This window comes from Flavobacterium anhuiense (assembly GCF_004151235.1).
GTDB classification, from domain to species: Bacteria; Bacteroidota; Bacteroidia; order Flavobacteriales; family Flavobacteriaceae; genus Flavobacterium; species Flavobacterium anhuiense_A.
The window spans coordinates 57,672-115,342 of sequence record NZ_JUIV01000008.1 but is presented as its reverse complement, the minus strand read 5'-3'; the positions used below and the strand labels follow the sequence as shown (position 1 = coordinate 115,342).

At 33.0% G+C, this 57,671-nt stretch carries 50 protein-coding genes (2 of these 50 cut by a window edge); 23 read left to right on the top strand and 27 right to left on the bottom strand.

The features are described from left to right. The 14 genes from NU08_RS11960 to NU08_RS11895 all read right to left on the bottom strand — a co-directional run. Positions 1 to 428 carry the 5' portion of a DUF4280 domain-containing protein gene (locus NU08_RS11960; protein ID WP_129747317.1) on the bottom strand. 52 nt of this gene lie to the left of the window's left edge, so only the first 428 of its 480 coding nucleotides appear in the window; it begins with the start codon at positions 426 to 428; its stop codon lies off the left edge, out of view. A 15-nt stretch (positions 429 to 443) separates the two neighbouring features. Next, on the bottom strand, positions 444 to 1,310 hold the full coding sequence (locus tag NU08_RS11955; RefSeq protein WP_129747316.1) for a hypothetical protein: 867 nt from the start codon (positions 1,308 to 1,310) through the stop codon (positions 444 to 446). An 11-nt stretch (positions 1,311 to 1,321) separates the two neighbouring features. After that, on the bottom strand, positions 1,322 to 2,320 hold the full coding sequence (locus NU08_RS11950) for a TssN family type VI secretion system protein (RefSeq protein WP_129747315.1): 999 nt from the start codon (positions 2,318 to 2,320) through the stop codon (positions 1,322 to 1,324). Positions 2,321 to 2,501: 181 nt separating this feature from the next. Then, positions 2,502 to 3,116: an acyloxyacyl hydrolase gene (locus tag NU08_RS11945; protein ID WP_242502543.1), complete on the bottom strand. Its 615-nt coding sequence runs from the start codon at positions 3,114 to 3,116 to the stop codon at positions 2,502 to 2,504. 87 nt (positions 3,117 to 3,203) lie between these two features. Continuing rightward, positions 3,204 to 6,194: a protein translocase subunit SecDF gene (gene secDF, locus NU08_RS11940; protein ID WP_129747313.1), complete on the bottom strand. Its 2,991-nt coding sequence runs from the start codon at positions 6,192 to 6,194 to the stop codon at positions 3,204 to 3,206. Between the two features lie 225 nt (positions 6,195 to 6,419). Beyond that, positions 6,420 to 7,355 (bottom strand): malate dehydrogenase, encoded by a 936-nt coding sequence (gene mdh, locus NU08_RS11935; protein ID WP_129747312.1) that lies wholly within the window; start codon positions 7,353 to 7,355, stop codon positions 6,420 to 6,422. Between the two features lie 110 nt (positions 7,356 to 7,465). Then, on the bottom strand, positions 7,466 to 9,406 hold the full coding sequence (gene gyrB / locus NU08_RS11930) for a DNA topoisomerase (ATP-hydrolyzing) subunit B (RefSeq protein WP_008462259.1): 1,941 nt from the start codon (positions 9,404 to 9,406) through the stop codon (positions 7,466 to 7,468). A 342-nt stretch (positions 9,407 to 9,748) separates the two neighbouring features. After that, positions 9,749 to 11,362: an asparagine synthase B gene (gene asnB / locus NU08_RS11925; protein ID WP_129747311.1), complete on the bottom strand. Its 1,614-nt coding sequence runs from the start codon at positions 11,360 to 11,362 to the stop codon at positions 9,749 to 9,751. Between the two features lie 312 nt (positions 11,363 to 11,674). Then, positions 11,675 to 13,351 (bottom strand): asparagine synthase B, encoded by a 1,677-nt coding sequence (gene asnB, locus NU08_RS11920; RefSeq protein ID WP_066032395.1) that lies wholly within the window; start codon positions 13,349 to 13,351, stop codon positions 11,675 to 11,677. 403 nt (positions 13,352 to 13,754) lie between these two features. Further along, complete coding sequence (locus NU08_RS11915; protein WP_111365260.1) at positions 13,755 to 14,204, bottom strand: hypothetical protein; 450 nt, start codon at positions 14,202 to 14,204, stop codon at positions 13,755 to 13,757. 98 nt (positions 14,205 to 14,302) lie between these two features. Beyond that, positions 14,303 to 14,833, bottom strand: a complete 531-nt coding sequence (locus NU08_RS11910; RefSeq protein ID WP_129747310.1) for a GNAT family N-acetyltransferase — start codon at positions 14,831 to 14,833, stop codon at positions 14,303 to 14,305. A 133-nt stretch (positions 14,834 to 14,966) separates the two neighbouring features. Further along, positions 14,967 to 16,721, bottom strand: a complete 1,755-nt coding sequence (locus tag NU08_RS11905) for a TonB-dependent receptor (protein WP_129747309.1) — start codon at positions 16,719 to 16,721, stop codon at positions 14,967 to 14,969. A gap of 151 nt (positions 16,722 to 16,872) precedes the next feature. Then, the gene (locus tag NU08_RS11900; RefSeq protein WP_129747308.1) at positions 16,873 to 17,736 is read right to left on the bottom strand and encodes a PhzF family phenazine biosynthesis protein; all 864 of its coding nucleotides are present in this window, start codon (positions 17,734 to 17,736) and stop codon (positions 16,873 to 16,875) included. 90 nt (positions 17,737 to 17,826) lie between these two features. Continuing rightward, positions 17,827 to 20,841 (bottom strand): tetratricopeptide repeat protein, encoded by a 3,015-nt coding sequence (locus NU08_RS11895; protein ID WP_129747307.1) that lies wholly within the window; start codon positions 20,839 to 20,841, stop codon positions 17,827 to 17,829. Between the two features lie 334 nt (positions 20,842 to 21,175). On the opposite strand from NU08_RS11895, the gene NU08_RS11890 reads away from it, so the two are divergent. From NU08_RS11890 to NU08_RS11880, 3 genes are read left to right on the top strand one after another with little or no spacing between them, the layout of a single operon-like run. Beyond that, positions 21,176 to 21,859: a cell division ATP-binding protein FtsE gene (locus tag NU08_RS11890; protein ID WP_008462249.1), complete on the top strand. Its 684-nt coding sequence runs from the start codon at positions 21,176 to 21,178 to the stop codon at positions 21,857 to 21,859. Next, positions 21,859 to 22,743: a glycosyltransferase family 2 protein gene (locus NU08_RS11885; protein WP_129747306.1), complete on the top strand. Its 885-nt coding sequence runs from the start codon at positions 21,859 to 21,861 to the stop codon at positions 22,741 to 22,743. The genes NU08_RS11890 and NU08_RS11885 overlap by 1 nt, the downstream gene beginning before the upstream one ends. Positions 22,744 to 22,749: 6 nt before the next feature. Then, a complete protein-coding gene (locus NU08_RS11880; protein WP_129747305.1) occupies positions 22,750 to 23,685 on the top strand; it encodes a glycosyltransferase family 2 protein in 936 nt (311 codons plus the stop codon). Here the strand turns inward: NU08_RS11880 and NU08_RS11875 are convergent. Together NU08_RS11875 and NU08_RS11870 are read right to left on the bottom strand one after the other, a co-directional pair. After that, on the bottom strand, positions 23,672 to 24,085 hold the full coding sequence (locus NU08_RS11875; protein ID WP_129747304.1) for a sugar 3,4-ketoisomerase: 414 nt from the start codon (positions 24,083 to 24,085) through the stop codon (positions 23,672 to 23,674). The genes NU08_RS11880 and NU08_RS11875 overlap by 14 nt on opposite strands. Then, positions 24,072 to 24,917, bottom strand: coding sequence for a glycosyltransferase family 2 protein (locus NU08_RS11870; RefSeq protein WP_129747303.1), 846 nt, complete (start codon positions 24,915 to 24,917; stop codon positions 24,072 to 24,074). The genes NU08_RS11875 and NU08_RS11870 overlap by 14 nt, the downstream gene beginning before the upstream one ends. A gap of 103 nt (positions 24,918 to 25,020) precedes the next feature. On the opposite strand from NU08_RS11870, the gene NU08_RS11865 reads away from it, so the two are divergent. After that, positions 25,021 to 25,905: a glycosyltransferase gene (locus NU08_RS11865; RefSeq protein ID WP_129747302.1), complete on the top strand. Its 885-nt coding sequence runs from the start codon at positions 25,021 to 25,023 to the stop codon at positions 25,903 to 25,905. On the opposite strand, the gene NU08_RS11860 is transcribed toward NU08_RS11865, so the two are convergent. From NU08_RS11860 to NU08_RS11835, 6 genes are all read right to left on the bottom strand, one after another. After that, the gene (locus tag NU08_RS11860) at positions 25,902 to 27,176 is read right to left on the bottom strand and encodes an O-antigen translocase (protein WP_242502542.1); all 1,275 of its coding nucleotides are present in this window, start codon (positions 27,174 to 27,176) and stop codon (positions 25,902 to 25,904) included. The two genes, NU08_RS11865 and NU08_RS11860, sit on opposite strands and share 4 nt — an antisense overlap. A gap of 1 nt (position 27,177) precedes the next feature. Continuing rightward, the gene (locus NU08_RS11855) at positions 27,178 to 28,278 is read right to left on the bottom strand and encodes a DegT/DnrJ/EryC1/StrS family aminotransferase (RefSeq protein WP_129747301.1); all 1,101 of its coding nucleotides are present in this window, start codon (positions 28,276 to 28,278) and stop codon (positions 27,178 to 27,180) included. Then, positions 28,275 to 29,222, bottom strand: a complete 948-nt coding sequence (locus NU08_RS11850) for a GNAT family N-acetyltransferase (RefSeq protein WP_129747300.1) — start codon at positions 29,220 to 29,222, stop codon at positions 28,275 to 28,277. Before NU08_RS11850 ends, NU08_RS11855 begins: the two co-directional genes overlap by 4 nt. A 2-nt stretch (positions 29,223 to 29,224) precedes the next feature. After that, positions 29,225 to 29,827, bottom strand: a complete 603-nt coding sequence (locus tag NU08_RS11845) for a trimeric intracellular cation channel family protein (protein ID WP_129747299.1) — start codon at positions 29,825 to 29,827, stop codon at positions 29,225 to 29,227. Positions 29,828 to 29,911: 84 nt separating this feature from the next. Next, the gene (locus tag NU08_RS11840) at positions 29,912 to 30,766 is read right to left on the bottom strand and encodes a hypothetical protein (RefSeq protein ID WP_129747298.1); all 855 of its coding nucleotides are present in this window, start codon (positions 30,764 to 30,766) and stop codon (positions 29,912 to 29,914) included. Positions 30,767 to 30,874: 108 nt separating this feature from the next. Beyond that, positions 30,875 to 31,618, bottom strand: a complete 744-nt coding sequence (locus tag NU08_RS11835; protein WP_129747297.1) for an RDD family protein — start codon at positions 31,616 to 31,618, stop codon at positions 30,875 to 30,877. A gap of 20 nt (positions 31,619 to 31,638) precedes the next feature. On the opposite strand from NU08_RS11835, the gene NU08_RS11830 reads away from it, so the two are divergent. The 18 genes from NU08_RS11830 to NU08_RS11745 all read left to right on the top strand — a co-directional run bounded on the left by NU08_RS11830 (position 31,639) and on the right by NU08_RS11745 (position 51,824). Next, a complete protein-coding gene (locus NU08_RS11830; protein ID WP_129747296.1) occupies positions 31,639 to 32,616 on the top strand; it encodes a stage II sporulation protein M in 978 nt (325 codons plus the stop codon). Next, positions 32,616 to 33,572 carry a hypothetical protein gene (locus tag NU08_RS11825; RefSeq protein ID WP_129747295.1) on the top strand — a complete coding sequence of 319 codons (957 nt, stop codon included), beginning with the start codon at positions 32,616 to 32,618 and terminating at the stop codon, positions 33,570 to 33,572. The genes NU08_RS11830 and NU08_RS11825 overlap by 1 nt, the downstream gene beginning before the upstream one ends. After that, positions 33,565 to 34,338 (top strand): DUF4129 domain-containing protein, encoded by a 774-nt coding sequence (locus NU08_RS11820; RefSeq protein WP_129747294.1) that lies wholly within the window; start codon positions 33,565 to 33,567, stop codon positions 34,336 to 34,338. Before NU08_RS11825 ends, NU08_RS11820 begins: the two co-directional genes overlap by 8 nt. Further along, positions 34,331 to 35,533: a DUF4350 domain-containing protein gene (locus NU08_RS11815; RefSeq protein ID WP_129747293.1), complete on the top strand. Its 1,203-nt coding sequence runs from the start codon at positions 34,331 to 34,333 to the stop codon at positions 35,531 to 35,533. Before NU08_RS11820 ends, NU08_RS11815 begins: the two co-directional genes overlap by 8 nt. Positions 35,534 to 35,655: 122 nt before the next feature. Further along, positions 35,656 to 36,669 (top strand): AAA family ATPase, encoded by a 1,014-nt coding sequence (locus tag NU08_RS11810; RefSeq protein ID WP_119789693.1) that lies wholly within the window; start codon positions 35,656 to 35,658, stop codon positions 36,667 to 36,669. Between the two features lie 152 nt (positions 36,670 to 36,821). After that, the gene (locus NU08_RS11805; protein ID WP_129747292.1) at positions 36,822 to 37,433 is read left to right on the top strand and encodes a DUF3828 domain-containing protein; all 612 of its coding nucleotides are present in this window, start codon (positions 36,822 to 36,824) and stop codon (positions 37,431 to 37,433) included. Positions 37,434 to 37,455: 22 nt separating this feature from the next. After that, positions 37,456 to 38,787 carry a DUF58 domain-containing protein gene (locus NU08_RS11800; protein WP_129747291.1) on the top strand — a complete coding sequence of 444 codons (1,332 nt, stop codon included), beginning with the start codon at positions 37,456 to 37,458 and terminating at the stop codon, positions 38,785 to 38,787. A gap of 151 nt (positions 38,788 to 38,938) precedes the next feature. Continuing rightward, complete coding sequence (locus tag NU08_RS11795; RefSeq protein ID WP_129747290.1) at positions 38,939 to 40,018, top strand: phosphoglyceromutase; 1,080 nt, start codon at positions 38,939 to 38,941, stop codon at positions 40,016 to 40,018. Between the two features lie 42 nt (positions 40,019 to 40,060). Beyond that, a complete protein-coding gene (locus tag NU08_RS11790) occupies positions 40,061 to 40,990 on the top strand; it encodes a DUF2167 domain-containing protein (RefSeq protein ID WP_129747289.1) in 930 nt (309 codons plus the stop codon). A gap of 142 nt (positions 40,991 to 41,132) precedes the next feature. Continuing rightward, positions 41,133 to 41,921, top strand: coding sequence for a TrmH family RNA methyltransferase (locus tag NU08_RS11785; RefSeq protein ID WP_129747288.1), 789 nt, complete (start codon positions 41,133 to 41,135; stop codon positions 41,919 to 41,921). 241 nt (positions 41,922 to 42,162) lie between these two features. Continuing rightward, complete coding sequence (locus tag NU08_RS11780) at positions 42,163 to 44,382, top strand: RelA/SpoT family protein (protein ID WP_129747287.1); 2,220 nt, start codon at positions 42,163 to 42,165, stop codon at positions 44,380 to 44,382. 88 nt (positions 44,383 to 44,470) lie between these two features. Continuing rightward, positions 44,471 to 44,935 (top strand): Fur family transcriptional regulator, encoded by a 465-nt coding sequence (locus NU08_RS11775; RefSeq protein ID WP_008462215.1) that lies wholly within the window; start codon positions 44,471 to 44,473, stop codon positions 44,933 to 44,935. 98 nt (positions 44,936 to 45,033) lie between these two features. Then, positions 45,034 to 46,305 carry an adenylosuccinate synthase gene (locus tag NU08_RS11770; protein ID WP_129747286.1) on the top strand — a complete coding sequence of 424 codons (1,272 nt, stop codon included), beginning with the start codon at positions 45,034 to 45,036 and terminating at the stop codon, positions 46,303 to 46,305. Positions 46,306 to 46,355: 50 nt separating this feature from the next. Then, positions 46,356 to 46,940, top strand: a complete 585-nt coding sequence (locus NU08_RS11765) for an NUDIX domain-containing protein (protein ID WP_129747285.1) — start codon at positions 46,356 to 46,358, stop codon at positions 46,938 to 46,940. A gap of 39 nt (positions 46,941 to 46,979) precedes the next feature. Continuing rightward, positions 46,980 to 48,470, top strand: a complete 1,491-nt coding sequence (locus NU08_RS11760) for a S41 family peptidase (RefSeq protein ID WP_129747284.1) — start codon at positions 46,980 to 46,982, stop codon at positions 48,468 to 48,470. 248 nt (positions 48,471 to 48,718) lie between these two features. After that, the gene (locus NU08_RS11755; protein WP_129747283.1) at positions 48,719 to 49,603 is read left to right on the top strand and encodes a L,D-transpeptidase; all 885 of its coding nucleotides are present in this window, start codon (positions 48,719 to 48,721) and stop codon (positions 49,601 to 49,603) included. A 317-nt stretch (positions 49,604 to 49,920) separates the two neighbouring features. Then, positions 49,921 to 50,511 (top strand): TetR/AcrR family transcriptional regulator, encoded by a 591-nt coding sequence (locus NU08_RS11750; protein ID WP_129747282.1) that lies wholly within the window; start codon positions 49,921 to 49,923, stop codon positions 50,509 to 50,511. Positions 50,512 to 50,684: 173 nt separating this feature from the next. Continuing rightward, positions 50,685 to 51,824 carry an FAD-dependent oxidoreductase gene (locus NU08_RS11745; RefSeq protein ID WP_129747281.1) on the top strand — a complete coding sequence of 380 codons (1,140 nt, stop codon included), beginning with the start codon at positions 50,685 to 50,687 and terminating at the stop codon, positions 51,822 to 51,824. Between the two features lie 63 nt (positions 51,825 to 51,887). On the opposite strand, the gene NU08_RS11740 is transcribed toward NU08_RS11745, so the two are convergent. From NU08_RS11740 to NU08_RS11720, 5 genes are all read right to left on the bottom strand, one after another. After that, entirely contained in the window at positions 51,888 to 52,280 is a 393-nt protein-coding gene (locus NU08_RS11740; protein ID WP_129747280.1) for a hypothetical protein, read from the bottom strand. Positions 52,281 to 52,285: 5 nt separating this feature from the next. Next, the gene (gene guaB / locus NU08_RS11735; protein ID WP_129747279.1) at positions 52,286 to 53,758 is read right to left on the bottom strand and encodes an IMP dehydrogenase; all 1,473 of its coding nucleotides are present in this window, start codon (positions 53,756 to 53,758) and stop codon (positions 52,286 to 52,288) included. A gap of 266 nt (positions 53,759 to 54,024) precedes the next feature. After that, on the bottom strand, positions 54,025 to 55,422 hold the full coding sequence (locus NU08_RS11730; RefSeq protein ID WP_129747278.1) for a DUF5723 family protein: 1,398 nt from the start codon (positions 55,420 to 55,422) through the stop codon (positions 54,025 to 54,027). After that, positions 55,419 to 55,970 carry a hypothetical protein gene (locus tag NU08_RS11725; RefSeq protein ID WP_129747277.1) on the bottom strand — a complete coding sequence of 184 codons (552 nt, stop codon included), beginning with the start codon at positions 55,968 to 55,970 and terminating at the stop codon, positions 55,419 to 55,421. The genes NU08_RS11730 and NU08_RS11725 overlap by 4 nt, the downstream gene beginning before the upstream one ends. Positions 55,971 to 56,044: 74 nt before the next feature. Continuing rightward, a complete protein-coding gene (locus NU08_RS11720; RefSeq protein WP_129747276.1) occupies positions 56,045 to 56,911 on the bottom strand; it encodes a hydroxymethylglutaryl-CoA lyase in 867 nt (288 codons plus the stop codon). 366 nt (positions 56,912 to 57,277) lie between these two features. Here NU08_RS11720 and NU08_RS11715 point away from each other — a divergent pair, with 366 nt between their 5' ends. Beyond that, positions 57,278 to 57,671, top strand: the 5' portion of a protein-coding gene (locus NU08_RS11715; RefSeq protein WP_129747275.1) for a SatD family protein. The gene runs 221 nt beyond the window's last position; the window shows 394 of its 615 coding nt (coding positions 1-394); the start codon lies at positions 57,278 to 57,280; the stop codon falls past the right edge of the window.

Here is a 57,671-nt window from a genome sequence, read left to right as displayed (position 1 = left end):
TTAATCTGCTTTAAAACATCACGATCTGCTTTTTGCATCTGCTGGCTTCCTAGCTCGGCTATCTGTCCATGTTTAAAAATTTCTATGCATTTTGGTCCGCCTATAGGACATCCCGCTTTACTGTCTTCTATCAAAATTTTGCCTTGATTGCTCAATGTTACTTTCTCGTAAGGATCGTCCCACAAGGTTATGGTCGCCATGCAGGGTTTATTGCCACTTGAAGTAGGCTGTAAAGTGCATTTGCCAAAAGTGCCACTCTTTAAGGTTTGATTGATATCTTTGGTTGTGGCTATGAGTTTTTTATTAGCTCCTTTGTCATTGGCAAAATGTTTTTTTTGAGATTTTACCACTAAAATATCCGTGGCACTTGAGTCTTCACTAAACTTGCATTTGCAGGTTGCGCCATCTACAACAACATATTTCTCCATAATCTTGATTTTTTATTATTCTACTAAAAGTGACATCCTACTATCTACAGTAATTTTGCTCTCGTCTAAGTTTTTAACTTTAACTGTAATTTTTCGCTTCATATCAATTAAATCACATTCCAAATACAGTTCTTCTATGAGATAATTATTAGGATTCAAAAAATATTGGGCGCGGTAATATTCTTCAGCATTTTCGTCTTCAGATTTTCCGCTTTGGGTTATTTCAATCTGGTTTAGATCGTTGAGATACGGATTCACTTTTTCAGAAATTAAAAACTCCAAATCTTCGGTTTGGGCAATTGCAGGAAAATATAATTTTCGTTCCGTTTCAAAACTTTGAGTGTAGGCTCTGTGTATTCCGTTAAAATAAGCCCTCAAGAACCAGTTTCCAGATAGAAGTTTTACCAATAAGCTGTTATCTTCAATTGCACTTTCAATATTTTTAGTGAGCTGCGCAAAAGTTTTCCCATCAAACAATTCCCTAATGCTGTCTTTTTGTTTTTCCCAGCGTTCTTTTAGTTTGTCATAACTATTTAAATCTATCCATTTGCCGTATTTATTTACAACTATTCGTAAAGGAAACAGAAGTTCTGCAGTCTTTTCTGCGACCGTATATACTCTTGTATCAATTGGTTCTCCGTCTATTAATAATTCTGAAGTTTTACTTATTTCAATAAAATGATAATTGTCTTGTTGGGTATCGGGTTTCAATCTTAATAGACTGAAATTTTGTTCAAGAGTCTGTTTTTTCCCTTCCTTTTCAATTGTGTACAAAACCGAATAGTTACGATTGAGTTCAAAAGGGTTAAAAGGAAGGACATTATCTTGACTTACAAATAAAACGGGTTCTTTCTTCTTTTCTTTATCATCTTCTTTTTTCATATGCTATCCATTTATTTTATAGGTCCTTCTTCATCAGGCTCTTTTAATTCATTAATCTTTTTCTGTTCTGAATCTTCATTGTGCGAATCAGTGTTGTATATTTTAGCATCGGGTATTTTCTTTATTTCTGGAGGAGCATTTTTCTCCGTTTTACGCTCACATACTATTACTGAGTTTTCCTTGATTAAATTGGATTCCATATCGTATAAAGCATCTATGTATTTTGTTTTTTCGTACCATTTGGATTGAGGATAAAAAACCCAATTATAGTTTTGTTTGTTCGGCATCATTAATCCAATCTGATTTTCTGGATTACTTTGGTTATATCCATTTACTGCAAGAAAAAACAAACGCCCAAATTTGACGCCTACAGGTGCTTTTGCTCGTATAGAAATATATTTTTCATCACTGTGTTCTTTTTTTATTAAGAGTGTAATCAATAAAATGCCATTCATTTCATTGCTCTTAATTGTTTTATAAAACTTATCAGGTGTCCATGTAGTTATTTTTTTTGGGGGTATAAGCATCATAAAACAAAACGCTTTATCAATCGCAGTGGGAACTACGAATAGTATAAAATGGCCACACATTATAAAAGTAAAATTTATGCCGTTTAAGGCTGTATAAATAATAGCAAACAGCAGGCTTGAGTATAATGGGGCAACAGATGCGAAAAGGAGTTCTACAACAAAACTCTTTTGCTTGAATTCCTGAAAATAATTACGATAAATCCAAACATGAAAAACCCCAAACACTAAAGATACTATCTGATAAAAAAGAAGTTCTTGACTAAGGTTTGTAAATCGCTTATTATGACCTAAAAATGCAATAAGCGCATAAATCAATGCCAATATCAAAGCATAGGCATAGAATTTCTTTTTATACTCTTTTGCAAAGTCTTTTATTTTATCGATAATAAGTAAGGTAAGGATACTACTAAGCGCAATTATCACAATTAAATATATTATGATATTGACATCAATAAGATTTACTAAGTACTTTTTAATCATTTCAGTAATATTTAAGCACTAATGTAATCTTTTTATTTCATTTTAAATAAAAAATATATTATTTTTCTTTCATTTAAGATTCTTCATTTATAAAAAAAAGGACTATGTCCTTGAGTATTTTTTACAATTAATTATTATTTCATAAAATCATTACAAAATATATAATTTTAAACCAAATCCTTTACAATTGATACGAGATGCCAAATTCTATATTCTTCGTATTATATCCAGCATTACTGCTTCCTAAACCTGCATTTGAAACGTGCCTTAAGCTTGGACGAATATCAAACTGGATTTTATTAAAAACAACCGTAAAACCAAGCGCTAAAACATCGGCAAAAGCAAATCCTTTTGACATTCTTTCTGTTTCAGTATCTGTAATCATTGGTCCAATACTTCCTAAAACATAAAACGAACACACTTTACCAACAGGCTTACGAACTAAAAAACCGCAATTAAGCACATATTCGCGAACATCCTTTAGACGCGTATATTCATCTCTTTTTTGCTGATAATTTGGCGTTTCAGGCTTAACAAAATAGAAATTCAATAATTGGTGTTTTCCAAAATTGATTTCGGGCTGAACTAAAACTTCGTATTCAAAATTTTTAGTCTCTTTTATCTTGTAATAGAGTTGCGCCTTATAAAAATGATTTTCAAAAGTATAATCAGTATTACTAAATTCACTTCCGAATCCATAACTCAAACCTATTCCGTAATTACTATTTTTCTCTTGCGCTTGAAGCTGAAATACCGCTAATAAAACAGCAATAAAGAATATTTGTTTTTGGATCATAATTCGTTTTAGATTGGCAAATGCAAACATAAAAAAAAGATCCAGTTTTCACTGGATCTTTCTATTTATTTAAAATAAGGTTTTTAATTATGCCTTATTGTGTTTGTCTTCGATTGTGTGTTTCTCATCACTTGAAATCGTGTCAACCAATACTGGTGTAGCGATAAATAATGAAGAGTAAGTACCCACGATAATACCAATTAACATCGCGAAGATAAATCCTCTGATAGACTCTCCACCGAAGATAAACATCGTTAATAATACGATAATCATCATTAATGAAGTATTCAATGTTCTAGATAATGTAGTATTAATAGAAGCGTTTACGATATCTTCGAAACTTCCTTTACGGTTTCCGATGATAAACTCTCTTACCCTGTCAAATACAATTACCGTATCGTTCATAGAGTAACCAATTACAGTCAAGATCGCAGCGATAAAGTGCTGATCCATTTCCATGTGGAATGGCATGAATTTGTAGCATAATGAATAAACTCCTAATACGAAAATTACGTCGTGAGCAACAGCTGCAATCGCACCTAATGAATATTGCCATTTACGGAAAGATACCATTAAGTATAAGAAAATAACTGCCATTGCACCAAGAACTGCCCAGTAAGAGTTAGTTTTAATATCTTCAGAGATAGAAGCACCTACTTTAGAAGCTTGCAATACACCTACTCTTTTACCATCAAATGAGTTGATGAATTTATCGTAAGTTGTATTTGGGAAATACTTCTGTAAAGCAGCATATAATTTTTGGTTTACTTCCTCATCGATAGCAACACCGTCTTCTTTAATTTTATATTTAGTAGTGATTTTCAATTGATCATCATCACCTAAAATTTTAGCTTCAACCGGAGTACCGAAAGCAGCAGATAATTCATCAGAAACTACAGTTGCATCAACTGGCTTTTCGAATTTAACTTGGAAAGTTCTACCTCCAACAAAATCAACACCTTCATCTAATCCGTTAACGAAGAAGATAGATACTAAACTTACTACCGTTACAATAGAAGAGAAGATATAAGTGAATTTTTTGATTTTGATGAAATCAAAGTGGAAGTTTGTAAACCAGTTTTTAGTAATGTTTGTAGAGAAAGTTAAATCACCTTTTCCAGCAATATTTCTGTCAATGAAAATTCTAGCAATAAAGATAGAAGTAAACAATGAAGTTACGATACCAATTAATAATGTTAACGCGAAACCTTTAATAGGACCTGTTCCGAAAATAAATAAGATCGCTCCAGTTAAAACGTGAGTAACGTTAGCATCAATAATAGAACGCATTGCACCATGCCATCCGTAAGAAGCTGTAACTGCTTCAGAAAGAGATTTTCCTTCACGCAATTCCTCTTTTGCTCTTTCGTATATAATAATGTTCGCATCTACCGCAGTACCTAATGTAAGTACGATACCTGCAATACCTGGCAATGTCAATACAAAACCAAAACTTGCCATAATTCCGAATAAGAATAGTAAGTTTAATAATAAAGCAAGGTTTGCATACCAACCCGCTTTACCATAATAGAATACCATCCAAACGCAAACTAATAAGAAACCTAATACAGAAGAAATTGTACCTGCATCAATAGCTGCTTGTCCTAAAGATGGACCTACAACAGTTGATTGGATAATATCTGCAGAAGCTGGTAATTTACCTGCATTTAATACGTTAGCTAAATCTTTAGTTTCAGCTACATCAAATGAACCTGTAATCTCAGATCTTCCTCCAGCAATAGGACCGCTTGTTACACCTGGAGCAGAATATACGATATCATCTAATACAATAGCAATGTAGCTTTTTTGAGCGAATGCTCTTCCTGTCAATTCTTCCCAAACTTTAGCACCTTGGCTGTTCATTTGCATGGAAACAGCTGGTTTACCCATTTGGTCAAAAGTATCTTTTGCATCAGTTACAACACCACCGCTCATTGCTGGGTTATTGTCTCTGTTTCCTTTTAAAGCATACAATTCAACTGCTTCGATATCAGCAGCACTTTTAATGTCTTTAGCTTTAGGATCTTTTATAGTTGTTGGCTTGCTCCATACAAATTTAGCATAGTGCTGGTCAGCAGCCAATAATACTCTAATTTCTGGTCTTTTGAAATAATCATTGATAGCAGCAGTATCTTTAGGAGCAAAGTAACCTAAAACTGGTCCACCACCTTGAACGATCATTTTATCAAATAAAGGATTATTTCCTTTTTTAACATCTGAAGAATCTTTAGCATCTGTTAATAATGCATTTAATGAATCTTTAGCAACCGTTTTAGTTTCAGTCTTTTTAACTTCAGTTTTCTTTAAAGCTTCGTTTGCTGATACTAAGAAATTTCCAATTTCTTCAATTTTGAAAGTTTCCCAAAACTCTAATTGAGCTTTTCCACCTAATAATTTTTTAATTCTATCAACATCCTTAGCACCTGGAAGCTCAACTAAGATTCTTCCTGTTTCTCCTAATTTTTGGATGTTTGGCTGTGTAACACCAAATTTGTCGATACGCTCTCTTAATACTTTAAAAGCACTTTCTACAGACTCATCAACTTTTCTTTTGATAACTTTTTGAACTTGCGCATCAGACATTTGAAAGTCAACTCCACCTTCTCCTTGAAGACTTCTGTTAGCGAAAATATCTGGAGATGCTAGTTTTACAGTTCCTTTTGAATTTGCTTCAAAAGCTTCAAAAAACTTATTTAAATATGTTTTATTTCCTTCTAAGTTTGCAGATGCATCAGCTAATGATTTATTAAAAACTGGATTTTTAGAATTATTAGCCAAACCTTTTAATACATCTTTAATAGAAATTTGAAGAATAACGTTGATTCCTCCTTCTAAGTCAAGACCTTTATTAAGCTGTTTGTTTTTCACTTCGTTATAAGTGAAATCAGTAAAACCAAGATTTAATACTTTTTCTTTACCAATAGAATCTAAATATTTCAGCTCTTTATCAGGATTATCTCCTGCAAAAGCTTTAGCTTCACTTTTGACACTATTTGCCACAAAAGTGAAGGATAGTTGGTAAATACTTACCAATGCAAATAGAATTGCGAAAAATTTAATAAGTCCTTTATTCTGCATTATTACTAAAAATTAATTATGTTTTATTTTTGTTTTTGTTTTAAAGTCCCATAAAATAAGCCCTGACATGATTTTTTAAAACAAAAAAACGAGATCACGAATTACCAATTTTTTTTTAAACCGAGCAAATATATAATTAACGAAAATATTAACCAATTTATTTATTAATTAATCTCAAAAAAAAAGCTGCAAAAGTGCAGCTTCTTTTCTTTTTTGCCGTTTTTATTATACTAAAATCGTTTTTAGAGCATCATTCATACTACGAACTGCATCTGCACTTTTAGCAAATAACGCCTTTTCCTGATCGTTTAAGTTTATATCCAGAATTTCTTCTACACCATTTTTACCAATTATACATGGCACGCCTATACAAATATCATTCTGCCCATATTCTCCTTCTACAAAAACAGAACATGCAATCATTTTTTTCTGATCGTTCAAAATACTATCTACTAAGTAAGCCACAGAAGCCCCTGGTGCATACCAAGCTGAAGTCCCTAGAAGTCCTGTAAGAGTTGCACCTCCTACCATTGTATCTGCTGCAACTTTCTGCAATACTTCTTCTGGAAGGAACTGCGATACTGGAATTCCATTATAAGAAGCTAAACGCGTTAACGGAATCATAGTGGTATCTCCATGACCTCCAATTACCATTGCCGAAATATCGTTTGCCGGTTTATCTAGAGCTAATGAAAGGTAAGTTCTAAAACGAGAACTATCTAAAGCACCACCCATTCCTATTATTCTGTTTTTTGGAAGACCTGTAGCTTTTAAAGCTAAATACGTCATCGTATCCATCGGATTGGAAACTACGACAATTATAGTATTAGGAGAATATTTCAGGACATTTTCAGCAACTGTTTTTACAATCCCTGCATTAATACCTATTAATTCTTCTCTTGTCATTCCTGGTTTTCTCGGAATTCCTGATGTAATTACTACTACATCGCTTCCCGCGGTTTTAGAATAATCGTTGGTAACTCCCGAAACTCTGGTATTAAAACCTGTGTTTGTGGCACATTGTGTAATATCCAGCGCCTTCCCCTCTGCAAAACCTTCTTTAATATCCAACAATACTACTTCGCTTGCAATTCCTCTATAAGAAATGACATCTGCACAGGTAGCTCCAACATTTCCTGCTCCTACAATGGTAACTTTCATATTTTTTACTTTATCGGTTATTAATTATGTCTATTCTCTAAAAAGACAATTCGTTTAATTGTCTAGTAAATTTAAACAATTAAACGAATTGAAATTATTAATTTTTCATTTTATGCGTCGATATTTGCGTAAACTGCATTTTTCTCGATAAACTCTCTACGTGGTGGTACTTCATCCCCCATTAACATAGAGAAAACTTGATCAGCTTCTGCAAGACTTTCAATATTAACCTGACGTAATGTTCTGAAATTCGGATCCATTGTAGTTTCCCATAATTGTTCCGCGTTCATCTCTCCAAGACCTTTATAACGCTGGATAGAAGCACTTCCTCCCATTCTTTCGTTAGCCTGATCACGCTGAACATCATTCCAAGCATATTCTTTTTTGTTTCCTTTTTTAACTAAATATAAAGGTGGCGCTGCTATATATACGTGACCCTCTTCAATAAGCTCTTTCATAAAACGGAAGAAGAACGTTAATATTAAGGTAGAAATGTGACTACCATCGACATCGGCATCACACATGATGATTACCTTGTGATATCTCAATTTTTCAAGGTTTAATGCTTTACTATCTTCAGCAGTTCCAACCGTAACTCCCAATGCCGTAAAAATATTTCTAATCTCTTCGTTTTCGAATACTTTATGGTGCATTGCTTTCTCAACGTTCAAGATCTTACCACGTAATGGCAGAATCGCCTGAAAGTTACGATCACGTCCTTGTTTTGCTGTTCCACCAGCCGAATCTCCCTCGACAAGGTAAACTTCACATCTTGCTGGATCTTGCTCAGAGCAATCTGATAATTTTCCTGGTAATCCACCGCCACCCATAACGGTTTTACGCTGTACCATTTCACGAGCTTTTTTAGCTGCGTGACGTGCCTGAGCTGCTAAGATTACTTTTTGGATAATTACTTTTGCATCATTTGGATTTTCCTCCAAATAATTCTCCAGCATTTCTCCAACTGCTTGAGAAACTGGAGAAACCACCTCTCTGTTTCCAAGTTTAGTTTTAGTTTGCCCTTCAAATTGAGGCTCAGCAACTTTTACCGAAATAATAGCTGTTAATCCTTCACGGAAATCATCTCCTGAGATTTCAAATTTCAATTTATCCAACATTCCAGAAGCATCGGCATATTTTTTAAGCGTTCTTGTCAAACCACTTCTAAAACCTTGCAAATGCGTTCCTCCTTCGTGCGTATTGATATTGTTTACATAAGAAAAAATATTCTCAGTATAACTTGTATTATAGATCAAAGCAACCTCAACTGGAATTTCACCTTTTTCGTGATCCATGCTGATTACGTGAGAAATAATTGGCTCACGGTTTCCATCTAAATAACGGATATATTCTTTTAATCCTTCATCTGAATGAAAAACTTCGCTTCTAAATTCTCCTTTTTCATCAACTTCTCTCTTATCTGTAAACGTAATTGTGATTCCTTTATTCAAGAAAGAAAGCTCACGCATACGAGCTGAAAGCGTATCGTATGAAAACTCAGTAGTCTGCTGAAAAATAGTATCATCTGGAAAGAAAGTCTGACGCGTACCTCTTTTCTCTGTTTCACCAATTTGTTTTACAGGATATAAGGCTTTTCCTCTTTCGTATTCCTGCTCATAAATTTTACCTTCTCTAAATACAGTAGATTTCATGTGAACAGAAAGGGCGTTTACTACAGAAACCCCAACCCCGTGCAAACCTCCTGAAACTTTATATGAATCTTTGTCGAATTTACCTCCGGCACCAATTTTTGTCATTACAACCTCAAGTGCAGAAACACCTTCTTTTTTATGCAAATCAACTGGAATACCACGTCCGTTATCTTCAACTGTAACAGAACCATCTTCGTTTATTGAGACACTAATGGTGTCGCAATGCCCTCCCATTGCCTCATCAATAGAGTTATCAACAACCTCATAAACTAAATGATGCAGTCCTCGAACCCCTACATCTCCAATATACATTGATGGACGCATTCTTACGTGCTCCATTCCCTCTAATGCCTGAATACTATCTGCTGAATAATTGTTCTTCTTGATTTCTTCGCTCATATAATTTATTCTAAAAAATGTATTTACTGTCTAACACGCAAATATATAAAAACGCGAGCTATATACCCAGTAAATTACAACTTAAAGCACCTAAGTTATTAACACAATCGTCTGAAAAACCTAAAAATAAGTCCAAAAATGAATTTAAATTCAAAATTTTTGAAAATCCCAAAATTTTAAATGTCAAATTCTAATTTTGAAATCTGAAATACCGAATCAAAATTTTAAATCTGCCTATTACATTAAAATTAAAAAACCGAAACACATTTAATGCATTTCGGTTTTCTTATATCAGTTCCAATTGGAATTTGGAATTTTCAAAGTTGTTTTTTTTTTTTGCCTTTAGGCAATAACAGTAGTTTTTACAGTTTCAAAATTACCATTTAAGTGTGCAGCATTTGCCCTTCCGCTTGGATCGAGATTTTCCTGCCATTTTGGTATCCATTTTCGAACAGTTTGCGCTGCACTGACCTGCGGATAGAATTTATGGAAAATCGATCTGTATAAATACGCTTCTTTAGTCGTTGGCGAATTGTACGGAAACTCAACACTTGCTCCCGCCAATTGCTCATCTGTGACCTGCGAAGCGCAATATTCGATTAATTCGTCAACCCAACTATATCCTACACCATCAGAAAATTGCTCTTTCTGACGCCATAAAACTTCTGAAGGCAAATAAGGATCTTCTGTATCAAAAGCTTTTCTTAAAATATATTTTTCAACGCCATCATAGGTTTTAGGCTGTTTTTCTTCTGTTTTAATTCGAATCGCAACATCTAAAAATTCGGTATCCAAAAACGGAATTCGCACTTCTAGACCATTTGCCATTGTCGTTTTATCTGCACGTAGCAAATCGGCTGTAAAAAGCTTCTGTACTCGTTCTATCGTTTCATCCTGAAATTCTTCTTCTGAAGGCGCATTTCTAAAATACAAATGTCCTCCAAAAACCTCATCAGCTCCCTCGCCAGACAAGATTACTTTTATACCTTGATCAGCGATAGCTTTAGAAAGCAAATACATTGGCACACCAGATCTAACCGAAATAATATCATAAGTTTCAATATGATAAATCACTTTCTCCAACACCTTAACTCCTTCTTCTACAGAAAAATGAATTTCGTGATGTTCAGTTCCTAAAAACTCAGCTGCTTTTCTTGCTGCAACATTATCTGGAGCATCTGCATCCAATCCGATAGAAAAAGAATGCAGTTTTTCGCCTTTTCCTTTTAATAATCTTGACGTAATTGCTGAAATCAGAGAAGTATCCAAACCTCCCGACAACACAACTCCTAATGGCACTTCTGCCAATAAACGTTTGCGCGTTGCCTGAATTAAGCTTTCGCGAATTAACTCTAAATCTAGTGGCTGAGTTGCATTTTTATGGTCTTCGTATTCTGGACGATAGTATTTTACAAAACCTGTTTTTGCTGTATAATAATGTCCTGGAGGAAAAGTAGAAAACGATTTGCATTGGTCTGCAATAGATTTCATTTCTGACGCAAAATAAATTCGTCCTCTTTCATCCAAACCATAATACAAAGGTTTTACCCCAATCGGATCACGGCCAGCAATATATTTATCTCCGTCAATAACCACAAAAGCAAAATCTCCATCTAGTTTATTGCAAAAATCATATCCAAACTCTTCATACAGATGTACAATTACTTCCGAATCTGATTCTGTTCTAAAAGTATGATCCTTTAAAACTGTATTTTTAAGTTCTTGATAATTATAGATCTCTCCATCATGCACCATCCAAGCTTTATTAGTTCCTTGGATTGGCTGTCTTCCCGAATTAAGATCAATAATTGATAAACTTTCATGACAAAGAACACTGCCATTTTCCATAATATGAACATCACTTTCATCAGGACCACGATGAGACATTCTTTCTGAAAGTTCTTTTACAAGTTTCGGGTCTTTTCCTTTTCCAATTACGGCCAATAATCCAGACATAATACTTCTATTTTTATTTATTTTATATTCAGTTTTTAGGCTAACTGAACATTAAAAAATCATTAAAATTTTTCATACAAAGCAAAACTAAATATTAATTTTTGCTTTCTGCTATTAAATTCTTAAAACACAATAGCATTTAACGTTTTTTTTATGGGGTTTCAAATATATTAAAAGAAAGTTAAATAATTACAAATAACAGATTTTAGAGAGGTCTTAATTATTTAATTTAACAGTTAAGACAAAAAAACGCTCTCACAAGAGAACGTTTTTCCGCAATATATATACTAATTCTAAAAATTAAACTCTTAATTACGCTTTAACGTAAGCATCATCATGAACATTTGCTACTGCTCTTCCTGATGGATCGTTTAAGTTTTTGAAAGCTTCATCCCACTCCAAAGCAATTTTTGTACTACAAGCCACACTTGCTTCCTGAGGCACACATAATGCCGCTGCATCACTTGGGAAATGTTCTGTAAAAATTGAACGGTAGTAGTATTCTTCTTTTGAAGTTGGTGTTTGCAATGGGAATTTAAATCTCGCGTTTGCCAATTGCTCATCTGAAACTTCTCTAGCTACCACTTCTTTTAAAGTATCAATCCAGCTGTATCCTACTCCATCAGAGAATTGTTCTTTTTGTCTCCAAGCTACGCTTTCTGGAAGCATATCTTCGAAGGCTTTACGAACAACCCATTTTTCCATTGGGTGTTCTTTGTTGATCATTTTATCTTGTGGGTTAATGCGCATTGCAACATCCATAAATTCTTTATCTAAAAATGGCACTCGACCTTCAATTCCCCAAGCTGCTAAACTTTTGTTTGCACGTAAACAGTCGTACATATGAAGTTTTCCTAATTTACGAACGTTTTCCTCGTGGAATTCTTTAGCGTTTGGTGCTTTGTGGAAATATAAATATCCTCCGAAAAGCTCATCTGCACCTTCACCTGAAAGAACCATTTTGATTCCCATAGATTTGATCACTCTCGCCATTAACCACATTGGAGTCGAAGCTCTAACTGTAGTTACGTCATATGTTTCAAGGTTGTAAATTACATCACGAACCGCATCTAATCCTTCTTGGATCGTAAATTTGATTTCGTGGTGAATAGTTCCAATATGATCTGCCACTTTTCTTGCTGCTGCTAAATCTGGAGAACCTTCTAAACCAACAGAGAAAGAGTGCAATTGTGGATACCAAGCATCTGTAGTATCATCTGACTCAATTCTTTTTTGAGCAAATTTCTTAGCCACAGCCGAAGTAATAGAAGAATCTAAACCTCCAGAAAGTAAAACTCCGTAAGGAACATCACTCATTAATTGTCTGTGAACTGCAGCTTCCAATGCTTTTCTGATTTCTGGAATACTTGTTTCGTTGTCTTTTACAGCATCATATTCTGTCCAGTCTCTTTTGTACCATTGTACAAATTCACCGTCTTTACTTGACAAATAATGTCCTGGAGGAAATAATTCGATTTTTGTACAATATCCTTCTAATGCTTTTAATTCAGAAGCCACATAAAAAGTTCCGTGCTGATCCCAACCAATATACAATGGAATAATTCCCATATGGTCACGAGCAACGAAATACTCGTCTTTATCTACATCGTAGATTGCAAATCCGAAGATTCCGTTTAATTCATCAACGAAGTTTACTCCTTTTTCTTTATATAAAGCCAAAATAACTTCACAGTCACTTTCAGTTTGAAAGTTATATTTACCAGCAAATTGTTTACGAAGATCTCTGTGGTTGTAGATTTCACCATTTGCAGCCAAAACCAATTTTTTATCTTCTGTAAATAAAGGTTGTTTTCCTGACGCTGGATCTACAATTGCCAAACGCTCGTGAGAAAGAATTGCTTTATCATTACTGAAAATTCCGCTCCAGTCTGGTCCACGATGACGAATGATTTTTGACATTTCTAATACTTGAGGTCTTAAAGCTTCGGCTTTTTGTTTAAGATCAAAGGCACATACAATTCCGCACATAATTTTATATTTTTATTTTGTAAATTTTAATTTGACAAGGCAAAGATGGAGTATTAGTTACAATTGCAAAACACAAACATCGATTTCAATTACAATTTAAAACCATAATTTGATTTTTACATATAAAATGTAAAATTTAGAAGTGAAAATAAGCTCAAAACTTAAAAATTTTAATTTTGACTATAAAACTGGTTAAAAATTGAAACTTTAAATCGGTTTTTTGAATTAATTTTTGAGTTATTCTGTTACAAATGAAAGATTCGTAAAGATGAGAAGAAAAGTTGTGCTGGAATTGTATTTTAAGCAAGAACACAGTGTTTGTCATTCTGAGGAACGAAGAATGACAAGATTGGATAAGATGGTTACGTATTGAACTTTGTCAAAGTTGATAGTGAAAAAAGACTTATTCAACACTTTGAATAGTATAATGCGTCTTATTTATTTCAAATTGAAATCCTGCTTTATTTCCCATTAAATGATTTCCCAAAGGAGATTGCGGAGAAAGCGCAATGACATTGATTCCGTCAATTGCTATTTTTGGAAGTGCAACACTTACATACAAATAGATTCCGTTTGCTTTTACCAGACTTCCTAAAACAATATTTTCTGTCGTTTTAAGCGGATCTATTTTATCTAAAATTGCTTTTTGCTCAAGGGCTTCCTTTAATTTATTCGTTAGTTTTTCTTGTTCAATATGCATCATCGACAAAGCCGTTTCGTGTTTATCACCAGCTGAACCTTTTGCATCGTTTTTCGAATCTTCGGTCAAGCCTGAAATCATGTCTTTAAAAACATCAATTCTGTCTTGAACCATTTGAGTATAGTGAGAATATATTTTTTCTTTGAAAGTCATTTTTTTTTAAAGGTACTGAGGTTCTGAGGTGCAAAGGTGCAAAGTTTTTTTTGTTTTGCCACAAAGGCACGAAGGCACTAAGAATGATTTTTCAAATTTTATTCGAAAAAAGCTTTTGGATAAACCACTTCTCCATTTACATCTTTTAAACCATCTTCTGTTAACGCTATCACCATACAGTTTTCAGCTGGAACATCAAACGGCATTTTGATATTGAATTTTTCACAAAGTTCATATCCAAACCTTGGATAATAATCTTGATGTCCTAATAAAATAACAGATTTATAACCTAGACTTTTTGCCATTTCATGTCCTTGTAAAATAAGTTTAGAGCGGATTCCTTTTCCTTGAAATTCTGGTAAAACCGAAACTGGAGCGAGCGCTAATGACGGAAAGATTTGAGATTCATTTTTTATCTGCAGTTTGGTAAATAAAATATGGCCAACAATTTCATTATCAATTTCTGCAACAATAGACAATTCTGGAATAAAAGCATCAGAATTTCTCAGTCTTTCCACCAAAAACTGTTCTTTATGATCGCTATATTCTTCCTTTTCAAAAGCTTTTTCTATTAATTGAAAAACACTTTCAAAATCATTTTTATTTTCTTGACGTAATGTAATTTCCATTTTATAAAATTAAAAAAAACAGCCACGAATTCACGAATCTACTCCAAAAAATTCATGAGCTCATGGCTGAAAAAAAAAAGGCACATTCATTTAAAATGTTTTAGTGCCCTGGTATCTTTATGGCAAAGATGTCTTAAAAATCAAATTTATAATTTGCGCCTCCTAAAACTTGGAATCCTTGTACAGGATAATTCAACCATTTTTCGTAAGCTTGATTTCCAATATTATTCAATTTCAAGAAAAACGTCAAACGTTCGCTAAATTTATATCCAACATGAGCATTAGCATCAAAATAGCTTTTTAAAGTAATTGGCGTAGCATCAATTCCTAAAGAAGTGTTTGTCTGCATATCTTTTCTTTCTCCCACATAAAACACATTCAATCCTGCGTACCATTGCTTAGTAATATTAACGTCTAAAGTCGAACTTAATTTCATTGTTGGTAAATTCCAAGCTTCAACTGCATTGTCTGTATTATAACTATTAAAAGTTCCGTTGATTCCGAAAGTTACATTTTGAGAGAAATCGGCTTTTAATTCTCCGTAGAAACGGAATGTTCTAATATCTTCATACACTACTCCAAATGAGTTTCCGAAAGCATAATCTTCATTTGTGATTACTTCTGTATAATCATTTGCTTTAAACAAAGCTTTGTCTTTTTCATTTAAATAAGAAGCTGTCAAATTATAATTTACATTGTTTGCCAATTTTCCTTTCAAACCTGCAAACACATTATATTGTGTGCTTGATGGACGCATGTTTAAAGTCGGAGACAAAAACGGATTTTCGGTCACAAAATCAGCATAAGAATTCTGATTTAAAGCTCCATTTACTCCAGTATAGAAAATCATCAAATCGCCAACCAGTCTATAAGACGCATTTACTTTTGGATAAAAGTAAAATTTATTGCCACTGTTTTCAGAATCTGCACTATAATAAATTCCAGCTCCTAGTTCTAATGTCCATTCATTTTCATTGATTACAAAACTTGGTTCGATTCCAACATTTGTAAAACTATATTTTAAAGCTTCTGTATTATCTTGGAAATAATTGTTTTTGAAAGAACCGCTTACATGATCTACAATTACATTGGTTTTAATTGCCTGATCCATTACATCAACTGTAAAAGTAGGCTTTACATAAAATCTGTTTTCTGACGAAGAATAACTGTCTGAAAAATGAGTGAATTTTGCCGAAAGCTTACTGAAAATACTTTCTGCAAATTCGGCATTTCCGCCAACCCACATGGTATTATAAGAATGATCCGGATTAATGCTGTTTACCAAATCATAACGCTGGTCTGGAATTGTCGAACCAAAATCTGATGGAAGTCCGTACCAGTTGTAAATTTGGTTTTGATATCCTAAATCTACTCCCCAAGTATTGTCTCTATTGTTTTGTCCGTAACCTACATTTATAGATGTATCGTAAAATTCATCATTCAATTCTACATCTTTAATTCCGCCTTGAGAAGAGTGATGGCGAAACATTCCTGCCACATAATCATTATTGCCTAAATCTTGGTTTACGAATAATTCACCGTTTAAAGTACTGTAATTTCCAAGCCCTATAGTTGCGTAATTATTAAACAGTTTTTCTCTTTTAGCTTTTTCGACACCTTCTGCTTTTCCCTTAGAAGGCGTAAAAGTTGAAGCAACAGGAACAGACAAAATACTATATTTAATCACTTCTTTTGGCTGATTTCCACTATCGTCAAGCGAAGGAGTCTCTTTTACCTTAAAAGCATCTGAAATAGTCGGCGAATATGGTTTTACAACATTTACTGTCTCGGTTCCGATGCTTTCGTTTTTCTTTACCTGTGCAAACGAAAACTGAGCAGCAAATAATACTAACAAAATGATGATTTTATGTCGGCAGTTTAATTTCATGTTTCTTTTATTTGAGAGTATAGAGAAAAGATGATAGAATATAGACCTTTGCTATATCTCAATTCTTTTACTCAAACTCTTTGTTCTATTTTCTATATTCTATTTTCTTTTTTCGTAAATCTAAAATCTACATTCTAAAATCTAAAATCAATTACGCTTCCCACTCGCCTTTGGCAACAAATTGAGCTTTTCCTCCTATTCTAATATCAAACAGATCTCCGCTAAGTTTTCCATTAAAATAAATTTCAGATGGACGACCAATATAATCTCCCTGATGGTTTGTCACTTCAATTTGTGGGGAATGATATTTTAAAAGATAGGCCTGCAGACAAGTACTTGCGCTTCCTGTTGCTGCATCTTCAACCAATTGATTATTTTCTACACATAACATTCTAGTTGCCAGCTTCGAATCTTCAAAACTATAAAAATACAGCCCTCTGTGATCTGTTTTACAATGCTGTTTTAACCATTTATCGGTTTTATCTTTATCTAAAACCAAATTCTCCAAAGCTCTCTTGCTGTTTAACGGAACAATTACAAATGCACTTCCCGTAGTCACTTCTTGTATTAGATATTGATTATCAAAATCATCAATTGTCAAGTTGCTGAAAGACGGAAAATCTTCTTTTGCAAAAACATCCCAAAACTTTGGCTGAGCCGCTTTCAACCAAATCAAATCTTCGGTTTTATTGATTGCAATTGGCCCAATCGGAACTTCTAATTTTATTTCGTTAGGCGAGTTTTCAAAAATCTTATTCATCAAGACCCAAGAAGTCCCAATGATAGGATGACCTGCAAATTGCATTTCATGCGCAGGAGTAAAAATTCTTATTTCTGCTTTATTGTTTTCTTTGTCCAGTTTCGTTACAAATGTACTTTCCGCAAAATTAATCTCACGCGCAATCTGCTGCATTTCTTTCGAACTTAAATTCTCAGCATCTAAAAAAACCGCCAACTGATTTCCAGCATATTTCTTATCAGCAAAAACATCAACTATGTAAAAAGGTAAACTCATTTCTTTCTTTTTTTTTAAAGAATAGAGACAAGAAGCAAGAGAAAAGACTTTTCATTGAAATCTTGCTTCTTTGCTCTTTCTTCTATTTTTCTATCTATTAATCGACGAATTTGTTTTTGACTCTTCCGCTTTAATAGCTCCTAATTCTTTTTTCGCTTCTTCGACAACATCTGGATAATCTGTAAAATTATTGATTACGTTATCCAAAATATATGTCGCCTGATAACTGTCTTTTAATCCGTAGAAGTTTTTCGCCATTAACACTAAGCCTTTTGCTCCATAATATTTATAAGCCGAATAGCTTTTTGCCAGTTTTTGAACCGCAGTATTAGAAGCATCATATTTTCCTTCCTTCGTTTTAAAGTATGCATCATAATACAAAGCTTCTGCAGCTAATTCTCCTTTTGAAGTTGTCATTAATTTAGCGTACGCTGTTTTAGCTTTATCTTCATTTCCTGTTTGAATCGCCGCTCTTGCTACAATGATTTGAGCATTGGCTTTTACTCCAGCATCTGATTTTGGGTTTTCTAAAACTTTCTCTGCAGCAGTAACCGAATTGTCATAATCTTTTTTGTCATAATAACATTTCATTAGGTTTGCTTGCGCAAAAGTTTTGTTCTGCGGATAGTCTGCTTCGCTTTCTAGACGTTTTAAAACTGGAATCGCTTTATCACAATCTTTTGCTTTTAAGTAAATCTGAGCCAATCTATTTAAAGCCTGCTCTGTAAATTCATTTCTAGGCTGATCTATTACATATTGATAATTTGATGCTGATTTTGTTTCAGAACCATCAGCATAATACAGTTGTGCTAAATAGAAGTTAGCCTCTAAAGCGTGTAATCCAGCTGGGAATTTGCTCACATAGCTGCCAAAACCTGTAATTGCCGCTTTGCTATTATTTTGACTATATTGTTTGAAAGCAGCATCGTAAGTATCATTGTCTAATTCAGCATCTGAAACCTCAACAAAATCTAAAGTACGAACCCAAGTTGCATATTCGTCTACTTTTCCAGAATCAACATAAATTAATCTTGCGGTTGCTACTGCCTCTAAAGCCTCTGGAGTTTTCGGAAATTCTGCAGCAACTTTTTTAAATTTCGTTAAAGCCTGCTGATCGCGATCGGAGTTGTAATAAATCAAACCTTGTTTTAAAATTGCTTTTGAAGTAAAAGATCCGTTTTGGAATTCTGAAATCAATTGATCATACGTTTTCAAAGCCTGATCGTTTTTCTTTTCGGCAACGTAAGTATTTCCTAATTCAAACAAAGCATCATCTCTGTAAGACGATTTTTTGTACATCTGAAGGAAGTTATTCAATTCATCCACTTTCTTCGTATTATTTGACATAAATCCGTAAGAAAGTGCTTTTTGGAATTGCGCATAATCAGCATCTACACCTTTTGCAGCGATTGCTTTTGCGTATGCCTCGTTAGCAGCACTATATTTTGAAGTCACGAAACGACAATCTCCTAAACGCAGATAAGAATCGTTTAAACGAACTTTGTCTGAAGGCGAATTATCGATTTGAGCCTGAAAAGAATTCGCCGCCTGATCATATTCTTTCAGCTTAAAATACGTGTAACCAATATTGTAATTGATATTTTTATATTCGTCTGTAGATTTTGCAGCAGCCATTCCAGCAAACTGTTTGTAAGTCAGTAAAGCATTTTGCATATCATCATTCAGATATTCTGTTTCTGCTTTCCAGAAAGTGGCACGTGCTGTAAACTCAGGTGTTTTTTGTTCGCTGATCGCACTTTTGAACATTTTACCCGCTTCTTGGTAATTATTTTCGTTGTACAATTCCAATCCACGATAGAAAAGCACTTTTTGATACGCAGCTTTGTTTTCAGCAGATCTATTTTTTTCTAATAAAACTAAAGCTTCTTTGTAATTTTTAGAAGAAATATAAGAATCAACCAAAAGTTTTTCTACTTCTGCACGGCTTGAATTATTTGGATATTTTTTAAGGAAATCTAATAAAATACCTGGAACGGCTTGATAAGCATTTCCAATATCGTAACTTAATTTAGCATAATTTAAAGCAGCATCTTCTTGAATTTGTGCATTGAAATCCATTTCAGAAGCATTCTTAAAAGCATTTAAAGCTTCCTGCTTTTTACCTGTATTTAAATAGCTTAAACCTAAATGGTAATAAGCATTCTGAGCAACGAAATCTTTTCCTTCAATAATTTTATTGAATTGCGAAATTGCTTTTTCGTAGTCTTTCTGCTCATAATACGCATATCCTAACTGATAAAAATCGGTATTATTCCATTTTCCTTTTTTACCAGCATATTTTTCCAAATACGGAATTGCTTTTCCATATTGTTTTAGGTTGAAATAACTTTCTCCAATAATTTTATTCAGTTCCGATTTTTCAATATCGTTAGATTTATTCATGGCTACCAATCCTAAATCAATCGCTTTTTGGAAATTTCCTAATTTGAAATTCATATCGGCTTGATAATACGATAACTTTTCTTTGTATTTTTCTTCGCCAGAAACCTCATCAAAATATTTAGTCGCCTCTTTGTAATCGTCGCCTTCATAAGCCATAAAACCTAAATAATATTTGGCCTGAGAACCATATTCTTTAGAATTGACAACTTTATTAAAATAATTGGTGGCTTCTTTTTTCTTTTTAGCATTAAAATAACTGTAGCCTTTCATGAAGTTAAACTTGTCAGACTCAGCTTTGCTCATGTAACTTTCATCAACTTTGTCAAACCACTGTAAAGCTTTTGGATAATTTCCTTGCTCAAAGAAAAACTGTGCAGCTTCAATATAAGCTTGATTTTGTTTAGTACTTGTTGGATAGTCGTTAACAAAATTTTCTACCAAAGCATCAGCATTTGCTTTATTGGTTCTTATCGCACAATTAGCAATATAAAAAGCACAATCTGATTGAACTTCTTCGTTAGTCGCATTATATTTTACTTTTTCAAAAATCAATTGAGCCGAAGCGTATTGTTTATCGTTATATAAAGCCAGTGCTTTGTCAAAATCCTTTAATTCGTAAGTATAAATAGCCGATTTTTGTGCCGTAGCTATAGTCGAAGCAAGGATCATTTGGAATAAAAAGAACCTGGAAAGTTTACGCATTTTAATAATATTTAGTATTCAAATGTATCATTTTATAAGGGTTATAACGAAACGTTTTGAGGTTTTATTATGAACAAATTATCAAACCGATGCTGTTTTACGCTTTCTGAAAGTTCAAATTATTGGTTCTCAAACTTTCCAAAACAAATAATTTTAAGCCATTTAAGTTATTATAAGCAAGAACCTTTACATATGCGACACTAAATCGCTCTTACATTGCTTATATGGTTATTTTGCTTCTTGCCTTTTTTAGCAATTTTATTCAGAAATCAGTCAAATTTATTTTGAATACAAGCGTTATCTTATTACTTTTACCATTCAAACCAATTTTATTATGTCACAAACCGTACTGTCTCTTAAAGAAGTCACTATATATCAAGAAGGAAGGAAAATTATATCTCACATTAATTTAGATGTTAAGCATGGTGAGTTTATCTACATTATCGGGAAAACAGGTTCTGGGAAAAGTAGTTTCCTAAAAACTTTATATGCTGATTTACCGCTAATTGAAGGTGAAGGACATATTGTTGAATTTGATTTGGCAACTTTAAAAGAAAACGATATTCCGTACTTGAGACGTAAAATCGGAATTGTATTTCAGGATTTCAAACTGCTTCCAGACCGTTCTATAAAAGACAATATGCTTTTTGTTTTGAGAGCTACAGGATGGGTTGAAAAAGAAGCCATGCAGCACAAAATTGATGAAGTGTTGGATAAAGTAGGCATGAAAGATTTTGTAAACAAAATGCCTCATCAGCTTTCTGGAGGAGAACAGCAGCGTGTTGCAATTGCAAGAGCATTGCTTAACGACCCAGAGTTTATTTTGGCAGACGAACCAACAGGAAACCTTGATCCGCAAACGAGTTCTGAAGTATTGGAAGTCCTAAAAGCAATCAACGCCGCAGGTAAAACCGTTATCATGGCAACTCACGATTATGCTTTATTGATGAAATTCCCATCTAAAACATTAAAATGTGAAGATGAAAGAATCTTCGAAGTAGTGCAAAGAAGCGTGTAATGCTTTCCATTTTAATTCCGGTTTACAATTATGATGTTTTACCGCTTGTAAGCGAATTAGTAAAGCAATGCAATTCTTGCGGAATTATTTTTGAAATCATTGTTCAGGATGATGCTAGCAATAAATTTATTGACGAAAACAATCAAATAAATTCTTTAGAAAACTGCTTTTTTTCCATTAATAAAGAAAATTTAGGAAGAGGCAGAAACATCAACTCATTATGCTCTAAATCAAAATATAATTATGTTTTGATTATGGAGGCTGATGCCTTTCCAGAAAGTAAATCATATCTCAACAATTATATTGATTTGTTATCAAAAACGCCAGATGTAATTTTTGGAGGCGTTAAATACCCTGACAATATTCCTCCTAAAGAAAAAATACTTCGATGGAAATATGGCAGAAAAAGAGAAATTAAATCTTTGAGTCAAAGACTTAAAAACAAGTATGATTTTGTTTTTACTTGGAATTTACTTTTAAAAAGGGAAATTCTTCTGCAATATCCTTTTCCTGAATTCATAAATGAATATGGTTATGAAGACCTTGTTTTTATAAAGAAGCTGCAGTTAAATTCAGTTCCTGTTATTCACATTGAAAATTCACTAATTCATTTCAATCATGAAAATAGTGTAGACTTTATAAATAAAACCGAAAAGGCCGTTAGAAATCTTTACAACTTAATTTCCTCTGGAAAAATTGATTCAGAAGACGCTAAGCTAACTAAGGTTTATGTAATTTTAAAAAAACTTCATTTAACTGGAGTTTTAAAATCAATTTATAATAGAAGTAAAAAACAGATACTTCATAATTTAACTTCAAAAAATCCTAATTTATATGTATTAGATTTTTATAAACTGGGTTATTATTGTGATTTAAAACAATAAATAGTTATGGCTTTTTTTTCCGTTGTCATTCCTTTATTCAATAAGGCAAATCATGTCGAAAACACAATTAAAAGTATTCTAAGTCAGACTTTTATTGATTATGAAATCATTGTGATAAATGATGGATCGACTGACAATGGCGAAGCTTTAGTACGCGGTTTTAATGATGACAGAATACAAGTTTACAATCAAGAAAATCAAGGCGTTTCAGTTGCACGAAATCTCGGGATAAAAAAATCAAAAGGGAAATTGATTGCATTTATGGATGCAGACGATTTTTGGTTTCCGGATCATTTACAGGAATTAGCCAATTTATATTATGATTTTCCTGAGTGTGGCATTTATTGTTCACGCCACAAAATCAGAATTTCAAAAAAACACTTTCAAATTCCTGTTTATAATGGAATTGATCAATTATTTAGAGGAATTGTTCCTGATTATTTTTTCTCGAACAAACCTTTTAGAATCACATGGACTTCATCTCTGGCAATTCCAAAAGAAATATTACAAAAATTTGAAGGATTTACGCCAGGAGTTACAAATGGCCAAGATTTAGAGTTATGGACTAAAATTGGCATAGAACATACTGTTGCTCTCACAAATAAAACAACAGCTATTTACAATTTCAACATTCCAAATAGTATTACTAAAAATCACGTAAACTCAATGAAGCTGATGGATTTTGAACAGTTCAAACAATCTGAAAAAGAAAATTCGTCACTCAAAAATTTTCTAGATTTATACAGAATCGAATACGGTCTGCGGTATTATATTTTTGGAAATAAGGAAAAAGCGAACTTTTATCTAAAAGATGTTGCCCCACAAAATATTAGTTTAAAAATTCAGCTTTTATTAAAAATGCCTTCTGTTTTTCTGCGCATATTTTTAAAATCAAAAAACACTCTAAAAAGAATTGGGTTTGATTTTTCTATCTATGATTAGCATATTTTACAAATTCATCAAAATCCCGAATATAATCTTCTTCGATATAGACTTCTGAAGCCACAACCAGACAAATAGAACCTGAAGAAAAGTTTCTCAATTCCCGCCAAATTCCAGATTTAATCAAGAGACCTTCGTATGGTTTATTTAAGGTAATAATTGTTTCCTCTTTTCCATCATTTATAACCACATCAAAACTACCGCTTAAAGCTACTAGAAACTGTTGCAAATCTTTATGCGCATGTCCTCCTCGCTCCGATCCCGTTGGAACATCATATAAATAATAAACCCTCTTTATATCAAAAGGAATAGTATCATTTTCAATTACAGATAAATTTCCTCTTCGCTCCTCAATTTTAGGGATTGGGATAATTTGAATTCCATTATTATTTATTTCCATTTTGAATTTGTTCAAATTTTATATGTCCTTTTTTTGCACTTTCTAAAACAGTCTTTATGTTTTCAAATTTTATTTTTTTCTGTTTTAAATCAAAAAACAGTTTGAGATACAGCCAGAAAATATATTTCGTCTTAAACATTCTCGAAAACAGAGCGCCTTGTATGTAATATTTATCAACCAGACTTTTCTTTTCTGAAGAAGTCTGATTTTCATGAATCACAATTAACTGAGGTTCAAATACAAGCTGTTTCTGGTTTGCTTTCAAATCTGATAAAAAAATGGCTTCTTCACCCATTTCGAAAACTGCGCCTAAACCAAAGTTTTCATCAAATCGTATTTTAGTTTCGTCAATACGCTTTTTATTTAAAGTCATTTCTATTGAACTTGTATTCAGTATATCGAAAATACTCAAATTAGTTTTAGTGCAAGAAGGATATTTTTTAATTACATCTCCGTTAGAATTTATCATTGAAAAATTTATTACTGCAGCTTTAGGAAATCTATTATAAGCATCGACTATTTTGGCGGTAAATCCTTCTTGATATACAACATCATCATCAGCAACGACTAGAATTTTTCCGATAGCATTTTCAAAAGCTAAATTTCGGCTTTTTGCCAGACCTTTTTCGAAGGAATTTATAACTCTTATATTAGAAAAATCTGAAGTTAAAATTTTCTCTTTTTGGGTTTGATTTACAATTAAAATTGAAAAATTAGAAAAATGCGAATAAGGAAACATAGGAATCAAAAAATCTAATGAATCTCGATTCATTGTAGAAATTAAAATTTCGATGTCATCTTCTTCAAAAAAGCTATTTGCCTCATTTTTCATAGTAAAACAAATATAGAAATACTAAATATAGTTTGTCATTTAATTTTTATAAAACCTTTACAATATTCATTAATTTTGGATGTTTCAAACCGCAATTCTTTTTATGCAAAACCTACCTTTAGTTTCTGTTATCTGTTTATGTTACAATCATGAAAAGTTTGTAGTTGAAGCATTAAATTCGGTACTAAACCAAAGCTATCAAAACATTGAACTTATTGTTGCAGACGACTGCAGCAATGATGATTCTAAAAAAGTTATCGTAGATTGGCTTAAAGATTATCCAACAGTTCAGTTTATTTCAAGCAAAATTAACTTAGGAAATACTAAAACATTTAATAAAGCATTTCAATTTGCAAAAGGAGAATATATAATAGATTTAGCTGCTGATGATATTTTATTGAAGGACTGTATTGAAAAACAAGTGAATACTTTCTTAAGTTCCAATAAAAAAAATCTTGCAGTAGTTTACGGAAATGCCGAAGTAATTTCAGAAAACAACGATCATATTCGTTATTATTATGAAGTTGACACCGAAAAAAAAACGATAAAAAAACCCGCTTCAGGAGATATTTATTTAGCAATGTTAAACCAAAGCAGCATGATTTGTTCTGTCTCCTCAATGATGAAACGAGACGTTTTGGAACAGCTTAATGGTTACGACGAAAATCTTGCTTATGAAGATTTGGACTTTTGGATTAGAGCTTCCAGAAATTATAATTTTGAATTCATTGATTCCATTTTAGTTCAAAAAAGAGAAGTTGGTTCTTCTTTGGGCAATCAATTTTATAAAAAATTTAATTCGCGAACCAGAAAAATAAACCATTCCTCCTATGTGGTTATAAAAAAGGCAATTGCATTAAATAAAACACAAGAAGAGAATAAGGCGCTGATGAAAAGACTGCATTTTGAAATGGAAAAAGCCTACAGAACCTTAGATTTTTGGTTATTTATAAAATATATCCCTCTTGAAATAAAACTGCGCTTTTAAAATAATTTCTTTCTAAAGTAAAAAACTAATATAAGTAGATAGATTAAATTTTCAAAGGCATAAGCCATAACAACACCTTCAATTTGAAATTCTTTTATAAAATACAAACTAGAGAAATAAAGAACTGATAAAGAAAATAATTCGGTTAAAATAAACATCAAAGTCTTTCTTTTTGCGAAAAACTGATACCCCAAAATTAAAGCGCAAACTTTAAAAACATCACCCAAAAGCTGCCAAAAAAACAAATCGGTTACAGGTAAAAATTCTTTTGTAAAAAGCAATTGAATAACAAAAAAGCGGGTGAAATAAAGTATTACCAAAGCAAGTACAAAAACTGGTAAAATATATTTATAGTATTGTAAAAAAACACTTTTGGTTTCCTGATTATTTTGGGCTTTGGATAATTTTGGCAGAAAATAAACGCTCAAAATTGCACTGATAAACATCAAATAATAGCTTGAAATTCGCGTCATGGTTTCCCAATATCCAGCTTGTTCTATTCCTAAATCCTGAATAATATGGTTTCGGATAGCCAAAAATACGAAAGGACCAAAAACAGATGAAACCAACGTCATTAAAGAATAAGCCGAAAGATTTTTCAAAACTTTGAAATCGAAGACATCTAATTTTATAAATTGAAAAATCTGAATCTCTTTTTGAACTAAATAAAGCGTGATAAAAAACAGCAATGCTGGGGCAATTATAATTGCCATTAAAGCTCCAATGGTTTTGAATTGAATTATCAGAAAAACAGAAGTTAACAGCCCCAAAATGTTTCCAATAATATTAATACTGATTACTTTTTTAAACTTGCCTAAACCATTGACTACAGCAACAAAAAAAATAGAAAGTCCGTAAGTTGGCAAAACAAACGATAAGACTTTAAAAACAATTAAATATTCTGTATTATCTCCAAAGATTTTTTCATTCCAATAAGAAGCTGAACAAAACAAAATGATACTTAAGAGAATCGCAACTCCTATTAAAGCAATAAAAACGGTCGAAATTATTTTTTGAAGTTCAATTCTACTTTTTTCGCTTTCAGCAGTGTATTTTACAATTCCATTTTGAAAACCTAAAGTGGAGATATTTTCCAATGAAGTCAAAAAATTGCGAAGATTTCCAACTAGAGCCATTCCGCTTGGCCCAACAAAAACTGCTAATATTTTTGAGGTAACCAAACCGATTCCGATTTTTAAAGCAACACTTAAACTGTTTAAAGAAGTAATCTTAAACAAATTCGTTTGAATTATTTTTCTATAAAAACTCAAACTAATATTGATTTAAAATTTCAATAATATAATCCACTTCAGACTCTGTCAAAACAGGGCTTATAGGCAGACTTAAAACCTCCTTATGAATCTTTTCAGTTATCGGAAACGACAAATTATTCCATTGCGAAAAAGCCTTTTGCTGATGCGGAGGAATCGGATAATGAATTACCGTTTGAATATTGTTTTGAGCTAAATATTCTTGTAAATGCGCTCTGTTTTCTGTTCGAATGACAAACAAATGAAAAACATGATTCTTTGAAAAATCCCAAAACGGAAGTACTATCTTATCATTTTTAATTTCTGATAAATATCGTTTTGCAATAGCTCTTCGCTTTTGATTATCCGAATCTAAATTTGGTAATTTTAGATTTAAAAATCCAGCCTGCAATTCGTCTAGTCTTGAGTTTACACCAACAAATTCATTATGATATTTTTTCTCTGAACCATAATTACGAAGCGAAAAAAGGACTTTTGCTAATGCTTCGTCATTTGTTGTAATTGCTCCGCCGTCTCCTAAACAACCCAAATTTTTTCCTGGGTAGAAACTGTAAGCGACTGCAGATTTTAGATTGGAGATTTTAGATTTTATATTTTTTTCTGCACCGTGAGATTGTGCAGCATCTTCAATTATTAAAAGATTGTTTTTATTTGCAATTTCAATGATTTTTTCCATTTCAGCCAATTGTCCGTATAAATGAACAGCTAAAATGGCTTTTGTCTTTGAAGTAATTTTTTCGGGAATTAAATCTGGATTTATATTGTAGGTTTCCAATCTCGGCTCAATTAAAACAGGAACTAAATCAGCTTGTAAAATGGCTAGAATACTTGCAATATAAGTATTGGCAGGAACAATAACCTCATCGCCTTTTTTAAGTTTTCCGAGTTCGATATAGCCTTTAAAAATAAGGACCAATGCATCAAAACCATTTCCGACTCCAATACAATATTTTGATTGGCAATATTCGGCAAAAGCTTTTTCAAATGTCTCCACTTCTTTTTCTAAAATATACCAGCCGTTTTCTAAAACCGATTTCAATTTTTCTTGAAAGGCAGTTTCATACGGTTCGTTTACTTTTTTTAGGTCTAAGAATGATATCACTTTATTTGTATTTTATAAAAGTCTTGATTATAAACAGTACAGCCTAATTCTTCTTTCTGTGCTAAAAGCCCCTGATTATAGCCCAATTCATTTTCTTCACCCACAATTCCCATATCAAAGAAATGCTTTCCTTTTCGTTTGTATTTATGAATCAGATTAATGAATAAAAAATCTAGTGCTCTAAATTCTTCTCCCATTTTTGATGTGGCGCCATATTGCGATTTTACAACATTTTTGGTTTCAAAAATGGTTATTCCAGCTATAATTTCATCATTTCTGTAAGCAGAATATTGTCTGATGTTTTTCTGAAATTTAGATTTCAAAAGTGCCATTTCTTCTTTGGAATGCACTGGCTTTACATTAAATTTTTCTGCTAATCTTGGCTCAAGAATTTTTTTCCAAAATGGATCAAAATCTTCTTCTTCAAAAATATCCAAATCTAAATTTTCAATTCTTCTAAAATGCTTCATTTTGCTTTTAGAAATCTTTAAAGGAGCTTGCAGATTAACTGCCAGATTCATTTCTTTTCGTTCTAAAACTGCTCCTCTTTTCAAGAGAAAAAAATCCATTGTTGCGTTTCCTTCAGAAAAATAAAAATTCGGAACTGGCTTATAATAAAAGGTATCGACTTGGTTTTCTTTCAAAAAAAGTAAAATTTCATCTAAAATGGATTCAACCTTTTCTGCTTTCAATTTCGGCAAATAAACCAATCCTCCGTATGTAAGACCTTGATGCGAATAAACCGCATTTCCCTTTTTATTGGCAGGAAGAACAGCGCGAAGTTTCTGGTTTTCGAAAACTAAAAGCGAAAAATCTTCAAAACGATCTTTATGATATTCCATAAAATCGCGATGAAACAAAAACGTGGCATTTTTGGATTGGTCGACAAAATCATTCCAGATTGAATAATCTTCTTGAGAATACTTTTTTATAGTGTATTTCATGTCTATTTATGATCAAACGCTTTTAAATGCCATTTATACTTAACTGCCATTAATCTAATCACAATAATTACAAGCGAAGTAACTAAATACAAAATGTCGTCGTTTAAATTTAGTTTTCGCAGTCCAAAAAACACCATTCCGCCAAAAATACAGATGGTGGCATAGATTTCTTCTCTAAAAACGTTTGGAATTTCATTACACAAAATATCACGAATTACGCCTCCAAAACAAGCTGTCATCGTTCCAAGCGCAATACAAATTGCCGGATGAAGTCCAGTTATAAGTCCTCTTTCCAAACCAATTAAAGTAAAAACTCCGAGCCCAATTGTATCAAAAAGAAACAATGAAGTTCGAAGCTTATCAAAGCTTTTTCTAAAAAGAATTGCTAGAAAAAATCCTAAAATGATCACATACACGTATTGCATGTCGCGCATCCAGCCCACAGGAGTTCTTCCGATTAAGACATCGCGGAGTGTCCCGCCACCAACGGCAGTTACAAATGCAATGATAAAAACCCCAAACGGATCTAGTTTTTTGTGCATTGCGGTCAAGGCGCCTGACATTGCAAACGCCATTGTCCCAATAATATCAAGTAAGTGAAACATTTTTTTTGAGTTACAAAGATGCAAAGGGTCAAAGTTACAAAGTTGTACCGAATAATCTTAACAACTCTTACTCATAAACGTTTCTTATTTTTTCACGTAAATCGGGCTTCTTTTTAATAAATAAGAAATAGAATCCATCCAGCCGTCTTTTACTGCCAGCAAAGGTTTACGGGTTTGCGAGTAGATTTTATCTGTATTTCTATACATGTCAAAATAAACGGTATAGTAATAATACTTCTGATCGTTTGCTGTTGTTGTAGAAATATCGTTTGTTGTTACTTTTTTGTTGTTATTGCTTACTTTTGCATTTCCGCTGTTATATGTGGTAGCTGTAGTTCCAGTTCCAATTGTATAAGAAACTTTTGCGGCCACAATGTTATCAACTCCTAATATTTTTTCAAGATCTTCTATTGGCGTTTCGTCAATGTTATTATGGTCAATTCCAGCTTTGCGCAACAAACTATTTGTTGTTCTTAAATCTTGAACCGTCAACGGAAAAATGTTCGAAGATTTATCTAACAATTTGTTATACAAATCATTTTGAGCAAATTTTGCCATATCTTCAGAACCTTGCTGATTATCTGCATTGACATACGGTATTGGCAATACTGCAATTGTATTATGCTGTTTATCTGCACTTACTATATTTTGAGATGGCGAACTTTGAGTCGTACTGTTTGAATTTGAAGAAACATCAAAGGTTTGCGATCTTCCGCTTGCAAAATCGATTTTGGCAATCTGAGAAACATCTAGCGAAATCTGAACGGTCTCACCTGGAAGTGAATATTCTACTGTTTTATCAGACATTTTTAAAACCGTACATTCAATTATCTGATAATCTCTTTTTATAATTTTATCTAATTTTTTTCCGCTTTGGGCAAAACTCACAAAAGCAGACAATAGCACTAGTAATACGAGAAAAGGCTTAGTAATTTTCATTTGTTTGGAAATTTATGAATTAATTATCTATATATAAATTTACGAAGAAATTTTAAAAAATTATCAATAAAAAACAGAAAAAATAAACAATTTTTCAAAGAAAAAAAATTACATATTTTGTGTGTAAAAATTATAATCTTTTAGAATCACTCTTATAAAATCACTGTTGTTTCCAGATTGATTTTTAATTCCTGTAACACTTTCGATCTTAGCAACGAGCTTGTAAATAATCTCATGATCGTTTTTAGCAACCGCTTTTTGATAGGTTTCTTTAATGATACGCATATCATTATCTGAAAGCTTTATCACCAAAGGATACGTTGGCACGTAAGATTCGCCAATATCTTCGAGAATAGTATGACTGATATTAATTTTATTCTTCAAAGTAATCACAGCTGTTCCAGCTGCCATATCTCCCAATCGTTGTGATTTCTGGCTCGTAATAACTGAGATAAGTCCTGGAAGTCCGAAAAAAGTAAAAAAGTCAATTACTCTAAAAAACCAGCGAATTAAATAATCTCCAAAACCTGCCTGATAACCGTCAATTTTAACTACTTTAATTTTCAGTAATTTTTTGCCAAGTGACTGTCCTTCAAAAACGCTTTCTAGAACCAACGAATAAACTATAACGGGAGAATACAATAATAAAAAAATCGCACCGCGCGACCAACCGTCCAAATTAACCATCAATCTATCGAGCTGCAACCAGTCAAAAAGTACTATCGAAAGCGCTGTTATATAACAAATTACAATGAACAAATCGATAAAAAAAGCACCTAGCCTTTCGCCTACAGAAGCAGCGATAAAATTTATTTTGACATTTTGTGTCGTGTTAATAGATAATTCTGACATATTTCATATTTTAGCCTACAATGAGAGAAATCGCCTTTATAAAACAAAACAGAGAAAAATGGCTCGAGTTTGAGCTGGCAATTTTTGGTAAAGCTAAAAAAAATCCTGATGAATTAGCTAATTTGTACATTCAAATGATGAATGATTTGTCGTATGCTCAAACGTATTATCCTAAAAGTAAAACGGTTGTGTATCTCAATCATCTTGCCTCTCAGATTTATCAAAAAATTTACAAAACCAAACGCACCGATCAGAATCGGCTTGTAGATTTCTTTAAAATCGAAGTTCCTTTATTGGTTTACGAGTACAGAAGATATTTGGTTTATGCATTTGCTTTGTTTTTTGTCACCGTTTCTATCGGAGTTCTTTCTGCTCGTTATGATCGTGATTTTGTGCGTCTCATTTTAGGTGACGATTATGTAAATATGACTTTAGAAAACATCAAAAAAGGCAATCCGATGGCCGTGTATGGTTCAGGCAGCAATTGGGGAAGTTTTATTGGCATTACGGTCAATAATCTTTTTGTCGGTGCGAGATGTTATTTCTACGGAATTTTTGCAGGAATCGGAACTTTTAATGTTTTTCTTCAAAACTGTATCATGCTCGGTTCTTTTCAATATTTTTTCTACGAACAAGGCGTTTTTTGGAAAAGCGTTCGAGGCATCTGGATTCACGGTTCTATGGAGATTTTTGCCATTGTAATCGAAACTACAGCTGGATTTATTTTAGGGGCTTCTATCCTATTTCCTAAAACTTTTTCTAGATTAAATTCTTTTAAAATCGGTTTCAAAAACAGCTTTAAAATATTTTTAAGCACTTTTCCTTTTACCATAAGCGCTGGATTTTTAGAAGGTTTTATTACACGATATTCAATCGACATGCCCAATTGGCTAAGCAGTTTTATTATCTTATTGACATTGGCAATAATTTCATTTTACTACTTGATATACCCATTTATTGTACACAAAAAAATAACTTCAAAACCAATTCATTTATAATGTTCGAGCTTTACAGAAAAAGACAATTAGGTGATAATCTAGGCGATACTTTTACTTTTTTCAAAAATTACGGAAAGAACTTTTTCAAGATATTTTTTATTGCAAATGGAGCATTTTTACTTCTTTTTGCAATAGTAATTTATACGCTCCTTAAAGTCAATTTTGAACATATTCAAGAATCTGGTCTTGAAAACAATCAATTAAAAAGCGATCTTCTTGAATACTTTAATCATAATGAAGGATTAGTCGTTGCATTGATATTTATCTGCGTTTTTTTATTCTTTATCATGTCATTGTTTAATTATGCTTATCCGGTTTTATATTTAAAATTGATCGCTACTGGCAAAGAAGATCTTGAAACGAATGATCTCTCGGCGAGTTTTTTTAAAGTTCTTTTTAAATTAATAAAATTCAGTATTGGCTATTTGTTTTTAGTTTTTCCGGTTTTAATAATTGCCTTAATCATCTTATTTTTTCTGTGCTTTATTATTATCGGAATTCCACTGATAATGATTGCGCTACCAGCGTTGTTCACCTTTTTAAACCTGCATTTTTACAGTTATCTGACAGAAGAAAAACGCTTTTTTGAATCTCTAAAACACGCTTACGATTTAGTAAAATTAGATTTTTGGAATACAATTGGAACAACTTTTATTATAATGATGATAATGCAGTTTGTTCAGTTTGCCATAACAATGTGTTTATACTTTGTGGGTATGTTTATCGCTTTAGCCTATTTAATTGGCAATTCTGCTTCAAACCATACAAATTCTATAGAATCTTCGCCTTTATTGATAGGCTTTATAACGATTGTCGTAATTGTGCTAATTGTTCTTGGTAACATTTTTAACAACATTATTATCGTGAATCAGGGAATGATTTATTATAGTTTAGAGTCAGGAGACAAACAAGAATCGAAATCAATTGATTTAATTGGAGATACTACAAATGAATAGGTTTGTTATTATTTTATATTTTCTTTTCTCTCTGAGCCCGTCCTATGCTCAAGATACTCTGGTTGAAGAAGATCCTCCAAAAATTGTTGGAATTAAGTATACCGAAAAAGATATCAAGGTAGATTCTGAAGCTGTAGAAGCCAGACATTTTGAAAAGGATTTCAAGAAAAAATATACCGATAAGGACTTTGTTTACGAATATAAAGAACCTGAAAAAAGCTGGTGGGATCATTTTAAGCATTGGCTCGCTAGACAAATTGCCAATTTGTTTAATTTCGGAAGTGTAAAATCATCTCTAAACTTTATTTCAATTTTGTTTAGAATAATTGCCGTTCTAGTTGTTATACTTTTAATATACTTTATTGTCAAGGCATTAATCAAACGAGAAGGAATGTGGATTTTTGGAAAGAATGCTGACAAAAGAGCTTTGTTTTATTCTGATGCCGAAAAAAATATCCATCTTTTGGATTTTGAAAAACTTATTAAAGAAAGCATCGAAGCTGGCGAAAAAAGAATTGCCGTGCGATATTATTATTTATGGCTTTTAAAAGTAATGGCGCAGCATCATTATATTGAATGGGATATCGAAAAAACCAATTCCGATTATTTGTACGAATTGCAGAATCCTGCTCATAAAGAAGAGTTTACTTATCTTTCTTATCTGTACAATTATATTTGGTATGGTGAATTTGAAATTGATGATGCAACATTCAGAAAGACAGAAAACAGATTTAAAAAAGCACTAAAAACCTTTGGCAATGGATAATAAAGTTAAAATATACATTGCTATTCTGGTTCTAATTTTCGGAATAACATTGCTCGTAGACAAAGGACAGCCAAAACCTATTGATTGGACTCCAACGTATTCTGTTGAAGATAAAATTCCGTTTGGATTGTACGTTTTCGACCAAGAAGCGGATGGTCTTTTTAAACAGAAAGTAGAAAGAATTTCGACGCAGACGCCTTATGAATATTTGGATTCTCAATATAATTCTAGCGAGAATGCAGAATCCTATAAAATCAAAGGATCCTTTATGAATATTTCTGAAGTCAATAACATAGATGAAGGGTCAATGCGAGAAATCCTAAATTTTGTTTCTCACGGAAATAATGCTTTTTTGAGTATGAAAGTGTTTCCGAAAGTATTGCTAGATTCTTTGAAAATAGAACTGAAAACCGATTTTATGCCCAATGACAGCATTTCAGTTTGGATGGCTAACAAAAAAGTAAGCGCAAAAAAATATACTTTTAATACTGGATTAAGCGATTATTTTTCTAAAATAGACACTTTAAACACAAAGGTTTTGGGATACCAAATGAACCGTAAAAAGGAAAAGCAAATCAACTTTATTGAAGTTCCTTATAAAAATGGCTATTTGTATCTGCATACGCAACCAGTGGCCTTTACCAATTACAATCTGCTGAAAAAAGATTATTATCAATATGCAGAAAACGTTCTGTCTTATATTCCGAAAGGAAATGTGTTTTGGTATAATAAAACTTTAAACGATAAAAGAATTTCAAGCTCTCCGATGCGTTATATCTGGAGTCAGCCCGCTTTAAAATCGGCTTGGTATTTAGGTTTAATTGGAATTCTTATTTTTATGATTTTTAATGCGAAACGCAAACAGCGAATTGTTCCGATTATAAAACCATTGCAGAACCTAACTGTTGATTTTACAAAAACAATTGGAAATTTATATTATCAGGAAGGCGATCATACCAATATTATTGATAAAAAGATTATTTACTTTTTAGAAAAAATCAGAACCGATTATCTGCTTGACACCAGCAAACTTGATGACGATTTCATAATGAAATTGCATTATAAAACAGGAAAAGACGAAAAAGATATTCGCGATGTGGTTCAGTTAATCAACGATCACAGAAATAGTTATCACGGAAGTCTAGAAGAAGATTTGATTAAAATAAATACAGCAATAGAAAAGATTTTACATTAACCAGAAATATTTAGCCACTCCCGATAGCTATCGGGATAAAAGGATTAGCACAGATTATTTTTTTATAAAATCATTTTAATCTTTCTAATCTGTGGCAAAAAAATAAAAAAACATAGCAATTTATGGACGATATCAATACAACATCAAACGAAATCACAAATGAAAATGTGAATTTTGAAACAAGGATTAATTTAGGACCACTTTTAGATCACGTAAATACGATTAAAAAAGAGATTGAAACGGTAATCGTAGGACAGCACAAAATGGTAGATCAGCTTTTGGTTGCTATTTTGTCAAACGGTCACGTACTTTTAGAAGGCGTTCCTGGAGTTGCCAAAACAATCACGGCTAAATTATTGGCTAAAACTTTAAATATCGGTTTCAGCAGAATTCAGTTTACTCCCGATTTAATGCCTTCAGATATTTTAGGAACTTCTATTTTCAATCTGAAAAACTCAGAATTTGAATTCAAAAAAGGACCAATTTTTTCTAATTTGATTTTAATTGATGAGATTAACCGTGCTCCTGCAAAAACACAAGCCGCGCTTTTTGAAGTAATGGAAGAACGCCAGATTACAATTGATGGTTCTGCTTATCAATTGGAAGCGCCATTTTTGGTTATCGCAACTCAGAATCCTATAGAGCAAGAAGGAACTTATCGTTTACCTGAAGCGCAGTTGGACCGTTTTCTTTTTAAAATTACAATTGATTATCCGAAATTGAATGAAGAGATTTTAATTATCCAGAGAGAACATTCGTTGCAAGATCACGGAAAATTAGATGCAATTCAAACTATACTTTCTGCCGAAGAAATTAAAGAATATCAAGGTTTAGTAAAACAAATTAGAGTCGAACAAAACTTGTTGGAATACATTGCTCGAATTGTAGTAAATACTCGAGAAAATGCCTTTTTATATTTAGGAGCTTCTCCTCGTGCTTCTATCGCGATTTTGAATGCCGCAAAAGGTTTTGCCGCAATCCGCGGACGTGATTTTGTAACGCCAGAAGATATAAAAGAAGCTGCAATTCCAGTTTTACAGCACCGTGTTATTGTAGCACCAGAACGTGAAATGGAAGGCATTACAAGTTCAGAAATTATCAAACAGATTATTGAAACAGTCGAAATTCCTAGGTAATTATTAATTGTGAATGGTAAATGGTGAATGGTGGAAAATGTAAAGGGCTTCGACTCCGCTCAGCCTGACAAAGAAGAGCAAAACTTGAAACCTGAAACTTGACACAAGGCTTTAGCCGAATTGGCGAAGCAAACAATAAAAACTAAAAAAAATTGAAACCGTCTAAACTTCTTATATTATTCTCTCTACTATTGTTAACTGTTTTTCAGCCATCAAATGCTGCTTTTTTAAAAGACAAAAAAGATTCTTTTTATTTCAAAAATGACAAGCAGGAAATTGAGACTTTAGTTAAGAAATTGTACGAATGGGTAGAAACTAAAAAGAGCAACAATGATTTCAATCCTATTGCAAACAAAAAAGGAGATAAATACATTGGCTTAGATTTAAACTCCCATAAAAAAAGATTGGAGGAACTTAAGAAAACTAATTTCTTTTCGCAGCAGTTTTTAGACAATTACAATAAAATCGCTTTACGAATCGATTCTAATCTTAAAACTAAAAAAATAGAATGGCTTGAGGGAGATTTGCCTCCTTTTGGAAATGATGCCAATCCGTGGTGTAATTGTCAAGATTATCCCGATAATTATTGGAAAACTATGACTATTAATCATTTGAAGATTGAAAACGATAAAGCGTCTTTTGATTGGAATTGGTCGTGGAAAGGCGATTTTAAATACAAAGTGAAAACCATTAAAGAAAACGGAGTTTGGAAAATAGCTTATCTAGAAGGCTTTAATTTTGATGACTTCACTAAAATTTATTAGAAAAACATAAAACCGAGAAAACTTGAAATTCATAAAAAGTCTATATCTGAACAATTTCTTTTTCTATGTGCTCATTGGCATTATAGGATTGTTTGTCTGCGCTTTTATTTTTCCGAATATGTATAATGCTGTTTGGCTACTCGTTTTAGGTTTAATTACTTTTTTAGGACTTGATATTTTGCTTTTGTACTTGGTACGAACAGGACTTGAAGCTGAAAGAATTACGCCCGAAAAACTATCAAACGGGGATTTAAATCCGATAAAAATTAATTTAAAAAACCATTATACTTTTCCTGTTTCGGTTAAAATTATTGATGAGATTCCGTTTCAATTTCAGGTTCGAGATTTCAAAATTGGAAAAACAATAAAAGCGGCAACACAAAAAGAAATTGGTTATGATCTTCGCCCAACAGAACGCGGAGAATATCATTTCGGTTCTCTGAACATTTATGTTTCTTCGCCATTAAGGCTCATTTCAAGAAGATTTACTTTTGACAAAGATCAAATGGTTCCGACCTACCCTTCTTATATTCAGTTAAGAAAATACGATTTGATTGCTTTTTCGAATAATTTATTTCAATACGGAATCAAAAAAATACGCCGAATTGGACATACCATGGAGTTTGAGCAAATTAAAGAATATGTTCAAGGCGACGATTTGCGAACTTTAAACTGGAAAGCGACAGCCAAAAGAAATTCGCTAATGGTCAATCAGTTTCAGGACGAAAAATCACAATCGGTTTATATGGCAATTGACAAAGGGCGCGTTATGCAAATGCCTTTTGATGGATTAAGTTTATTGGATTATGCGATTAATTCGGCTTTGGTTTTATCCAATGTTATTCTGAAAAAACAAGATAAAGCAGGGCTTTTTTCTTTTTCTAAAAAAGTAGAAAACAGAGTTTTTGCGGAAAGAAGAGGCTCGCAAATGCAGAAAATCCTCGAAACTTTGTACAATGTAAAAACCGATTTCTTCGAAAGTGATTACAGCCGATTGTATGTTGATATCAAGAAAAACATCAATCAGAGAAGTTTAATAATTCTGTACACCAATTTTGAAACCATGGACGGCTTAAATCGTCAATTGCCATATTTAAAAGGAATTGCCAAAAGCCATTTATTGGTTGTGATTTTCTTTAGCAATACAGAATTAAACGGTATCATCAATAAAAAAACAACTACAATTCAGGAAGTTTATGACAAAGTAATTGCCGAAAAATTCATGTTCGAAAAACGATTAATCGTAAACGAATTGAAGAAATACGGAATCCATTCTGTCTTAACACAACCTGAAAATCTTACGCTTGACGCCATTAATAAATATTTAGAAATTAAGTCTAGAGGGATTTTGTAAAAGTTCTAAATGTAAAGCGACCAATGCCCATTTAGAATTTTTGAGTTCATATATTTTCAACTTCTATTAAATTATAGTTACATTACGTCATACCGTAAAAATTGCTTTATTAAATTACTTAGTTTTGAATTGTATTTCAAATTAATAAGTAATGAAAAAAGCAATTTTAATTCTGCTAATTTTATTGAGCTGTAAATCTTTAGCCCAAAAAACAGAAAACATTATTATTATCACTACAGATGGTTTTAGATGGCAGGAAGTTTTTAAAGGCATTGATCCCACAATTGCCAATGACAAAAAATTCAATCAAGGAGACAGTGCCTACATTTATAAAAAATATAGCGATGCTAATGTCAAAGAAGCGCGTAAAAAACTAATGCCTTTTTTCTGGTCTGAAATTGCTTCTAAAGGTCAGATTTATGGAAATCGAGATTTAGGAAATAAAGTAGATGTTGCCAATCCGTATTGGTTTAGTTATCCTGGTTATAGCGAAATCATGACTGGAAATGTCGATTTAAAAGTCAACTCAAACGGATACAAAGCCAATCCAAACGTAAATGTTTTGGAATTTTTAAATCAGCAATCTAAATTAAAAGGTAAAGTTGCCGCTTTTGGCGCATGGGATGCTTTTGATCGAATTTTAAATGAAGAAAGAAGCGGATTTCCTGTAATTTCAGCCTTTGACAAAGTAGGCGGAAATAAACCAACCGCAGCTCAGCACTTATTAAATGAAATGCGTGACAACTCATATAAACCTTTTCATATGGATGAATGCCTAGATGTTTTTACGCATTATCAAGCTTTAGATGAACTAAAAAATAAAAAGCCAAAAGTGCTTTACATTGCATACGGAGAAACCGATGAATGGGCGCATCACGCACAATATCGTTCGTATTTGGACGCAGCCAATCAAGTAGACAAATGGATTCAGGAAATCTGGAATTTTGTTCAAAATGATCCACAATACAAGAACAAAACTACTTTATTCATAACCGTAGATCACGGACGCGGCGACAAAGTAAAATCGCAATGGACAGATCACGGTTCTGATGTTCCAGGAGCATCTGAAATTTGGTTTGCCGCAATGGGACCAGAAATTGCGCCAAAAGGTGAAATAAAAACACAATCTCAATTCTATCAAAAACAATTTGCTCAAACATTAGCAAAAATAATGGGATATGATTTTAAAACGTCACATCCTGTTGAGAAAGAAATTTCAGAACTATTTTAAATAACCAAAAAACCTAAATAATTAACCTTTTAAACCACTCTAATGAAAAAAACACTACTATTTGTTTTGTTATGGACGATTTCGATTGCTAAATTATCTGCCAGTGAGCCTGATACACTTAGAACATATTATGATAAAATTGATAAATCCTTTCACTATGAATCTGGAAAAATTACTTTAACTGAAGGAAACGGAATCTTAAATGTTCCAAAAGGATTCAAATTTTTAAATGCAGAACAAACCCAAAATGTTCTCACCAATTTATGGGGAAATCCTGAAGACAAATCAATTTTAGGTTCGCTCGTTCCAGATGGAAAAGGCGTTACACATTCTGACAGCTGGATGTTTGTAATTAGCTATCAAGGGGACGGTTATGTAAAAGATGATGATGCTGATGATATTGATTATGACGATCTTCTTAAAACGATGAAAGAAGATGTGGCTACTGCCAATGTGGAAAGAAAGAATGCAGGTTATCCCGAAGTTCAATTAATTGGTTGGGCATCTAAACCATTTTATGACAATAATTTAAAAGTATTGCACTGGGCAAAAGAACTACAGTTTGGACAGGATAAAGAACACACTTTAAATTATGACTTAAGAGTTTTAGGAAGAAAAGGAATGTATAATATTTCTGCTGTTGCTGGTGTAAATCAGTTAGCAGAAGTTAAAGCAAGTATTCCAGGAATCATCAAAAGTGTTGAGTTCAATGACGGACATAAATACCTTGATTTTGATGCAGACACAGACACTGTCGCAGCTTGGACAATCGGAGGTTTGGTGGCTGGAAAAGTATTAGCAAAAGTTGGATTCTTTGCTATTTTAGCAAAATTCGGAAAATTTATTGTAATCGGAATTATTGCTGCTTTTGCTGCAATAAAGAAATTTCTTTTTGGAGACAAAGATCAAATAGTCACAAAACCTGCTGAAGAAACTGCTCTTTTAGAAGAAAATAATTCTACTGAAGAGTAAACCTTTTTTAGTCACGAATTCCCGAATTTTAGTTTTTTTCATTGTAAAGAATTAATTCGTGAATTCGTGGCTATTTTAAATTATTGCGAGAAGAAAAAAACTCTGTACCTTTGCCCCTCTGCAACTTTGAGCCTTAAAAAAAATGAAACAAATTACTTCAGTTCAAAATCCGTTTATAAAATCTTTGGTTTTACTTCAAGAAAAAGCCAAAGCCAGAAAACAAACCGGAACATTTTTGATCGAAGGACAACGCGAAATTTCATTAGCTATAAAAGGCGGTTACGAAATCGAAACGGTTTTATTTTTACCAGAATTAGTTTCAGAATCAGAAATCAACAAACTGATTCAGAATCCATTTCAGATTATCGAAATCAACAAAGAAGTTTACCAAAAACTGGCGTATCGCGATACAACGGAAGGAATTTTAGCTGTAGCGAAAACTAAATCCTTAAAATTATCTGATTTAAAACTATCCGATAATCCATTAATTCTTGTGGTTGAATCATTGGAAAAACCAGGAAATATTGGTGCCGTTTTGCGAACTGCAGATGCAGCCAATTTGGACGCAGTTTTAATTGCCAATCCAAAAAGCGATTTATACAATCCGAACATTGTGCGTTCTAGCGTAGGATGCCTTTTTACGAATCAGATTGCAACTGGAACATCAGCAGAAATTATTGCATTTTTGAAAGAAAAAAAGATCAATTTCTACAGCGCCACTTTACAGAATTCTACTTCATATCATACTCAGAATTTCACAACTCCAACTGCTTTAGTTGTAGGCACAGAAGCAACTGGTTTAACGCAAGAATGGCGTGACGAAGCAACTCAAAACATCATTATTCCAATGCAGGGAGAAATAGACAGTATGAACGTTTCTGTTGCTGCTGCTATTTTAATTTTTGAAGCAAAAAGACAAAGAGGATTCTAATTTGAAAGGTGCAAAGGGACAAAGGGATAAAGGTTCTGAGGTTCAAATTAAAAGTCTTCAACTTTTAATTTTTAATCTTTAATTTTTAATTTAAAAAAACGACTGCTTAAATGTCTAGCTGAGCAGAGTCGAAGCCTTATTCCTACATGGAAAATCTAAAATCTGCACTCTAAAATCAACAATCTAAAATCTTGTGTATGTTCAAACTAATTCTTATTTTTAGTACTTGAACTATGCCGTTATGACAGAAATAGATATAGAAAAAGAAAATAAAGCTATTGCGCAGGAATACAAGGAATTACTTCGAATAAGTTACCAAACTTTAAGCCCTACTGACAAGAAATTAATTAGAAAAGCTTTTGATGTTGCCGTTGATGCTCACAAAGATCAGAGACGTAAATCAGGAGAAGCCTATATCTTTCATCCTATTGCAGTTGCAAAAATTGTTGCCTCAGAAATTGGTCTGGGCGCGACCGCTATTGCTGCGGCTTTAATGCACGATGTTGTAGAAGATACACCAATGACTGTTGAAGACATTGAGCGTTTATTTAATCCGAAAGTAGCCCAGCTAGTTGAAGGCCTTACTAAAATCTCATTGGTTCAAAAAGATTTAAATGCCTCGATGCAGGCTGAGAATTTCAGAAAAATGATTCTGACTTTAAATGATGATGTTCGCGTAATTTTAATTAAACTGGCAGACCGTTTGCACAATATGCAGACAATGGATTCGATGGCGGAATACAAACAGACCAAAATCGCATCTGAAACTTTATACATTTATGCTCCTCTAGCCCACCGTTTGGGACTTTACAACATTAAAACCAAACTTGAAGATTTAGGATTAAAATATACCGAACCAGCAGTTTATGATGACATTGTAAGCAAAATTCGTGAGACTAAGGAAGAGCAAGACGCTTATATCAAAGATATTTCGGAGGTTTTGAAGAAATCTTTAGACAACGAAGGCATCGATTACATTATCAAAGGCCGACCAAAATCGATTTATTCTATTCGCCGAAAAATGCGTGCTCAAAACGTAACCTTCGATGAAGTTTATGACAAATTTGCGCTTAGAATTGTCTATAAAGCAGATCCACATGAAGAAAAGTTCTTAGCTTGGAAAATATACTCTATCGTAACAGACCACTACAGACCGAGTCCGAGCCGTCTTCGTGATTGGATTTCATCACCAAAATCAACTGGTTATGAAGCACTTCACATTACCGTTATGGGACCAAAAGGACGCTGGGTTGAAGTTCAGGTGCGAAGCGAACGTATGGATGAAATTGCAGAAAAAGGTTATGCAGCTCATTACAAATATAAAAACGGCGCAACAGAAGAAAGCGGTTTAGATACTTGGTTAAACTTGCTTCGCGAAGCCTTGGAAAATCAAGAAACCAATGCGGTTGATTTTGTGGAAGATTTTAAAATGAATTTGTATTCTAAAGAAATCTTTGTCTTTACGCCAAAAGGAGAAATTAAATCATTGCCAAAAGGCGCCACTTCTCTTGATTTCGCTTTCAGCATTCACTCAGAAATTGGAATTAAAACCCGAGGAACTCGTGTAAACGGAAGATTAGTTCCATTAAATCATGAATTAAAAAGTGGCGATCAGGTCGAAGTAATTACTTCTCCAAACCAGAAACCAACAGTAAACTGGTTAGAATATGTAACGACTTCGAGAGCAAAAAATAAAATCAAAAACGTTCTTAACGAGAACACTAAAAAGATTGCAGAAGAAGGAAAAGAATTACTGGTTAGAAAATTAAAACATTTAAAAGTTACTTTTAACGAACAGGTAACTAATGAACTTGTAAACTTTTTCAAACTAAAAACAAGTTTAGATTTATTTTATAGAGTTGGAATTGGTGCGATCGAAAATCAGCAGTTGAAAGATTATGCGGCACAAAAAAGCAATTCGTTCATCAATTTCTTCAAAAATAAAATTAAACGAAATAAAGATACTGCAGCCGAAGATATTCATAAGCCAGTCATCAGCAGCAATTATGACATGCTGGTTTTTGGAACTGAACATGACAAGTTAGATTATAAATTATCGCAATGCTGTAACCCTATTCCTGGTGATGATGTTTTTGGTTTTGTTACGATTAATGAAGGAATAAAAGTGCATAAGAAAGATTGTCCGAACGCAATTGGAATGCAGTCGAATTATGCTTACAGAATCATGAGTGCCAAATGGATTGATTCTTCACAAGAGGAATTCAAAGCCATTATCAATATCACCGGAATGGACGTTTTAGGACTTACCAACCAACTGACACGAGTAATTTCGAACAATATGAGCGTCAATATTCAAAGTATTTCCTTGAGTACAGACGCCGGAATTTTCCACGGTCAGATTGCGGTAATTGTAAAAAACAATACCATTTTAAAGAAAATGATCAATGCCATTAAGAAAATTGACGGGGTCGATAAGGTTACCAGAGAGTACAGAACCTAACTTTTTAGGGAAACTATAAGAATTTTGTAACGAAACTTTAAACCCGAAACTTTTATTCATTAAAAATAAAAAATTATCTTTGCCGGATATGACACTTATTTCAACTGACAACACTAAGAATCAAGAAATTGTAAAAAATGTTTTTACACTATATCTTGAACAAAAAGGGCATCGCAAAACTCCTGAGCGTTATGCTATACTTCAGGAAATTTACGACAGCGAGGAACATTTTGATATCGAAAACCTTTATATCAAGATGAAAAACAAGAACTATCGTGTGAGTAGAGCTACTTTGTACAACACGATCGAGTTATTGTTGGACTGCGCTTTGGTTAGAAAACATCAATTTGGACAAAATCAGGCTTACTACGAAAAATCATATTTTGATAAACAGCATGATCACATCATTATGACAGATTCGGGAGAAGTAATTGAATTTTGCGATCCAAGAATTCAAACCATCAAAAAGACGATTGAAGAAATTTTTGATATTGAAATCACTAATCATTCGCTTTATTTCTACGGAAACAAAAAGCAAAATTCAAATTCATAGTCTATTCAACTAGACTTTTTCAAAAAAAATAAAAAAAAGAAAATTAACTACATAATCAGTAGGACGACTTAGATTGTCCCAACGCAAATTAAAACAGAATGACCGTAGATTTATTACTAGGATTACAATGGGGAGATGAAGGTAAAGGAAAAATTGTTGACGTACTTACCTCAAATTATGATATTATTGCACGTTTTCAAGGAGGACCAAATGCAGGACATACATTAGAATTTGACGGAATTAAACACGTACTTAGAACAATCCCTTCTGGAATTTTTCATAAAAACTCAGTAAATGTTATCGGAAATGGTGTTGTAATTGATCCTGTAGTTTTTCAAAAAGAAATTGAAGGTTTAGAGAAATTCAACCTTGATATCAAAAGCAAATTAATCATTTCGAGAAAAGCACATTTAATTTTACCAACTCACCGTTTATTAGATGCTGCTTCTGAGGCTTCTAAAGGAAAAGCGAAAATTGGTTCTACTCTTAAAGGAATTGGGCCAACTTACATGGACAAAACTGGTAGAAACGGCTTACGTGTTGGAGATATTGAATTAGAAGATTTTAAAGAGCGTTACAGAGCTTTAGCTGACAAACACGAAGCCATGATTGCTTTCTATGATGTTAACATTCAATACAACTTAGCTGAATTAGAAAAAGAATTCTTTGAAGCTATCGAAGAATTGAAAAAATTAGATTTCATTGACAGCGAAGAATACATGCACCAAGCTCAAAAAGCGGGTAAATCTATTCTTTGCGAAGGAGCTCAAGGATCTTTACTAGATGTTGATTTCGGAACTTATCCTTTCGTAACTTCATCAAACACTACTGCTGCTGGAGCTTGTACAGGTTTAGGAATTGCGCCTAACAAAATCAAAGAGGTTTACGGAATTTTCAAAGCTTACGTTACACGTGTAGGTAGCGGACCTTTCCCTACTGAACTTTTTGACGAAGTTGGTGCTACAATGGCAAAAGTAGGTAACGAATTTGGTTCTGTAACAGGAAGACAAAGACGTTGCGGATGGTTAGACCTTGTTGCTTTAAAATATGCAGTTCAAGTTAACGGAGTTACTCAGTTAATGATGATGAAAGGTGATGTTCTTTCTGGTTTCGAAACTTTAAAAGTTTGTACTGAATACAACTACAAAGGACAAAACATTTCTCACTTCCCTTATAACATTGAACCAGAAAATGTTACTCCGGTTTACAAAGAGTTTAAAGGATGGAAGCAAGATTTAACAGGATTGACAACTTACGATCAATTGCCAATTGAGCTAAAAGAATATATTGAGTTTATTGAAAAAGAAATCGAAGTGCCAATCAAAATCGTATCGGTTGGACCAGATAGAAAACAAACAATAACAAAATAATACATTTAAACGCTCTGATTATCAGAGCGTTTTTTTTGACTCTTACTGACATGAGAAAAAATCCAGAAATTGAGATCACAGAAACCAAGTTATTATCAGACAATTGGTATGTCTTAAACAAAGTTACTTTTAACTATAAAAAAGAAAACGAAAAAGTAGAATCGCATATTCGTGAAGTTTATGACCGCGGAAATGGTGCTGGAATTTTATTATACAATTCAACCAAAAAAACGGTTATACTGACGCGTCAGTTTCGTCTTCCAACTTTCCTTAACGGAAATAAAACAGGAATGATGATCGAAGTTTGCGCTGGTCTTTTGGACAAAGACAATGCAGAGCAAGCTATTATTCGCGAAACAGAAGAAGAAACAGGATATCGAATTTCTAAAGTTCAAAAAGTTATTGAAACGTATATGTCACCAGGTTCTGTAACAGAGATTTTGTATTTATTTGTTGGCGAATATGACGAAAGCATGAAAGTAAGTTCTGGCGGCGGACTTGACGCAGAACAAGAAAACATCGAAGTTTTAGAATATACTTTTGATGAAGCTTACGCTATGATTGAATCTGGAGAAATTACAGATGCCAAAACCATTATGTTACTGCAGCATGCAAAAATTAAAGGCTTGATTTAAAAGTTTTTTGAGTATTTTAGATTGATTAAAAAATCTAAAATGCTCAAATTCAAAATAGCTCTTATTTTCTTTTTACCGCTTTTCGCTTTTTCTCAAAACGAAAAATGGCCAGCAGAAAAACTCAAGCAAGATTTAACCATTTTTAAAGAAATAAGAGAAAAAGCCAATTCTGGACTTTATAAATACAGAACAAAACAGCAGATTGACAGTATTTATTCTTGGGCTTTTTCGCAGATCAATACGCCCAAAAGCCTTATAGAATTTTATAAAATAGTTTTGCAGATTACCGATTTTGAAGGAAGTCTGCATAACGACACTACACTTCCTGAAGATTTTGAAAAGAAATATTCATCGGGAAATGTTTTCTTTCCTTTTCCTGTAAAACTTATTAATGGTCAGCTTATTCTTAATTTTGAAAATACTCAAATTCCGCTGGGTTCTCAAATTTATAGCATTAACGGAATCAAAACTTCAAAACTGCTTTCGTCTTTCTACAAATATTACACTACCGACGGTTATAATATCACAGGAAAATCAATCGGAATCGGGAGTTCTTTTGCCAAATATTTTGAAATGGAATATGGTCCGCAAAAGAGATTTACAGTAGAATATTCGCTTCCAAATCAAACCAAAAGATTAAAAAAAACTATTTCAGCTGTTTCAAACGAAATTCGAAAAGAGAATTTCAAAAACCGCCATTCACTTCCCATTGATAGTTTACAATACAATCGCGCAAAGGATAAATATTCTTTTAAAGTCATTTCTAATAATACCGCTTTACTTTCTGTCCATACTTTTGTAATTGGCCGAAATGCAAAACATAAAGAACATTTGGCTTATAAAAAATACCTAGACAGTTGTTTTAATTATCTTTCAAAAAACAATCAGATAAAGAATTTAATTGTTGATGTAAGAAATAATGGCGGTGGAACTGATCCTAACGACATTGTTACCTTTTCTTATTTAGCAGAAAAACCGTTTCGTGAAAATGCATCTGCTTATGTCAATTTTCAAGAAGTTCCTTTTTCTGAATATTTAGTTTATGAAGAAACTGAACCGCAGAAAAAACAGGAAGAAAAAAAGGATTTTGAAGATGAATTGAAAGAAGAATTTCCAAAGTCGGAAAACGGGAAATACATTCAAGACGAAAAATTCAACCCATTATTACAGGCTGAGAAAAACAGTTTTAAAGGTCAGATTTATTTATTAATAAGTCCAAGAATTGCTTCTGCAGGCTCCTTATTTGCTTCTTTGGTTGCAGGAAACACAAATGCAATTGTTGTTGGCGAAGAAACTATGGGCGGTTATTTCGGTCATAATGGCCACACTCCTATTGAATACGAATTGCCCAATACCAAAATTAAAACACAATTTTCGATTGTAAATCTAGAACAAGATGTTCCTAAAAAGCCCAATCAGATTTTTGGAAGGGGCATAATTCCAGATTATGAAGTGAAGCAGACTTTTGAAGATTTTATGAAAAACAGAGATACGCAATTGGAATATACTTTGAAATTGATTGAGGAATAAATTGAATATTTTTGGAAATTTTCTTCATCAGAACACAATTTAAAATTCCTGAATACTCAAACAAAATTCTGATTATAAATCACTTAACTTTTTAATTTTTCTAAAAATAATAGCTATATTATCAACACGTCAGAAGAAAAATGAGCTATTTGAAATTTTTAATGTAAATCCCGAAACCAATTCAAAAAATTATGTAACCCTTTTCAGCTATCAGATGTATAACTTTATATTCATAAAAATACCGACCTATGAAAAAGTTATATTACACAGCAAACGCCCTACTGATTTTAATGTTAGTCTTATTAGGTTCTTGCAAAAAAACCGATACGATCACATTGACTGAAAATAAAAAAGAGAAAAAGAAAGTAATTGAATATAAAAAGCCAGAAACAGTTTCTTATCAAATCACAAATACAAAAGAATGGCTGAAACTTAATGAAGCTGACAGTTCTAAAATGGATATTGTTTACGCTTTAAACAGAACAGATAAAGCCAATTTTAAAAAACTGGATTCTGTTGTAATTCCAGCAGATTTTAGCGGAGATTTGGTTTATTATCTTCCGTTTCCGTTACATGTTTCGGCTTTAGAAGAAGTTTCAAAAATTATCCTTTTTTCATATCCAACGCAGAGCTTTGCCGCTTACGAAAACGGTGAATTGGTTCGTACAGGTCCAACCAATATGGGAAGAAAAAAAGATCCTACTCCTTCCGGATTATTTTTCACCAATTGGAAAGCAGAAAAAACAACCAGTACATTTAACGACGAGTGGGATTTGAAATGGAATTTTAATATCGAAAATAAACTGGGAGTTGGTTTTCATGAATACGCGTTGCCTGGTTATCCCGCGTCACATTCTTGTTTGCGATTATTAGAAAAAGACGCTAAATACCTTTACAAGTTTGCTGACGAATGGATCCTAAAAGACAAGGAAAATGTAAAAGTAAAAGGAACCCCTGTTGTAGTTTTTGGAAGTTATGATTTTGACGGACCAAAACCTTGGCTAAAATTAGCATCAGATCCTGAAGTTTTAAATATTCCTGAATCTGAAATTGAAAATCAGGTAAAACCGTTTTTAAAAGAGATTTTAGAAAATCAAAATCTAAGAGAAGCCGAGCCTACAAAAACAATATAAATATACTCTCGATATAAAAATCAGCTGAAATATACTTTATTTCAGCTGATTTTTTTTATTCTTGTCAATACCAAATGTAAATATTTGGCTAAAGCCCAACACTTAACCATTATGAACCTCCAGCTAAAGCGGGAGGCAATTTATAAAGTTCAAACCTCTGAACTTTGAACCTTTGCCTCTTTGCTCCTTTGCACCTAAAAAAAGAAAAAAACTTAGAATCTCAGAACCTTAGAATCTTAGCAATTTAAAAAAAACAATTATAAATAAGCGATCGTTCATTTATTATTTATATCTTTGTACCATAATTAATTAGAATTATGAGAACAAGAGATATTAATAAAGAAGAAATTGTAAAACAAAAAGCAATAGAAATGATCGTTAACCAAGGCATAGAAGGCTTTGGAATGAACCGTTTGGCAAAAGAATGCGGCATTTCTGTTGCAACACTTTATATCTATTATTCAGACAAGGAAGATTTGATTCGCAAAATTGGAATCGAAATTGGTCAAAACTTCTTTGAAAAAATGTTTGACGGTTTTTCTACAGATATGTCTTTCAGAGACGGATTACGAAATCAATGGGAAAATCGTATTTATTTTACTCAAAATTTTGCGCTCCAAGCCACGTGTTTTGAACTTTTAAGACATTCTACTTACGGCGATGCAATCATACAAGAAGTGACAGGAGAATACAAGCAAATGATGACTGAGTTTATGCTTTCGGCAATTGAAAGAAAAGAACTTATCTCTGTTGCTTACGAAGTCTTTTGGAGCATTGCTTACGGTTCGCTTTATTCTCTTTTAGAATTTCACAGAGACGGAAAATCAATGTCTGGAAAATCTTTTGTTCTTAAAGAAGAAATTAAAAATGAAGCTTTTAATCTGGTTTTAAAAGCGTTGACTCCATAAATAAATCTCAAATTCCAAATTCTAAATTCCAAATTCTAAATTCCAAATTCTAAATTCCAATCTTGGAACCTAAAGGCAAACTCCAAAAACTAAATTCCAAAAACTAAATTCTCAATACTTTATCACTCTGTGCAAAGTCGTAGAGCAATTTCAATAATATTAATTTAAATAAAATGAAAACTTCAATTATAGAAAATAAAAAAATTGCCATTATTGGCGGCGGTCCAGTTGGACTTACTACAGCTAGAATTTTACAAATTAATGGTGCTGATGTCACAGTTTACGAAAGAGATATAAATGCTCAAGCTAGAACTTCGGGTGGAACTCTTGACATTCACTCAGATTCTGGCCAGTTTGCCATTCAGAAGGCAGGTTTAATGGATGAATTCTACAAATATGCTCGACCAACTGGAGAAAAAATGGCCGATATGGACGGAAACATTACTTCTGACGAAATGCCAGATGAAACCAACGCTTTCTCACGTCCAGAAATTGACCGAAATGATCTTAGAAAAATTATGCTGGATAACCTCAAAGAAGGTACAGTTATTTGGGATAGCCAACTAGTTAATATCGAAAAAACAGAAAATCAATATGTTTTAGAATTTAAAAACGGCACAAAAACAACTGCTGATTTTGTTATTGTTGCCAATGGAGGAAGATCAAACGCTAGAAAATTTGTCAGCGATCAAGAACCTCAGCTTTCTGGAACTTATATTATTCAGGGTGAAATTGTAAATCCTGATCAAGATTATCCTGAGTTTAAGCCGAAATACGGAAATGGAAATGTAATGGCAATGGGCGAACACAAAATGTTTTATACGCATACGATGCGCGATGGTTCTGTACATTTTGGTGTTTCTTTTAAAGCTGACGAAGATTGGATTTCTAATCACGGAATCAACTTTGAAGATGATAAAGCAGTGATTACTTTTTTAAAAGAAACTTTTAAAAATTGGAACGATGATTACAAAAAATTCTTTGCTGCTTCGACTGAATTTTCTGGTTTGCCATTGCGTTTATTTTCTTTGGAAGAACCTTGGAAAGAACATTCAAACATTACGCTTGTTGGCGACGCAGCTCACTTAATGCCTCCATTTGCTGGCGAAGGCGTAAATATGGGATTGTTTGATGCTTTTCATCTAACGGAAAATTTAACCAACGGAAAATTTGAAACTATTGATGAAGCAATCGCCGATTACGAGAAAAAAATGTTTGGTTATGCTTTAGAAGCACAGCGCATGACAAAGAAAATGGAAGATTTACTACATTCTGATATTGTGACTGAAGATATTTTAAATAGTAGATTCTAATTAAAATGAGATAATAAAATTAAAAAAGGCGTAAGAATTAAATCTTACGCCTTTTTCTATAGGTTAATTGATTAATATTTCAATTTCATCTAAAAAAAGCTGTTTTCTTTTTATTCCATAAAGCCTTTTCAATAAATTCAAAATACTAAATGGATTACTTCCTATCATTGAATAAAACACAGCCATATCTTCATAATTATGAACTGAAATTTTATATTTCGATTTTTCAGTTATCTGAAAACTAAAAAATTTCACAGCTCTATTTCCGTTTTTATAATCTCTAACTTTAAGACTTTCCTCTCTCAGTAATATCGATTCATTTCTTTTTAAATCAAGTATTTCAACAAAAAAATCATCATTAACCTGAACATCAAAACCTCCTAAAACGTAGATATCATAAAACCCATAATACAAATCAACTTCAAGAACATCTTTTAACTTGAATTGCAAATTCATTATGATTATCTAGAATAATTTGGAGCTTCTTTTGTAATTGTTACGTTATGCGGATGGCTTTCAGTGATTCCACTTGAAGTGATTCTCACGAAACGTCCTGTTTCCTGTAGAGTAGGAATATCTTTTGAACCACAGTATCCCATACCTGCACGAAGACCTCCGATAAATTGAAGCATACTTTCGTTCAATTCTCCTTTGTAAGGCACACGTCCAACGATTCCTTCTGGAACTAGTTTTTTAACGTCGTCTTCAACATCTTGGAAATAACGATCTTTAGAACCAGTTTGCATTGCTTCAACAGATCCCATTCCGCGGTAAGATTTGAATTTTCTTCCTTCAAAAATAATAGTTTCTCCTGGAGATTCTTTTGTACCAGCCAATAATGAACCTAACATTACACAGTCAGCACCTGCAGCGATTGCTTTAGGAATATCTCCTGTATAACGAATTCCACCATCTGCAATTACAGGAACTCCAGTTCCTTTGATTGCCGCAGCAACTTCTAAAACTGCTGAGAATTGGGGGAAACCAACACCTGCAACGATACGAGTTGTACAGATAGAACCAGGACCGATTCCAACTTTTACTCCATCTGCTCCATTTTCTACTAAATATTTAGCAGCTTCTGGAGTAGCGATGTTTCCAACTACTACGTCTATTTGAGGGAATTTTGCTTTTACTTCTTTTAATACATTTACAACACCTTCTGTGTGTCCGTGAGCTGTATCGATAATGATGGCGTCTACACCAGCGGCAACTAAAGCTTCTGCTCTTTGAACAGCATCTCCAGTAACTCCAATTGCAGCAGCAACTCTTAAACGTCCAAAAGAATCTTTGTTTGCGATTGGCTTTTGAGTCAGTTTTGTAATATCTCTGAAAGTGATTAAACCAACTAATTCGTTTTTATCGTTTACAACTGGTAATTTTTCGATTTTGTGACCTTGTAAAACTACTTCTGCCTGCTCTAGTGAAGTTCCTTCAGAAACCGTAACTAAGTTTTGGCTTGTCATAACCTCAGCGATAGGTCTTGCCCCGTTTTTCTCGAAACGTAAGTCACGATTGGTAACAATTCCTTTAAGGATTTTATTTTCGTCAACGATTGGAATACCACCGATTCCGAATTCTTTCATAGCGTTTTTAGCGTCAGCAATTGTAGAGTTCATTGGTAAAGTTACCGGATCAATAATCATACCTGCTTCAGCACGTTTTACTTTTCGAACTTTTCCTGCTTGCTGTTCGATAGTCATATTTTTATGTAAAACACCAATTCCGCCTTCTTGAGCCATAGCAATTGCCATTGCGCTTTCTGTAACTGTATCCATCGCAGCTGATACAATTGGAACGTTTAATGTAATGTTTCTTGAGAATCTTGATTTAATGCTCACTTCGCGAGGAAGCACATTCGAGTAGTTAGGTACTAATAATACATCGTCGTAAGTTAAACCTTCGCCGATAATCTTGGAGTTGTGTGCTATCATGGTGCAATTTCTAGTTGAATTGCGTGCAAATATAGTGAATAAATTGCTAACTTGAATACTAACTTATTCATAAATTTGACTTTACACGAATCGTCTTACAAAACACATGTCCTAGCCCAGATGGAAATGGAAAGCCACGAAAAGCTAAAATGCATTTTTTTCTGGCTTAAAAAAGCGACCAACGGAAGCTCTTTTTATGCCTTGAAAAAAAGTATTTTGGCTCGAGTGCTTGAAATGGACAGCTGGAACAGCTTCTAATTACCAAACTAATCGTCTTTGTCTTGAAAAACAAAATTGATTCCGATCTGAAAGGCTGCACTGCTGGCTTTGGAGATGTCTTTATATTCTAAAACATTATTGACCAAAGCATAAATATTTACTGGACCAATTGTTCCTGCAAGTCCTAAACCAATATTTGTATTTGAAAAAGTATCTAAAGTGTAAGTGGCTTTTAAATCTAATTTCTTAAAGATATTTCTTCGATAAAAAGCTGTCAGGGCAAATAAAGGTGTTCGAGGGGCTGACATTGTAAAAAGCTGTGCTCCTACCGCATTTTTATAATATTTATTGACTTTTCCATGACAATTGCATTCGTCATCAGGACGTGCTTCTCCAAAAGAATATTGAATGGAAGAGTACAATTTTGTCGGACGCCAAGTAGTGTACTTATTATAAAGTGTATCTCTTGGTATGGCTTTATCAAATTCGTCAAAGACATTTTCTGGATCATCTGTACCCATAAAATCTGGATTGGCTCCATTGTATTGATAAGTTCCTTTATACGTAATCGTTTCTATGTCTTTGGTCTGTCGCACAAAACCCAAATCTATAATACTTGCTGTTAGCTGTAAATTGTCTTTTATATAATAGGTAATTCCAGCATCAACGCCAAAACCCAGGCTTCCGTTAAAAAAGGTATTATTGGCAATATCGCGCGCTACATTTCCTTCGTATTCATCTTTTGTAAAGCGAGCAAGTCCAGAAGTTTTTAATTCTAAATTGGAAGAAATAACTTGATTGTAAAGGTTTGGAGTTCCTGCTTCTTGTCCTGTATAAATATATCCTGAATTTTTTGTAGAAGTTGCATTTGCACCGCTCGAATAAATTTTAGCACGTCCTCCATAAACAAATTTATCATTGACTTTTTTATGAAAACCGACATGAAAAACAGAAAGTACTTCGGCTTTCATATTCAAATCGCCTAGATTAAATGATTTTCCGATATAATCTCTATTTCCATTTAAGGCCAACAAAGCCAAATCTTTTGGAACGAACATAAAAAAATCAAATTCCTGATATACCCCAAATGAAATATAAGAACGGCTTTCTCTTCCACCTATTCTAAATCCGCCAGAAAACAATTCCAGCTGCTGATTGGTCACCACTTTATCATTACTTGAAGATTTATTAATGACATTTCTGACTTTTTGATTAAAATCTACTCCATCATTCGCGAATAAATCATAAGCTGAGAAACTGCTAGACCCCACATTTGCCGAAATTCCAGATAAAACAGGAAATCCGAAATAATATTTATACGAAACATCTGCTCCAGGATTTACAAGCGAGGATTGCGGAATTGAAGTAAAGTTATATAACAGCTCTCTGTTTTGAGCAAAACAGGAAAGATGAAAAAATAAGCAAAGAATTAGTGCCTTTCTCATTCGATTACTAAATAAGCCGTTGCACTTGATCTTAATTTTAAATTTCCTGTACTCTCACTATTCAATGGAGGTCCCGCAGCAATTATTACCACAAAGCCAATTTTTTGGGTTTGTTTTAAAAGATCTAATCGCGCGTTTTCAAAAACTTCTGTCGGGTATTTTATAACATTTGGCGTTCCTTTATAGGATGGAACTGTAAAAGATATGGTCTGTAAGATCTTATTTTCTGCATCAAGCAAAAGCATGTTTATGACAAAAGAACGATTTATGTTATTCTCTATTTCAAAATCAAACTCGGCTTTTTTAAGGCGTTCATTAAAAAATTTATTTTTAAAAATATCAAAATCTCTTACGTCGGGATAAATATTTGTACTTCCATCATCTTCAAGTTTATTCGCCGGAATATCAAAATAAGCAAGATTTGCCACAAACACAGGCTCAAGCTTAAAATCGTTTACCTGATTAAAATCTAAATCGCTTGAACAGGAAAACAATAAAAAAACTGAAAATAATATAATTGAAATTTTACTTGAAGGACTTGATTTCATGATATTAATTATGGCAATACTAAAACTGCATTATGTCTACATTTATTGCCGAAGGTAAGAAAAATAACCTTTTTTTAATGAAACTTTCCGAACAATTTTGAAGCTTCATTATAAGCGCTTTCAAAGCTAAGAGAATTGAGTCCTGTAATTTTTTTATTGGCTGTAAAATAAGAAACCAGTTTTTCTGTTGGCATGTTTCCTGTTAGTTTATCGGTTGCCATTGGACATCCTCCAAAACCTTGAATTGCACCATCAAAACGCGTACAGCCAGCTTTTGCCGCAGCATCGATTTTTTCGAACCAGCTTTCTGGTGTTGTATGCAAATGAGCGCCGAATTCAATTTCAGGATATTTCGGAATCAAATCTGAAAACAAATAGGTAATGACTTCTGGCGTAGAAGTTCCAACAGTATCAGAAAGCGAAAGGATTTTAACTCCCATTCCAGCCAATTTTTCAGTCCATTCGCCTACAATTTCAACATTCCAAGGATCTCCATAAGGATTTCCGAACCCCATAGAAAGATACGTAACCACTTCTTTGTTTTTCTTATCTGCCACTTCGAGAATTTCCTCCAGTGTAACTAAAGATTCTGCAATAGTTTTATGTGTATTACGCATCTGAAAGTTCTCAGAAATAGAAAATGGAAAACCTAAATATTGAATCTGCTCATAGTTAGCAGCTGTTATCGCACCTTGTGTGTTGGCAATAATAGAAAGCAATTTACTTGATGTTTGAGACAAATCAAGCTGTTCTAAAACGGCAGCAGTATCCTGCATCTGCGGAATAGCTTTTGGAGAAACAAAACTTCCAAAATCAATGGTATCAAAGCCAACTCGCAATAAAGCTTGTATATAAGTAACTTTATTTTTTGTCGGAATAAAATCCTTAATACCTTGCATGGCATCACGAGGGCACTCGATAATTTTAATTTCTTTACTCAAAGCATATTCTTTTTGTAAAGGCTAAGTTAGTTTCTTTTTTAATGAAATAAAAATTATGTTTTTTTTAAAACCATATAAGTTATATAAGTTTATTTAATAGCATTCTAAAATCTGCCGTTCAGGGTTACACAGTCTGAATTGTAGAGACGCACTGCAGTGCGTCTACGCAAAGGGAATCCGCAATGCTGGAAATACTAGACATGAGGCGCACTGCAGTGCGCCATTACAATCTGTCGCAAAAATCGAAAGTGCAAAAATTATTACCTAAAAACGTAATATTTCAAATTATTACCAAAAAACGTAATGTTAAGTTTTATTACTTATATTTGTAATAGAAAGTTTATTATTTTTTAATTATATTTGATTATGACTAGTATAATTACGGGTGACATAATAGGTTCAAGACAACAGCAATCTGAACATTGGGTTGAAGATTTAAAAAAAATCTTAGCTCCGTTTGGCCATACGCCAAGTCAGTGGGAAATCTATCGCGGCGATGAATTTCAAGTTGAAATCCGAAATCCAGAAGATGCACTGATTACCGCTATTCTAATAAAAGCACATTTAAGAGCCATTAAATCTGATGCCCGTATGAGTATTGGTTTTGGAGATAAAACGCATAATGCTGAAAGAATTTCTGAAAGCAATGGTTCAGCTTTTATCAATTCAGGAGAGCTTTTTGAAACTTTAAAAAAGCAAAAAGTTACGTTGGCTCTGCGAACAGGCGATACTGATTTTGATGAAAAACTGAATTTAATGC

Bases quoted from the DNA above. Each gene is read 5' to 3' on its own strand.
- NU08_RS11885 (WP_129747306.1), top strand. From the start codon at position 21,859: ATGCTTTCCATTTTAATTCCGGTTTACAATTATGATGTTTTACCGCTT.
- NU08_RS11865 (WP_129747302.1), top strand. From the start codon at position 25,021: ATGCAAAACCTACCTTTAGTTTCTGTTATCTGTTTATGTTACAATCAT.
- NU08_RS11850 (WP_129747300.1), bottom strand. From the start codon at position 29,222: ATGAAATACACTATAAAAAAGTATTCTCAAGAAGATTATTCAATCTGG.
- NU08_RS11825 (WP_129747295.1), top strand. From the start codon at position 32,616: ATGTTCGAGCTTTACAGAAAAAGACAATTAGGTGATAATCTAGGCGAT.
- NU08_RS11745 (WP_129747281.1), top strand. From the start codon at position 50,685: ATGAAAACTTCAATTATAGAAAATAAAAAAATTGCCATTATTGGCGGC.
- NU08_RS11810 (WP_119789693.1), top strand. From the start codon at position 35,656: ATGGACGATATCAATACAACATCAAACGAAATCACAAATGAAAATGTG.
- NU08_RS11840 (WP_129747298.1), bottom strand. From the start codon at position 30,766: ATGAAAATTACTAAGCCTTTTCTCGTATTACTAGTGCTATTGTCTGCT.
- NU08_RS11775 (WP_008462215.1), top strand. From the start codon at position 44,471: ATGACACTTATTTCAACTGACAACACTAAGAATCAAGAAATTGTAAAA.
- asnB (WP_066032395.1), bottom strand. From the start codon at position 13,351: ATGTGCGGAATTGTATGTGCCTTTGATCTTAAACAAAAAGCCGAAGCT.
- NU08_RS11725 (WP_129747277.1), bottom strand. From the start codon at position 55,970: ATGAAATCAAGTCCTTCAAGTAAAATTTCAATTATATTATTTTCAGTT.
- NU08_RS11760 (WP_129747284.1), top strand. From the start codon at position 46,980: ATGCTCAAATTCAAAATAGCTCTTATTTTCTTTTTACCGCTTTTCGCT.
- NU08_RS11730 (WP_129747278.1), bottom strand. From the start codon at position 55,422: ATGAGAAAGGCACTAATTCTTTGCTTATTTTTTCATCTTTCCTGTTTT.
- NU08_RS11820 (WP_129747294.1), top strand. From the start codon at position 33,565: ATGAATAGGTTTGTTATTATTTTATATTTTCTTTTCTCTCTGAGCCCG.
- NU08_RS11945 (WP_242502543.1), bottom strand. From the start codon at position 3,116: ATGATCCAAAAACAAATATTCTTTATTGCTGTTTTATTAGCGGTATTT.
- NU08_RS11795 (WP_129747290.1), top strand. From the start codon at position 38,939: ATGAAAAAAGCAATTTTAATTCTGCTAATTTTATTGAGCTGTAAATCT.
- NU08_RS11915 (WP_111365260.1), bottom strand. From the start codon at position 14,204: ATGACTTTCAAAGAAAAAATATATTCTCACTATACTCAAATGGTTCAA.
- NU08_RS11905 (WP_129747309.1), bottom strand. From the start codon at position 16,721: ATGAAATTAAACTGCCGACATAAAATCATCATTTTGTTAGTATTATTT.
- NU08_RS11880 (WP_129747305.1), top strand. From the start codon at position 22,750: ATGGCTTTTTTTTCCGTTGTCATTCCTTTATTCAATAAGGCAAATCAT.
- NU08_RS11815 (WP_129747293.1), top strand. From the start codon at position 34,331: ATGGATAATAAAGTTAAAATATACATTGCTATTCTGGTTCTAATTTTC.
- NU08_RS11845 (WP_129747299.1), bottom strand. From the start codon at position 29,827: ATGTTTCACTTACTTGATATTATTGGGACAATGGCGTTTGCAATGTCA.
- NU08_RS11955 (WP_129747316.1), bottom strand. From the start codon at position 1,310: ATGAAAAAAGAAGATGATAAAGAAAAGAAGAAAGAACCCGTTTTATTT.
- NU08_RS11755 (WP_129747283.1), top strand. From the start codon at position 48,719: ATGAAAAAGTTATATTACACAGCAAACGCCCTACTGATTTTAATGTTA.
- NU08_RS11750 (WP_129747282.1), top strand. From the start codon at position 49,921: ATGAGAACAAGAGATATTAATAAAGAAGAAATTGTAAAACAAAAAGCA.
- NU08_RS11830 (WP_129747296.1), top strand. From the start codon at position 31,639: ATGAGAGAAATCGCCTTTATAAAACAAAACAGAGAAAAATGGCTCGAG.
- mdh (WP_129747312.1), bottom strand. From the start codon at position 7,355: ATGAAAGTTACCATTGTAGGAGCAGGAAATGTTGGAGCTACCTGTGCA.
- NU08_RS11780 (WP_129747287.1), top strand. From the start codon at position 42,163: ATGACAGAAATAGATATAGAAAAAGAAAATAAAGCTATTGCGCAGGAA.
- NU08_RS11895 (WP_129747307.1), bottom strand. From the start codon at position 20,841: ATGCGTAAACTTTCCAGGTTCTTTTTATTCCAAATGATCCTTGCTTCG.
- NU08_RS11950 (WP_129747315.1), bottom strand. From the start codon at position 2,320: ATGATTAAAAAGTACTTAGTAAATCTTATTGATGTCAATATCATAATA.
- secDF (WP_129747313.1), bottom strand. From the start codon at position 6,194: ATGCAGAATAAAGGACTTATTAAATTTTTCGCAATTCTATTTGCATTG.
- NU08_RS11835 (WP_129747297.1), bottom strand. From the start codon at position 31,618: ATGTCAGAATTATCTATTAACACGACACAAAATGTCAAAATAAATTTT.
- NU08_RS11890 (WP_008462249.1), top strand. From the start codon at position 21,176: ATGTCACAAACCGTACTGTCTCTTAAAGAAGTCACTATATATCAAGAA.
- NU08_RS11770 (WP_129747286.1), top strand. From the start codon at position 45,034: ATGACCGTAGATTTATTACTAGGATTACAATGGGGAGATGAAGGTAAA.
- NU08_RS11790 (WP_129747289.1), top strand. From the start codon at position 40,061: ATGAAAAAAACACTACTATTTGTTTTGTTATGGACGATTTCGATTGCT.
- NU08_RS11740 (WP_129747280.1), bottom strand. From the start codon at position 52,280: ATGAATTTGCAATTCAAGTTAAAAGATGTTCTTGAAGTTGATTTGTAT.
- guaB (WP_129747279.1), bottom strand. From the start codon at position 53,758: ATGATAGCACACAACTCCAAGATTATCGGCGAAGGTTTAACTTACGAC.
- asnB (WP_129747311.1), bottom strand. From the start codon at position 11,362: ATGTCTGGATTATTGGCCGTAATTGGAAAAGGAAAAGACCCGAAACTT.
- NU08_RS11900 (WP_129747308.1), bottom strand. From the start codon at position 17,736: ATGAGTTTACCTTTTTACATAGTTGATGTTTTTGCTGATAAGAAATAT.
- NU08_RS11765 (WP_129747285.1), top strand. From the start codon at position 46,356: ATGAGAAAAAATCCAGAAATTGAGATCACAGAAACCAAGTTATTATCA.
- NU08_RS11910 (WP_129747310.1), bottom strand. From the start codon at position 14,833: ATGGAAATTACATTACGTCAAGAAAATAAAAATGATTTTGAAAGTGTT.
- gyrB (WP_008462259.1), bottom strand. From the start codon at position 9,406: ATGAGCGAAGAAATCAAGAAGAACAATTATTCAGCAGATAGTATTCAG.
- NU08_RS11875 (WP_129747304.1), bottom strand. From the start codon at position 24,085: ATGGAAATAAATAATAATGGAATTCAAATTATCCCAATCCCTAAAATT.
- NU08_RS11870 (WP_129747303.1), bottom strand. From the start codon at position 24,917: ATGAAAAATGAGGCAAATAGCTTTTTTGAAGAAGATGACATCGAAATT.
- NU08_RS11785 (WP_129747288.1), top strand. From the start codon at position 41,133: ATGAAACAAATTACTTCAGTTCAAAATCCGTTTATAAAATCTTTGGTT.